General features: G+C 70.4%; 56 protein-coding genes (2 of these 56 only partly in view). 16 read left to right on the top strand and 40 right to left on the bottom strand.

What is annotated here, in order from left to right; all coding sequences use genetic code 11:
* Nucleotides 1–79, top strand: partial view of a zinc-dependent alcohol dehydrogenase family protein gene (locus AC07PU_RS15990; protein ID WP_495318717.1) — the 3' end only. Its footprint begins 929 nt before the window's first position; 79 of the gene's 1008 nt are visible here — the last part of the coding sequence; its start codon lies beyond the left edge, outside the window; the stop codon is at nt 77–79.
* A 185-nt stretch (nt 80–264) separates the two neighbouring features.
* Nucleotides 265–1008: an aquaporin Z gene (gene aqpZ, locus AC07PU_RS15985; protein WP_093355215.1), complete on the top strand. Its 744-nt coding sequence runs from the start codon at nt 265–267 to the stop codon at nt 1006–1008.
* Nucleotides 1009–1087: 79 nt separating this feature from the next.
* Here aqpZ and AC07PU_RS15980 read toward each other — a convergent pair whose 3' ends face one another.
* From AC07PU_RS15980 to AC07PU_RS15955, 6 genes are all read right to left on the bottom strand, one after another.
* The gene (locus AC07PU_RS15980; RefSeq protein WP_057593548.1) at nt 1088–1429 is read right to left on the bottom strand and encodes a hypothetical protein; all 342 of its coding nucleotides are present in this window, start codon (nt 1427–1429) and stop codon (nt 1088–1090) included.
* Nucleotides 1430–1628: 199 nt separating this feature from the next.
* The gene (locus tag AC07PU_RS15975) at nt 1629–1967 is read right to left on the bottom strand and encodes a hypothetical protein (RefSeq protein WP_296781516.1); all 339 of its coding nucleotides are present in this window, start codon (nt 1965–1967) and stop codon (nt 1629–1631) included.
* 124 nt (nt 1968–2091) lie between these two features.
* Entirely contained in the window at nt 2092–3474 is a 1383-nt protein-coding gene (locus tag AC07PU_RS15970) for a sensor histidine kinase (RefSeq protein ID WP_495318714.1), read from the bottom strand.
* Nucleotides 3471–4127 (bottom strand): response regulator, encoded by a 657-nt coding sequence (locus AC07PU_RS15965; protein ID WP_057593551.1) that lies wholly within the window; start codon nt 4125–4127, stop codon nt 3471–3473. The genes AC07PU_RS15970 and AC07PU_RS15965 overlap by 4 nt, the downstream gene beginning before the upstream one ends.
* A gap of 194 nt (nt 4128–4321) precedes the next feature.
* Entirely contained in the window at nt 4322–5455 is a 1134-nt protein-coding gene (locus AC07PU_RS15960) for a winged helix DNA-binding domain-containing protein (protein WP_495318712.1), read from the bottom strand.
* Entirely contained in the window at nt 5422–6222 is an 801-nt protein-coding gene (locus tag AC07PU_RS15955) for a pseudouridine synthase (protein ID WP_057593553.1), read from the bottom strand. Before AC07PU_RS15955 ends, AC07PU_RS15960 begins: the two co-directional genes overlap by 34 nt.
* A gap of 206 nt (nt 6223–6428) precedes the next feature.
* On the opposite strand from AC07PU_RS15955, the gene AC07PU_RS15950 reads away from it, so the two are divergent.
* The 6 genes from AC07PU_RS15950 to AC07PU_RS15925 all read left to right on the top strand — a co-directional run bounded on the left by AC07PU_RS15950 (nt 6429) and on the right by AC07PU_RS15925 (nt 12867).
* Nucleotides 6429–7502, top strand: coding sequence for a bifunctional nicotinamide-nucleotide adenylyltransferase/Nudix hydroxylase (locus AC07PU_RS15950; protein WP_495318710.1), 1074 nt, complete (start codon nt 6429–6431; stop codon nt 7500–7502).
* 72 nt (nt 7503–7574) lie between these two features.
* On the top strand, nt 7575–9020 hold the full coding sequence (locus AC07PU_RS15945; RefSeq protein ID WP_208507474.1) for a nicotinate phosphoribosyltransferase: 1446 nt from the start codon (nt 7575–7577) through the stop codon (nt 9018–9020).
* A 368-nt stretch (nt 9021–9388) separates the two neighbouring features.
* A complete protein-coding gene (locus AC07PU_RS15940) occupies nt 9389–10537 on the top strand; it encodes an MGDG synthase family glycosyltransferase (RefSeq protein ID WP_495318708.1) in 1149 nt (382 codons plus the stop codon).
* Nucleotides 10534–11025: a hypothetical protein gene (locus AC07PU_RS15935; protein ID WP_093355197.1), complete on the top strand. Its 492-nt coding sequence runs from the start codon at nt 10534–10536 to the stop codon at nt 11023–11025. Before AC07PU_RS15940 ends, AC07PU_RS15935 begins: the two co-directional genes overlap by 4 nt.
* A complete protein-coding gene (locus AC07PU_RS15930) occupies nt 11022–11624 on the top strand; it encodes a dual specificity protein phosphatase family protein (RefSeq protein WP_256223061.1) in 603 nt (200 codons plus the stop codon). The genes AC07PU_RS15935 and AC07PU_RS15930 overlap by 4 nt, the downstream gene beginning before the upstream one ends.
* A 112-nt stretch (nt 11625–11736) precedes the next feature.
* The gene (locus AC07PU_RS15925) at nt 11737–12867 is read left to right on the top strand and encodes a zinc-binding dehydrogenase (RefSeq protein ID WP_495318706.1); all 1131 of its coding nucleotides are present in this window, start codon (nt 11737–11739) and stop codon (nt 12865–12867) included.
* Between the two features lie 48 nt (nt 12868–12915).
* On the opposite strand, the gene fusA is transcribed toward AC07PU_RS15925, so the two are convergent.
* The 11 genes from fusA to rrtA form a co-directional block, all read right to left on the bottom strand.
* Nucleotides 12916–14934: an elongation factor G gene (gene fusA, locus AC07PU_RS15920; protein WP_495318704.1), complete on the bottom strand. Its 2019-nt coding sequence runs from the start codon at nt 14932–14934 to the stop codon at nt 12916–12918.
* Nucleotides 14935–15641: 707 nt separating this feature from the next.
* Nucleotides 15642–16334, bottom strand: a complete 693-nt coding sequence (gene kdpE, locus AC07PU_RS15915; protein WP_093355193.1) for a two-component system response regulator KdpE — start codon at nt 16332–16334, stop codon at nt 15642–15644.
* Nucleotides 16335–16339: 5 nt separating this feature from the next.
* The gene (locus AC07PU_RS15910; RefSeq protein WP_495318702.1) at nt 16340–19099 is read right to left on the bottom strand and encodes a DUF4118 domain-containing protein; all 2760 of its coding nucleotides are present in this window, start codon (nt 19097–19099) and stop codon (nt 16340–16342) included.
* Nucleotides 19100–19124: 25 nt separating this feature from the next.
* Entirely contained in the window at nt 19125–19262 is a 138-nt protein-coding gene (locus tag AC07PU_RS15905; RefSeq protein ID WP_177239578.1) for a hypothetical protein, read from the bottom strand.
* On the bottom strand, nt 19252–19659 hold the full coding sequence (locus AC07PU_RS15900) for a hypothetical protein (RefSeq protein ID WP_093355188.1): 408 nt from the start codon (nt 19657–19659) through the stop codon (nt 19252–19254). The genes AC07PU_RS15905 and AC07PU_RS15900 overlap by 11 nt, the downstream gene beginning before the upstream one ends.
* A gap of 54 nt (nt 19660–19713) precedes the next feature.
* Nucleotides 19714–20295: a potassium-transporting ATPase subunit KdpC gene (gene kdpC / locus AC07PU_RS15895; RefSeq protein ID WP_093355185.1), complete on the bottom strand. Its 582-nt coding sequence runs from the start codon at nt 20293–20295 to the stop codon at nt 19714–19716.
* A 12-nt stretch (nt 20296–20307) separates the two neighbouring features.
* On the bottom strand, nt 20308–22404 hold the full coding sequence (gene kdpB / locus AC07PU_RS15890) for a potassium-transporting ATPase subunit KdpB (RefSeq protein ID WP_093355182.1): 2097 nt from the start codon (nt 22402–22404) through the stop codon (nt 20308–20310).
* 13 nt (nt 22405–22417) lie between these two features.
* Nucleotides 22418–24223, bottom strand: a complete 1806-nt coding sequence (gene kdpA / locus AC07PU_RS15885) for a potassium-transporting ATPase subunit KdpA (protein WP_495318699.1) — start codon at nt 24221–24223, stop codon at nt 22418–22420.
* A gap of 1 nt (nt 24224) precedes the next feature.
* Nucleotides 24225–24323, bottom strand: coding sequence for a K(+)-transporting ATPase subunit F (gene kdpF, locus AC07PU_RS15880; protein WP_057593567.1), 99 nt, complete (start codon nt 24321–24323; stop codon nt 24225–24227).
* The gene (locus tag AC07PU_RS15875; protein ID WP_256223059.1) at nt 24320–24442 is read right to left on the bottom strand and encodes a hypothetical protein; all 123 of its coding nucleotides are present in this window, start codon (nt 24440–24442) and stop codon (nt 24320–24322) included. Before AC07PU_RS15875 ends, kdpF begins: the two co-directional genes overlap by 4 nt.
* 121 nt (nt 24443–24563) lie before the next feature.
* On the bottom strand, nt 24564–25178 hold the full coding sequence (gene rrtA / locus AC07PU_RS15870) for a rhombosortase (RefSeq protein WP_495318696.1): 615 nt from the start codon (nt 25176–25178) through the stop codon (nt 24564–24566).
* Between the two features lie 134 nt (nt 25179–25312).
* On the opposite strand from rrtA, the gene AC07PU_RS15865 reads away from it, so the two are divergent.
* Nucleotides 25313–27445: a M14 family zinc carboxypeptidase gene (locus AC07PU_RS15865; protein ID WP_431511113.1), complete on the top strand. Its 2133-nt coding sequence runs from the start codon at nt 25313–25315 to the stop codon at nt 27443–27445.
* Between the two features lie 18 nt (nt 27446–27463).
* On the opposite strand, the gene AC07PU_RS15860 is transcribed toward AC07PU_RS15865, so the two are convergent.
* The 14 genes from AC07PU_RS15860 to AC07PU_RS15795 all read right to left on the bottom strand — a co-directional run bounded on the left by AC07PU_RS15860 (nt 27464) and on the right by AC07PU_RS15795 (nt 39345).
* Complete coding sequence (locus AC07PU_RS15860; protein WP_495318693.1) at nt 27464–27865, bottom strand: PaaI family thioesterase; 402 nt, start codon at nt 27863–27865, stop codon at nt 27464–27466.
* Nucleotides 27866–27927: 62 nt separating this feature from the next.
* A complete protein-coding gene (locus tag AC07PU_RS15855) occupies nt 27928–28638 on the bottom strand; it encodes a phytanoyl-CoA dioxygenase family protein (RefSeq protein WP_495318691.1) in 711 nt (236 codons plus the stop codon).
* A 102-nt stretch (nt 28639–28740) separates the two neighbouring features.
* Nucleotides 28741–29769: a MerR family transcriptional regulator gene (locus AC07PU_RS15850; RefSeq protein WP_495318689.1), complete on the bottom strand. Its 1029-nt coding sequence runs from the start codon at nt 29767–29769 to the stop codon at nt 28741–28743.
* Between the two features lie 83 nt (nt 29770–29852).
* Nucleotides 29853–30962, bottom strand: a complete 1110-nt coding sequence (locus AC07PU_RS15845) for a YeeE/YedE family protein (RefSeq protein ID WP_495318687.1) — start codon at nt 30960–30962, stop codon at nt 29853–29855.
* A gap of 50 nt (nt 30963–31012) precedes the next feature.
* A complete protein-coding gene (gene soxB / locus AC07PU_RS15840) occupies nt 31013–32740 on the bottom strand; it encodes a thiosulfohydrolase SoxB (protein ID WP_495318685.1) in 1728 nt (575 codons plus the stop codon).
* A 22-nt stretch (nt 32741–32762) separates the two neighbouring features.
* Complete coding sequence (gene soxX, locus AC07PU_RS15835) at nt 32763–33428, bottom strand: sulfur oxidation c-type cytochrome SoxX (protein WP_495318683.1); 666 nt, start codon at nt 33426–33428, stop codon at nt 32763–32765.
* Between the two features lie 11 nt (nt 33429–33439).
* On the bottom strand, nt 33440–34243 hold the full coding sequence (gene soxA, locus AC07PU_RS15830; RefSeq protein WP_209540534.1) for a sulfur oxidation c-type cytochrome SoxA: 804 nt from the start codon (nt 34241–34243) through the stop codon (nt 33440–33442).
* Between the two features lie 9 nt (nt 34244–34252).
* Nucleotides 34253–34564, bottom strand: coding sequence for a thiosulfate oxidation carrier complex protein SoxZ (gene soxZ, locus AC07PU_RS15825; protein WP_172705585.1), 312 nt, complete (start codon nt 34562–34564; stop codon nt 34253–34255).
* Between the two features lie 46 nt (nt 34565–34610).
* Nucleotides 34611–35066, bottom strand: coding sequence for a thiosulfate oxidation carrier protein SoxY (gene soxY / locus AC07PU_RS15820; protein ID WP_093355161.1), 456 nt, complete (start codon nt 35064–35066; stop codon nt 34611–34613).
* Between the two features lie 49 nt (nt 35067–35115).
* On the bottom strand, nt 35116–36174 hold the full coding sequence (locus AC07PU_RS15815; protein ID WP_495318680.1) for a c-type cytochrome: 1059 nt from the start codon (nt 36172–36174) through the stop codon (nt 35116–35118).
* Complete coding sequence (soxC, locus tag AC07PU_RS15810; protein WP_495318678.1) at nt 36158–37501, bottom strand: sulfite dehydrogenase; 1344 nt, start codon at nt 37499–37501, stop codon at nt 36158–36160. Before soxC ends, AC07PU_RS15815 begins: the two co-directional genes overlap by 17 nt.
* A 19-nt stretch (nt 37502–37520) precedes the next feature.
* The gene (locus AC07PU_RS15805) at nt 37521–37832 is read right to left on the bottom strand and encodes a c-type cytochrome (RefSeq protein WP_495318676.1); all 312 of its coding nucleotides are present in this window, start codon (nt 37830–37832) and stop codon (nt 37521–37523) included.
* 155 nt (nt 37833–37987) lie between these two features.
* Nucleotides 37988–38458 (bottom strand): thioredoxin domain-containing protein, encoded by a 471-nt coding sequence (locus AC07PU_RS15800; protein ID WP_495318675.1) that lies wholly within the window; start codon nt 38456–38458, stop codon nt 37988–37990.
* Nucleotides 38455–39345, bottom strand: coding sequence for an MBL fold metallo-hydrolase (locus AC07PU_RS15795; protein ID WP_495318926.1), 891 nt, complete (start codon nt 39343–39345; stop codon nt 38455–38457). The genes AC07PU_RS15800 and AC07PU_RS15795 overlap by 4 nt, the downstream gene beginning before the upstream one ends.
* 189 nt (nt 39346–39534) lie before the next feature.
* On the opposite strand from AC07PU_RS15795, the gene AC07PU_RS15790 reads away from it, so the two are divergent.
* Nucleotides 39535–39951 carry a DsrE family protein gene (locus AC07PU_RS15790; RefSeq protein ID WP_057593584.1) on the top strand — a complete coding sequence of 139 codons (417 nt, stop codon included), beginning with the start codon at nt 39535–39537 and terminating at the stop codon, nt 39949–39951.
* A gap of 22 nt (nt 39952–39973) precedes the next feature.
* Here AC07PU_RS15790 and AC07PU_RS15785 read toward each other — a convergent pair whose 3' ends face one another.
* Nucleotides 39974–40300, bottom strand: coding sequence for an ArsR/SmtB family transcription factor (locus tag AC07PU_RS15785; RefSeq protein ID WP_093355146.1), 327 nt, complete (start codon nt 40298–40300; stop codon nt 39974–39976).
* A gap of 274 nt (nt 40301–40574) precedes the next feature.
* Between AC07PU_RS15785 and AC07PU_RS15780 the strand changes: the two genes are divergently transcribed.
* Genes AC07PU_RS15780 through AC07PU_RS15760 form a run of 5 tightly spaced genes read left to right on the top strand, consistent with a single transcriptional unit; the run spans nt 40575 to nt 47707 of the window.
* Nucleotides 40575–41687, top strand: a complete 1113-nt coding sequence (locus tag AC07PU_RS15780) for an efflux RND transporter periplasmic adaptor subunit (RefSeq protein WP_495318672.1) — start codon at nt 40575–40577, stop codon at nt 41685–41687.
* Nucleotides 41684–44794 carry a MexW/MexI family multidrug efflux RND transporter permease subunit gene (locus tag AC07PU_RS15775; RefSeq protein WP_495318670.1) on the top strand — a complete coding sequence of 1037 codons (3111 nt, stop codon included), beginning with the start codon at nt 41684–41686 and terminating at the stop codon, nt 44792–44794. The genes AC07PU_RS15780 and AC07PU_RS15775 overlap by 4 nt, the downstream gene beginning before the upstream one ends.
* Nucleotides 44791–46290 carry an efflux transporter outer membrane subunit gene (locus tag AC07PU_RS15770; RefSeq protein WP_495318669.1) on the top strand — a complete coding sequence of 500 codons (1500 nt, stop codon included), beginning with the start codon at nt 44791–44793 and terminating at the stop codon, nt 46288–46290. The genes AC07PU_RS15775 and AC07PU_RS15770 overlap by 4 nt, the downstream gene beginning before the upstream one ends.
* A gap of 50 nt (nt 46291–46340) precedes the next feature.
* A complete protein-coding gene (locus AC07PU_RS15765; RefSeq protein WP_495318667.1) occupies nt 46341–47075 on the top strand; it encodes a helix-turn-helix transcriptional regulator in 735 nt (244 codons plus the stop codon).
* Between the two features lie 50 nt (nt 47076–47125).
* The gene (locus AC07PU_RS15760; RefSeq protein WP_296799746.1) at nt 47126–47707 is read left to right on the top strand and encodes a superoxide dismutase; all 582 of its coding nucleotides are present in this window, start codon (nt 47126–47128) and stop codon (nt 47705–47707) included.
* A gap of 58 nt (nt 47708–47765) precedes the next feature.
* Here the strand turns inward: AC07PU_RS15760 and speB are convergent, their stop codons facing one another.
* Genes speB through AC07PU_RS15720 form a run of 8 tightly spaced genes read right to left on the bottom strand, consistent with a single transcriptional unit; the run spans nt 47766 to nt 54509 of the window.
* A complete protein-coding gene (speB, locus tag AC07PU_RS15755; RefSeq protein WP_495318665.1) occupies nt 47766–48710 on the bottom strand; it encodes an agmatinase in 945 nt (314 codons plus the stop codon).
* A 14-nt stretch (nt 48711–48724) separates the two neighbouring features.
* A complete protein-coding gene (locus AC07PU_RS15750) occupies nt 48725–49372 on the bottom strand; it encodes a cupin domain-containing protein (protein ID WP_495318662.1) in 648 nt (215 codons plus the stop codon).
* Between the two features lie 40 nt (nt 49373–49412).
* Nucleotides 49413–50141: a DUF1989 domain-containing protein gene (locus AC07PU_RS15745; RefSeq protein ID WP_296735522.1), complete on the bottom strand. Its 729-nt coding sequence runs from the start codon at nt 50139–50141 to the stop codon at nt 49413–49415.
* A 7-nt stretch (nt 50142–50148) separates the two neighbouring features.
* A complete protein-coding gene (locus AC07PU_RS15740) occupies nt 50149–51486 on the bottom strand; it encodes a M20 family metallo-hydrolase (RefSeq protein WP_495318659.1) in 1338 nt (445 codons plus the stop codon).
* Nucleotides 51483–52301: an amino acid ABC transporter ATP-binding protein gene (locus AC07PU_RS15735; RefSeq protein ID WP_495318657.1), complete on the bottom strand. Its 819-nt coding sequence runs from the start codon at nt 52299–52301 to the stop codon at nt 51483–51485. Before AC07PU_RS15735 ends, AC07PU_RS15740 begins: the two co-directional genes overlap by 4 nt.
* A complete protein-coding gene (locus AC07PU_RS15730) occupies nt 52298–52963 on the bottom strand; it encodes an amino acid ABC transporter permease (RefSeq protein WP_093355121.1) in 666 nt (221 codons plus the stop codon). Before AC07PU_RS15730 ends, AC07PU_RS15735 begins: the two co-directional genes overlap by 4 nt.
* A complete protein-coding gene (locus tag AC07PU_RS15725) occupies nt 52960–53625 on the bottom strand; it encodes an amino acid ABC transporter permease (RefSeq protein WP_093355119.1) in 666 nt (221 codons plus the stop codon). Before AC07PU_RS15725 ends, AC07PU_RS15730 begins: the two co-directional genes overlap by 4 nt.
* A 50-nt stretch (nt 53626–53675) precedes the next feature.
* Nucleotides 53676–54509 carry a transporter substrate-binding domain-containing protein gene (locus AC07PU_RS15720; RefSeq protein WP_208510444.1) on the bottom strand — a complete coding sequence of 278 codons (834 nt, stop codon included), beginning with the start codon at nt 54507–54509 and terminating at the stop codon, nt 53676–53678.
* 339 nt (nt 54510–54848) lie between these two features.
* On the opposite strand from AC07PU_RS15720, the gene AC07PU_RS15715 reads away from it, so the two are divergent.
* Nucleotides 54849–54869, top strand: partial view of a Bug family tripartite tricarboxylate transporter substrate binding protein gene (locus AC07PU_RS15715; protein WP_495318654.1) — the 5' end (the start) only. 963 nt of this gene lie beyond the right edge of the window; the window shows 21 of its 984 coding nt (coding positions 1–21); the start codon lies at nt 54849–54851; its stop codon lies off the right edge, out of view.

The raw sequence follows: 54869 nt of genomic DNA, 5'->3' as shown, positions 1-54869 counted from the left end.
TTACGGCTTCGATGCGCTGCCGCAGGCGCTCGACCACCTCGCGCGCGGCGCCTTCGGCAAGATCGTCGTGACCCCCTGAGTTCGCGCGGGCACCGGCGTTGCGCGGAAAACCGTGACGTTTTCGTGAACAGTTGCCCGCCTTGCCCGATCCCGTGCGGGCGCCCGAAGGCTTGCTCTCCCTTTCCCGTTCCAGAATCCGCGCGCGCCGGGTTTCGCCCCGGCGTTTTCGTTGACATCGAGAACATCAGAGAGAGGAAATCGAACATGGAACGCAGGGACTTCAGTGCACCGCAGAAATGGGCTGCCGAATTCATCGGCACCTTCTGGCTCACCTTCGGCGGCTGCGGCAGCGCGGTGCTCGCGGCAGGCTTCCCGGAACTGGGCATCGGCTTCGCGGGCGTCGCGCTGGCCTTCGGCCTCACGGTGCTGACCGGTGCCTATGCGCTCGGCCCGATCTCGGGCGGCCACTTCAACCCCGCGGTCTCGATCGGCCTCGCCGCGGCCGGGCGCTTCAACCCGACGCAGCTCGCGGCCTACATCGTGGCGCAGCTGCTGGGCGCGATCGTCGCCGGCGGCCTGCTCTACCTGATCGCCACCGGCAAGGCCGGCGCGCAGCTCGGCGGCTTCGCCACCAACGGCTACGGCGAGCATTCGCCCGGCGGCTACAACCTGATGTCGGCGCTGCTGATCGAGGTGGTGCTCACGGCCGTGTTCCTGGTCGTGATCCTCGGCGCCACCGGCCGCCGCGCGGCGCAGAACTTCGCGGGCCTGACCATCGGCCTGTGCCTCACGCTGATCCACCTGATCTCGATCCCCGTCACCAACACCTCGGTGAACCCGGCGCGCAGCACCGGCGTGGCGCTGTTCGGCCCGAGCTATGCGATCGAGCAGCTGTGGCTGTTCTGGGTCGCGCCGATCGTGGGCGCCGTGATCGGCGCGCTGATCTACCGCGGGCTGCGGCTGCGCGGCAACGGTGGCAGCGGAAGCGGCAGCGACAGCGCGCTCTGAACGACGCGCACCACGCCAACGACAAAAGGGGAGGCATCGCTGCCTCCCCTTTTTTTCATGGCGCCGAAGCGCGGATCGCTCAGCTGCCGGTGGCCGACTTCACCAGCGGTGCCGAGGTCGACTGGCCGATCGACTCGGTGCCGCTCGGGTGCGAAGCCGCGTAGGCGCCGGCCTGGATGTCCGACACCGGCGTCACCGAATTCATCGCGGGCGCGCTGGTCGACTGGCCGATGGACTCGGTGCCGCTCGGGCGCGCAGCGGCCATGGCCGCGGCCTGGATCTCGGCGCTGGCGGGCGAATTCATCTGCAGCGGGTGGTAGTCCGAACCGTCCATCTTTTCCTGGGCCGATGCGGTGATGGCGCCCGTCGCCGCGAGCGCGGCGAAGGAGGCGACGGCGAGAAGCTTGAAAGAAGTGCGCATGCGTGTTCTCCTGGTCACAGGTTGTCCCCGGCCTCGTGCCGGCGCCGACGGGCGCGCGGCAGGCCTGGACGCACTCTAGGCAGGCCGACTGAGGGCAGCGTGAGTAAAGAGTTACGCGAGCCTTAGCGGGCGTTGCGCGCTTCTTCGCCGACGTTCAACGAACTTCCTAAATCGGCCGCTGAAGGTGGCACGAAGGCATTCATTCGCCGGCCGCGCCCACCTCGCCGTACGGAATGCGCCCCTCGCGCTCGGCCTGGGCCGCGAGCGCGCTGACGCTGTCGCGCGTGAGCCCGGGTTGCGCGCGCTCCATCGGCGGCGCGGTCTCCTGCGAGACCATCGGCGAGGCGGTCGCGGTCTGCGTGGCCTCGGTGGCATCGCGCGCGAGGTCAGCGCGCGAGCGCTGCGACTGGAACTGCAGCACGTGCTCCGAACCGTCGGCCTCGTCGGCCTGCGCGGCCACCATCGGGGCCAGCGCCACCACGGCGCCCGCGGCCGCGATGAGGGCGAGCCGGCGCGAAGAGAAGAATGCGATCTGCATGGCGAACTCCTTGAGAGCGGGCTCGCGATGGCCGCGACATGCGGCCCCTCGGCCCTGGAGATTCACTCTAGGCCGCGACTCTCAGCAGGGGCTGAGCAAAAACTTCGCGCCGCGTGAGGGCTCGCTACGACTTTTCCGGCTCGGGCTCGGCCGGCAGGTGCACGCGCGCGCGCAGGCCGCGCCCGTCCTCGCGGTTGCTCAGCTCGATGCGCAGCCCGTTGCGCTCGGCCGCGGTGCGCGCGATCGCGAGCCCCAGCCCGCTGCCGCCGGCGGCCGCGCCCGGCACGCGGAAGAAGCGGTCGAACACGCGCGTCATCGCATCGGCCGGAATGCCCGGCCCGTTGTCGAGCACGTCCACCACGCCGTGGCCGCTCACCGCATGCAGCTTCACGTCGACCACGCCGCCCTCGGGCGCATAGCGCAGCGCGTTGTCGATCAGGTTGTCGAACACGCTGCGCAGTTCGGCCGCGGGCGCGAACACCACGGGCGCGATGCTGCCCTCGAAGCCCACGTCGACCTGGCGCGCATCGGCCAGCACCATGAGCTGGCTCACGCTCTCGCGCAGCAGCACCTCGATGTCGACCGCCTCGCGCGCCGTCGCGCGGCGCGGCGCGTCCTGGCGCGAGAGGCTCAGCAGTTGCTCGATCAGGTGCTTGGCGCGCGTCACGCCGGCCTCGAGCTGATTGAAGCGCTCGGTGGCTTCGCCGGCCGGGATGTGCGAGCGCAGGTTCTCGATCTGCAGGCCGATCGCGGCCATCGGCGTGCGCAGCTCGTGCGCGGCGTCCTGCACGAAGCGGCGCTGCGTGGCGAAGGCGCTGCGCACGCGGCCCAGCAGGTGGTTGAAGGAGGCGACCAGCGGCGCGATCTCGTCGGGCACGCGCGCCAGCGGCAGGTCGGTGGGACTGCGCTCGTCCTGCGAGGCCACGTCGCGCGCCACCGCGCGCAGCGAGCGCGAGGCGGCCGAGACGATCAGCCACAGCGCGAGCAGCGCCACCGGCAGCAGCAGCGTGATCGGCAGGCCCTCGAGCAGCGCGCGGCGCAGGGCGCGCTGGCGCCGGTAGTCCTCGTTCTGCAGCACCTGCACGCGCCGCTGGTCGGCATGCGTGCCGGGCTCGGCCGTGAAGGCGCGCCAGTGGGCCCAGGGCTGCGGCCCGGTGCGCAGGTCGCCGAAGCCCGGGCGCGGCTGCAGCGGCATCGGCAGGTCGGGCCAGGAGCTGCTGAGCAGCCGGCTGCCGTCGGGGCTCCAGATCTGTACGACGAAGGCGCCGTGCTCGAGCACGGCATCGCTGTTCAAGAGGCGCGGCGTGCGCGACTGGTCGCCGCCCGCATACGACTCGGCCACCAGCCGCATCTGGTCGTCGAGCGCGTTGTGCACCAGGTTGCCGTAGGCCAGGAACGAGAACCAGGCCGTGAGCACCGCCGCCGCGAGATGCAGCGTGATGAGCCACAGCAGCAGCTGGGTGCGCAGCGAACGCGGCCGGCGCCAGCCGCCCTTGTCCGCCGTCACGCGGCGACGCGCCAGCCGAGACCGCGCACGTTGCGGATCGACTCGGCGCCGAGCTTGCGGCGCATGCCGTGGATCAGCACGTCGATCGCGTTGCTCGTGACCTCCTCGCCCCAGCCGTAGATGCGGTTCTCGAGCTGCTCGCGCGAGAGGATCGCGCCCGGGCGTTCGAGCAGCGCATGCAGCAGCGCGAACTCGCGCGCGGTCAGCGCCTCGCGGTTGCCGTTGACCACCACCTCGCGCGTCGTGAGGTCGAGCTGCAGCGCGCCGCTGCCCACCAGCGAATGCGCGGCGCCATCGCGGCGGCGCACGATGGCACGCATGCGCGCGAGCAGCTCGCGGAATTCGAAGGGCTTGAGCAGGTAGTCGTCGGCGCCGAGGTCGAGGCTGTGGATGCGGTCGTCGAGGCCGTCGCGCGCCGTGAGCACCAGCACCGGCGTGGCATCGCCGCGTTCGCGCGCGCGGCGCAGCACCTCGGTGCCGTCCTGGCGCGGCAGGCCCAGGTCGAGCAGTACGCAGGTGTAGCCGCCGTCGCCGAGCGCGCTCTGCGCGAGCTCGCCGTCGCGCACCCAGTCGGCCGACCAGCCCGCGCCCTCGAGCGCCTGTTTCAGGCTGCGCCCGATCATTTCATCGTCTTCCACCAGCAGAACGCGCATCGCAGCGACTCCTCATATCACGCAGAAAGCGCCGCACCGCCTTGCGGCACGGCCGTGCGCCAGGGGGCGTCGGGTCCGGGCCGCAAGGTAGCACGCGAACGGGATGATCGGTAGTGCCTGCGCCGCGGCGCAGACTAAGGGCGAATACTTAGACGGTGCTTAGGCGCCGTACCACCCGAGGGGTCAGGCGCCGCTCAGGCAGCGGGCCGCGCGACGCGCACCGCATGGCGCTCGCCGGGCGCGTCGGCGGCGAAGGCCAGAAGGCGCAGCGCCTCCTGCTCGGCGCCCTCGCGCCCGGCCGAGGGCCAGCGCGCGAGGGGTTCGAGCACGGCGGTGGCGGTGCCCTTCGCGCGCTCGATCTTCCAGGTGCCGGCGACGAAGCCGTCGATCAGCACCGTGCCGCGCACGATGCCGTTGATGGTGAACACGCGCGGGCGATGCGCCTCGTCGAGCACGCGGGCGCGGTCGTCGTGCGCGAGCAGCAGGTTGTCCCACTCGGCGAGCAGGCGCGGCGGCGCGGGCGTCGCTTCGTCGGGACGCGGCGCGCGCGGCAAGTCGAACAGCGTTTCGCCCAGCGGGCCCTCGAAGCGGCGCAGTCGCGCACCGAGCCGCTCGGCCACGGCCTTCCAGCCCGTGAGGCCCGACCACGCACCGGCATCGGCCAGGGTCGCGGGACCGAAGGCGGCGAGGTAGCGCAGCAGCAGGTCGTCCTGCGTGGCAGCGCCCTGCTCTTCTTCCTCCTTGCCGAGCCAGGTGCCGAGCCGCTGCAGCAGCGCGTTCTGGTGCGAATTCCAGCTGCCCGCAGGCGGCAGGTGCACCAGCGGCAGGTTGTTGCGGATCAGCCCGGCGAGCGAGGCCGGTTCGCTGTTCGGCCAGCGTTCGAGCAAGGCCTGGCCGAGCTCGGTGCTGGTGCGCGCACGCTCGTCGAGCAGTGCGTGGCCCATGGCCAGCGCCTGCGCACGGTCGACGCCTTCGAGCGCGCGCTTGTGGTTGCCCAGCAAACCGCGCTGGTGCGCCGCATCGAGCAACGGCCGCCAGGCCAGCGCATCGCGCGCGCTCACCAGGTGCAGGGTCGCGCGCATCATCGACAGCCGCACCACGCGGCGCCGGCGCAGCGCCTCGGTCAGCGCTTCGCGCGGGAACTCCTCGAGCCGGCTCCAGAGGCCGACATAAGGCGGATTGGGTGCCTGCGCCTGCAGTCCCGCGAGGCGCTCGATGGCCTGCGCGACCGGCAGGCGCTGGCGCGCCAGCAGCATCTGCCGCGCCAGCGTGGCGCGGTTCAGCGCGCGCAGGCTCAGAACTTCTCGTGCGGTGCCAGGTAGCGCCATTGACCCAGCGGCAGGTTGCCGAGCATGACCTTGCCGATGCGCACGCGCTTGAGCCCCACCACCTTGAGGCCGACCAGCTCGCACATGCGGCGGATCTGGCGCTTCTTGCCTTCGGTCAGCACGAAGCGCAACTGCTCGGGGTTCTGCCATTCGACGCGCGCGGGCTTGAGCGCCTGGCCGTCGAGGCTCAGGCCATGGCGCAGCTTGGCGAGCATGGCGGGCGGGAACACGGCCTGCACGTTGGTCGTGACCGGGTCGTCGTCGTCCATGCGCACCAGCTGGCCGGTGGGCGCGGGCTGGCCCAGGCCGTGGTAGGCCACGCGCACCAGGTACTCCTTCTCCATCGTCGAGTCCTCGCCGATCAGCTGGCGCGCGACGCGGCCGTCCTGCGTCATCACCAGCAGGCCGATGGAATCGATGTCGAGCCGGCCGCAGGGCGCAAGGCCGCGCAGCTGCTGCGGGTTGAAGAAGAAGCGCGCGTTGTCCTCGGCCCAGCGGTTGGCGGGCGTGAACAGCGTGACCGCGGGCTCGTGGCCGTCCTCGGCCTGGCTGCTGACGTAGCCGATGGGCTTGTTGATGAGGATGGTGACCTGGTTGGCCTGCTGGCCCTTGGCCGCCTTGTCGATCTCGATGCGGTCGGCGGGCGTGACCTTCACGCCCATCTCGGCCGGCTTGCCGTTGACCTTGACCCAGCCGTTGGCGATCCATTCGTCGGCCTCGCGGCGCGAGCAGATCTTGAGTTCGGCCATGCGCTTGTTGAGCCGCATGGGGCCGTCGGCCGGGGCCTGCGCGGACTGCGGCGCGGGTGCGCGGCGAAAGGAGGACGGACCGTTGGAAGGAGGAGGCGCGGGCATGGCCGATTATCGCCAGCGCCGCGAGGTGTAGTTCTTTCGGCGTGCTTGCGAGCCGCGCGCGGCCCGGCTATCCTGAATGCAAGCGCGAGTTGATCGCGCCCTTTTTGGGGGATTCCCAAATGAGCACCACACGCAAGTACCACTACGCCATCGTCATCGGGCGCTTCCAGCCCGTCCACTTCGGTCACCAGAGACTCATCGAGGAAGCCGCCCGCGCGGCCGATCGCGTGATCGTGGTGGTCGGCTCCGACCGCACGCCGCGCAGCGTCAAGAACCCCTTCACCTTCGACGAACGCGAACGCATGGTGCGCGCCTGCCTGCGCGGCGGCGACCAGATGCGCGTGAGCGTGGTCGGCGTCGGCGACTCGCCCTACAACGACCAGCTGTGGATCGCGTCGATCCAGTCGGCGGTCGAGCGGCTGATCCTGCAGGACGGCCTCGCGCCCGCGCAGGCCAAGGTGGCGCTGGTGGGGCACCTCAAGGACGCCTCGAGCTACTACCTCAAGCTGTTCCCGCACTGGGAGTTCGTGGGCCAGCACAACGTCGAGAGCCTCAACGCCACCGACGTGCGAAACCTCTACTTCGATCCCGAGAACCGCGGCCAGCTCGCGCGCGCCGACCTGCCCGAGGGCAGCGCGGCCTTTCTCGAACGCTTCACCTCGACGGCCGACTATGCCGAGCTCTGCGAGGAGCGCGCCTTCCTCGCCGACTACCGCGACAAGTACCGCTACGCGGGCAGCGACTTCCCGCCGATCTACACCACGGTCGACGCGGTGGTGGTCGAGGCCGGCCACATCCTGATGGTGCAGCGCAAGTTCCATCCGGGGCGCGGCACCTGGGCGCTGCCCGGCGGCTTCGTGGGCCAGCAGGAGCGGCTGCTCGATGCCGCGGTGCGCGAACTCAAGGAGGAGACGCGCCTCAAGGTGCCGGTGCCCGTGCTCCACGGCAGCATGAAGGCCAACCACGTGTTCGACGCGCCCGAGCGCTCGCAGCGCGGCCGCACGATCACGCACGGCTTCTTCTTCGAGCTCGCGCACAACCAGTGGGCGGGCCTGTCGGACGTGCGCGCCGACGACGACGCGGCCGCGGTGCGCTGGGTGCCGATCGCCGAATTCCTCGGCATGCAGGAGCGGGTCTACGAAGACCACTTCTTCATCGCCAATCATTTCCTGGGTGGCCTGGGCAAGTCCTGAGAGAACTCGCCCCGGGCCTTGTCAGCAAGTACGGCCCCGGTTGACGGGTGCCACCGTGAAAGGAGCTTTCACATGAACCGCACGCTCTCTCCCTCCCTCGGCAGCAACCTGCTGCTGCGCACCGACTCCTACAAGGTGTCGCACTGGATGCAATACCCGCCGGGCACGCAGACGGTGTTCAGCTACATCGAGTCGCGCGGCGGGCTCTTCAGCCATTCGCTGTTCTTCGGACTGCAGGCCTACCTGCGCGAATACCTGCAGACGCCGGTGACGCGCGACGACGTGGACGAAGCCGCCGCGCTGATGGCGGTGCACGGCGAGCCCTTCAACCGCGAAGGCTGGCTGCGGCTGATCGAGAAGCATGGCGGGCTGATGCCGGTGCGCATCCGCGCGGTGCCCGAGGGCAGCGTGCTGCCGGTGCACAACGTGCTCGCGACGATCGAGAACACCGACCCCGAGTTCTTCTGGGTCACGAGCTTCCTCGAGACCGAGCTGCTGCGCGCGATCTGGTATCCGACGACGGTGGCCACGGTCTCGGCCGCGGCCAAGACGACTCTGCTGCGCTACCTCGAGGCCACCTGCGACGATCCGCAGGGCCAGATCGCGTTCAAGCTGCACGACTTCGGCGCGCGCGGGGTCTCGAGCCTCGAATCGGCGGCGCTCGGCGGCATGGCCCACCTGGTCAACTTCATGGGCACCGACACGTTGAGCGCGTTGTTGGCCGCGCGCCGCTACTACGACTGCGACGTGGCGGGCTTCTCGATCCCCGCGGCCGAGCACAGCACCATCACGGGCTGGGGCCGCGAGCACGAGGCCGATGCCTATCGCAACATGGTGGCGCAGTTCGGCAAGCCTGGCGCAATCTTCGCAGTGGTGAGCGACAGCTATGACATCTTCAACGCCTGCGCCCGCCTGTGGGGCGATGCGCTGCGCGAGCAGGTGATCCGCTCGGGCGCGACGCTGGTGGTGCGCCCCGACTCGGGCGACCCGGCCGAGACGACGCTGAAGGTGGCGCAGATCCTGGCCGAGCGCTTCGGCACGACCACCAATGCCAAGGGCTTCCGGGTGCTGAACAACGTGCGCATCATCCAGGGCGACGGGGTGACGCTCGATTCGTTGCGGTTGTGCCTGTCCAATTTCTTCCACAACGGCTTCTCGGCCGAGAACATCGCCTTCGGCATGGGCGGCGGGCTGCTGCAGCAGGTGAACCGCGACACCATGCAATGGGCGATGAAGTGCTCGGCGATGCAGGTCGACGGCGAATGGCGCGACGTCTACAAGGCACCCGTGGGCGACACGAGCAAGACCTCGAAGAAGGGGCGGCTGGTGCTGGCTGCTTCCGCCGACGGCGAAGTGCGTACGCAACGTGCCGAGCAAGTTCTGGAGCCTGGGCAGGTGGATCTGCTCGAGACCGTGTACGAGAACGGGCGGATCGTTCGGGAGAGCAGCTTCGAAGGGATCCGTGGACTTGCCGCTTCTGGGGTGGGGCGGTTGGTTACTTCTCGGGCGCCGCTCTGATCGGTTTGTTTGGGCCGGGGGCGCGTGCACAGGGCACCGGGTACTTCCCTCCGCGAATGTCCCCCGCCCTTCGGGCTCCTCCTTTATTTCGCTGCGGGAAGCACCCGATACCCTGTGCACGAGACGCGCTCGGGTTATGCGGCCGGTTCGACCGCCGTGTCCAGGCTCACGTCGATGGGGTACTCCCCGCAGCGAAATAAAGGAGGAGGCCGCAGGCCGGGGGACATTCGCGGAGGGGAGTACCCCATCGGCGTGAGCCCGCCCCGAACCGTGGAACGCCCGTCGGAGAGCCCGCCCCAACCCATGGAACGCCCGCCGATCAGCACTGCCACAAGCCCTAGCCATAATCCGCGCAGACCGCCGAACACATGACCAAACTCCTGATCCTCAGCGTGAGCGCGGGCAACGGCCACGTGCGGGCCGCCCAGGCCCTCGCCGCCACCGCCCAAGCCCTCAGCCCGCCCTGCCCGGCGGTCCACATCGACGCCATGGCCCACGTGCCCGCGGGCTTTCGCAAGGTCTACACCGACTGGTACATCCAGCTCGTGAACCGCGCACCCGAGCTCTGGTCGTACCTGCACCAGCGCACCGACGTCACGCCGCACCACGCGCCCTCGCAGCGCATGCGCCGCGGCATCGAGCGGCTGAGCACCGTCGCGCTGGTGCGCGAGATCCGGCGCGAGAAGCCCGATGCGGTGATCTGCACCCACTTCCTGCCGGCCGAGCTGCTGATGCGCGAGCGTAACCGCGGGCGCATCGAGTATCCGGTGTGGCTGCAGGTCACCGACTACGACCTGCACAACATGTGGCTGGTGCCGGGCATGACCGGCTACCTCGCGGCCACCGAGGAGGTCGCGTTCCGGCTGCGCGCGCGCGGCATTCCGTCCGAGCGCATCCACGTCACCGGCATTCCCGTCATGCCCGCCTTCTCCGAACCCGACGCGCTGGAGCGCGACGCCTGCGCCGCCGCGCTCGGCCTCGATCCCGCGCGGCCCGTGCTGCTGATGGTCTCGGGCGGCGCCGGCGTGGGCGATCTCTCGAGCATGGTCGAGCGCGTGCTCGCGCTCGGCGCCGGCGACCAACCCGGCGGCCGCTTCCAGGTGATCGCCGTGGCCGGCCGCAATGCCGAGATGCACGGCCGGTTGCAGGCCCTCGCGGCGCGCCATCCGGGCCGCGTGGTGGCCGTCGGTTTCACCAACGAGATGCACAAGCTCATGGCCGCGTCCGACCTCGTCGTCACCAAGCCCGGCGGCCTCACGGTCTCCGAATGCCTCGCGCTCGGCAAGCCCATGCTGCTGATCTCGCCGATCCCCGGCCAGGAGGAGCACAACGCCGGCTTCCTGATGGAGGAAGGCGCGGGCTGGCTCGCCTACGATGCCATCGGCCTCGAGTACAAGGTCGCGCGGCTGATGGCCGATCCGGCCAAGCTCGCCCACATGGCCCAGCGCAGCAAGGCGTTGGGCAAGCCACGGGCCGCGCGCGCGGTGCTCGATCGCGTGCTGGGGCCTTCGGCATGAGCTGGCGCAACGAAGACCGGCCCACCGTGGGCCGCACGCTGGTGTACCTGCTCTGGGTCGTCACCATGGCCTTCTTCTTCGCCAATGCCGAGATCCAGATCGAGGGCGGCGCCGGCTGGGCCACCTCGCTGCCGACCTGGCGCATCGAGAACAGCATCTGGCTCGACATCTTCTGGGGCGGTCGCGCGATGACCGGCTACCACGCCTGGGTCTTCACCTTCATGGCGCTGGTGTTCTTCTCGCCGCTGGCCTTCTCGGGCCGCTGGAAGCTGCGCGACTGGGGCCTCGCGCTCGCGGGCCTGATCGTGTTCTGGGTCTGCGAGGACTTCCTCTGGTTCCTCATCAACCCGGCCTTCGGCTGGGACAACTTCAATCCCACCAAGGCCTTCTGGCACAAGCACTGGATGTGGGGCGCGCCGGTCGATTACTGGGGCGGCCTCGCGGTCGCCGCGCTGATCCTGGTGCGCCGGCACTGGCCGCGCCGATGAGCCGCGCGAACATCGTGCGCCGCATGCGCGAGGCCCGCCGGGCGCAGCGCGAGGCGCAGGCCGCGCCCGCGGAGCGGCCCGACCACTGGGCCGATCCGCTCGATGCGCTGGGCGTGGAGAACCTGCACCGCCTCACGCCCACGCTCTACCGCAGCGCCCAGCCGCGCGCGAAGGACGTGGCGGCGCTGCAGTCGCTCGGCATCCGCACCGTGGTCAGCCTGCGTTCCTTCAACGACGACCGCAAGGTGTTCGCGGGCCATGGCATGCGGCTGGTGCGCGTGCCGATCAACACCTGGGACATCGACGACGCGAAGGTGCAGCGCGCGCTGCACGCGATCCTCGACGCCGAACGGCACGGGCCGGTGCTGATCCACTGCATGCACGGCGCCGACCGCACCGGCGTCGTCTCCGCCGTCTACCGCATGGCGCTGCAGGGCTGGGACAAGGAGGCCGCGCGCCAGGAGATGCTGCGCGGCGGCTACGGCTACCACACGCTGTGGCGCAACATCCCGCGCTACATCGAGCGCGTGGACCCCGAGAAGATGCGCCACGCGCTGGCCCAGGCACCCGCGACACCGGCGGTTCCGGGGCTGTCCTGAAGGCGCCAGCAGGCTTCGCGGCCCGCTCCTATACTGGCCCGCGCCGGCCCCCGGCGGCCGGTCGCACCCACCTTCCGCACACGCTTCATCCGCTTCACAAGGGGCATCCGCCATGGCACTCCAACTGCGTTCCCTCGTCCGTTCGAACGGCGAGCTCGAGCTCTCGCTGCACGACGAACCCATCCCCGAACCGCAGGCCCACGAGGTCGTGATCCGCGTCGAGGCTTCGCCGATGAATCCCTCGGACCTCGGCCTGCTGTTCGGTGCCGCCGACATGACGACCGCCAAGGCCTCGGGCAGCGCCGAGCGCCCGGTCGTCACCGCCACCGTGCCCGAGCGCGCGCGCCCCGCGATGGCGGGCCGGCTCGACCAGTCGATGCCCGTGGGCAACGAGGGCGCGGGCACGGTCGTGAAGGCCGGGTCTTCCCCCGAGGCCCAGGCCCTGCTCGGCAAGACCGTGGCCGCGATCGGCGGCGCCATGTACTCGCAATACCGCGCGGTGGCCGTCGCGCAATGCCTCGAACTGCCCGAAGGCACCGCGCCGGCCGACGGTGCGTCGTGCTTTGTCAATCCGCTGACCTCGCTCGGCATGGTCGAGACCATGAAGCGCGAAGGCCATACCGCGCTGGTCCACACGGCAGCCGCCTCCAACCTCGGCCAGATGCTCAACAAGATCTGCCAGAAGGACGGCATCGCGCTCGTCAACATCGTGCGCAAGCCCGAGCAGGAAGCGCTGCTGCGCAGCCTCGGCGCCAAGTACGTCTGCAACGCCGCCTCGCCCACCTTCCTCGACGATCTCACGCAAGCCCTGGTCGAGACCGGCGCCACGCTGGCCTTCGACGCCACCGGCGGCGGCAAGCTCGCGGGCCAGATCCTCGGCTGCATGGAAGCGGCGCTCAACCGCACCGCCAAGGAATACAGCCGCTACGGCTCGACCACGCACAAGCAGGTCTACATCTACGGCGGCCTCGACCGTGGCCCGACCGAGTTCGTGCGCAACTTCGGCATGGCCTGGGGCATGGGCGGCTGGCTGCTGTTCCCGTTCCTGCAGAAGCTCGGCGCCGAAGGCACGCAGCGCCTGCGCGCACGCGTGGTGGCCGAGCTCAAGACCACCTTCGCGAGCCGCTACACGCGCGAGGTCTCGCTGACCGAGGCGCTGCAGCTCGATGCGATCGGCGTCTACGGCAAGCAGGCGACGGGCGAGAAGTTCCTGCTCAATCCCAACAAGGGCATCGCGGCCTGAAATAGACGAAAAAAAAGGGCGACCCTCGCGGGTCGCCCTCTGGGGCCGTCAACGTTTCACGAGGCCGGCCATCTCGCCCGCAGGCACCACGGCGTAGTGGTCGAACTGCATCGCGTACTGCGCGCGGCCCGAGGACAGCGCGCGCAGGTTGCCGATGTAGCCGAACATCCGCGCCAGCGGCACATGGGCCTCGACCACGATCGCGTTGCCGCGCATCGCCTGGCCGCGCACCATGCCGCGCCGCCGGTGCAGGTCGCCGATGCAGTCGCCCACGTGCTCGGCGGGCGTGGTCACTTCCACGGCCATCACCGGCTCGAGCAACTGCGGCCCGGCCTGCGCCGCCGCTTCGCGAAAGGCCGCGGCGGCCGCGAACTCGAAGGCCATCGCCGACGAGTCGCGTTCATGGTGGCTGCCGTCGAGCAGCGTGGCCACGAAGTCCACGCAGGGATACCCGGCCAGCACGCCCGACTGCGCGGCACGGCGGATGCCGGCCTCGATCGCGGGGATGAACTCGCGCGGGATCGCGCCGCCCACCACCCGGTTCTCGAACGCGATGCCTTCGCCGCGCCCGCGCGGGGCGATGCGCAGCTTCAGCTCCGCGAACTGGCCCTGGCCGCCGTTCTGTTTCCTGTGCACATGGTGCACCTCCGTTTCCTTCGATACCGTTTCACGGCAGGCGACCTGGGGCCGTCCCACCGACACTTCGACGCCGAAGCGCTCGCGCAGCTTCTCGATCGAGACCTCGAGCTGCAGCTCGCCCATGCCCGACACGATGGTCTGGCCCGACTCGGCGTCCTGCCGCAGCCGCAGGCTCGGGTCCTCGCGCAGCAGCAGCTGCAACGCCTTCGCCAGCGCCTGCTGGTCGGCCTGCGCCTTCGGCTCGATCGCGACGTGGAGCACGGGCTCGGGCACGCCGATCTGTTCGAGCTGCACCGGATGGTGCCGGTCGCACAGCGTGTGGCCGGTCAGCGTGTCCTTCAGCCCGACGATGCCGGCGATGTCGCCGGCCACCAGTTCGTCGCGTTCGATGCGGTCGCCCGCCTGCACCTCGTACAGCCGTGCCGCGCGCTCGATGCGGCCGGTGGTGGCGTCGAGCATGCTGTCGCCGCGCCGCAACCGGCCGCTGTAGACACGCACGAACACCATCGCGCCGTGGTCGTCGCTGGCCACCTTGAACGCCAGCGCCGCGAACGGCGCCTGCGGATCGCAGGGCAGCGCCACCTCGCCGGGCTTCGGCAGCCAGTCGACGATGGCGTCGAGCAGCGGCTCCACGCCGCGGTTGCGGAAGGCCGAGCCCGCGAGCACGGGCACGAAGGCACCGGCCAGCACGCCCTTGCGGATACAGTCGCGCAGCACCTCGACCGGGAGCTCCTCGCCGTTCAGGTAGGCCCCCATCGCGGCCTCGTCCTGCTCGACGGCAAGCTCCACCAGACGCGCGCGTTGTTGCAACACGGTGGCCATCAGCTCGGCGGGCACCTCGGTCACGCGGTACGGCCGGCTCGCATCGTCGAGGTCCCAGACCAGCGCGCGCAAACCCAGCAGGTCGACCACGCCGCGGAAGTCGCCTTCCGCGCCGATCGGCCACTGCACCGCCACGGCCTTCACGCCCAGGCGTTCTTCCATCATCGCGATCACGCGCGGGAAGTCCGCGCCCAGGCGATCGAGCTTGTTGACGAAGGCGATGCGCGGCACGCGATAGCGGTCCGCGAGGCGCCAGTTGGTCTCGGTCTGCGGCTCCACGCCGGCCACGCCGTCGAACACGACCACAGCCCCGTCGAGCACGCGCAGCGAGCGGTTCACCTCGATGTTGAAATCGATGTGGCCCGGCGTGTCGATCAGGTTGATCTGGGTCGCGTTCCACTGCAGCGTGATGGCGGCGCTGCTGATGGTGATGCCACGCTTGCGCTCCTGCGCATCGAAGTCCATGCGCGCGGTGCCGCGGCTCACGTCGCCGATGCGATGGCTCTCGCCGGCATAGAACAGGATGCGTTCGGTGGTGGTGGTCTTGCCGGCGTCGACGTGGGCAATGATGCCGATGTTGCGCAGGTTCCTGGGTGTGTGGGTCATGGCGAATCTTTCTTTCTCTGGCTCGAAGCACGGCTTCGAGAGCCTGGTGGGCATGTGCCGGCCCCCAGGCGGAAAGGATTCGCCTGAGGGCTAGCGACGAACGGTGTCGTGCAATCTGCTGATGCGGCGGCCGGAGCCCGGGCGCACGGAAGCCACGCTCCGGCGGAGGCGAATCGTGGCGATCAGCTTGTCGTAGGTACGCATGGCGATGAAGAAGTGAGAGGCGGAAAAGACAAAACCCCGGAGGACGGGCCTGCCGGGGTTTTCAGTACCGGAAGGCGCAACGCCTTCCGAACGCGATCGAAGGCGATGTCAGGTGGCGGTGAGGCCGGCTTCGATGGCTTGGGTGAATTTCATGGTGGGGCGGATTGTGGGTGTGGCTGGTTCGGAAGACAAGCCTTGTTGTCTGGCTTGTTGGTCGGATGCCACTTTACGGACTGGGACGGGCTCACGCCGACGGGGTACTCCCCTCCGCGAATGTCCCCCGCCTTCGGCTCCTCCTTTATTTCGCTGCGGGGAGTACCCCATCGACGTGAGCCTGGACGCAATCGTTGTTGTGCGGCCGGCACCACCGCAGCGCCTCCGTGCACAGGGCAGCGGGTGCTTCCCGCAGCGAAATCAAGGAGGAGGCCGCAGGCCGGGGGACATTCGCGGAGGGAAGTACCCGCTGTCCTGTGCACGCGCCCCAAGCCGTCATCGACAAAGAGCTACACGACCAGCCGATACCCCACCGCAGTCTCCGTCAGCAGATGCCGCGGCTGCGCCGGATCGTCCTCGAGCTTCTGCCGCAGATGCCCCATGTAGATCCGCAGGTAGTGGCTCTGGTCCGTGTGCGACGGCCCCCAGACCTCGCGCAGCAGCTGGCGCTGCGTCAGCACGCGCCCCGCGTTCGCCGCCAGCACCGACAGCAGTCGGTACTCGGTCGGCGTGAGGTGCACCTCGGCACCGGCGCGGCGCACGATGCGCGCGGCGCGGTCGAGCTCGATCTCGCCGAAGCGGAACAGCGCCTCGGGCACCTCCTCGCTGCTGGCCGCGCGCGGGCGCCGCAGGTTGGCGCGCACGCGCGCGAGCAGTTCGCCGGTGCCGAAGGGCTTGGTCAGGTAGTCGTCGGCGCCGGCGTCGAGTGCGGCGATCTTGTCGGCCTCGTCGCTGCGCGCCGACAGCACGATGATCGGCACCGCCGACCAGCCGCGCACGTCGCGGATCAGCGAGACGCCGTCGCCGTCGGGCAGGCCCAGGTCGAGCACCAGCAGGTCGGGCTGGCGCGTGCCGGCCGCGGCGAGGCCGTCGCGCAGCGTGCCGGCCTCGTGCACCAGCCAGCCCTCGGCCTCGAGCGCGCCGCGCACGAAGCGACGGATCTGCGGCTCGTCCTCGATCACGATGGCGGTGGGGGCTGGCATGGGGGTCAGAGCGGGGCTTCGGCCGGTTCGGGCGGCTCCCGGCGCGGGAGCGTGACCGTGAATTCTGCACCGCCGCCGCGCGCGTTGGCGGCCACGATCTCGCCGCCATGGGCGCTCACCACCGCCTTGCAGATCGCCAGGCCCAGGCCCACGCCCGGCGTGGCCGACTCGACCTCGCCGCGCGTGAACTTGTCGAACAGCTTCTGCTCGTGGCCCAGCAGCGCCGCGGGCAGGCCGGGGCCATGGTCGCGCACGCTCAGCACCAGCGTGCCGGGCTCGGCGCGCGCGCCCACCACGATCGGCGGCGCGCCGTACTTGGTGGCGTTCTCGAGCAGGTTCACCAGCACGCGCTCGATCAGCACCGCATCGAACTCGACCAGCGGCAGCCCGGCATCGAGCGCGGTCTGGACCACGGTGGCGCCGAGCGCGGTGCGCGCCGCGCGGATGGCCGAGCCCACCACCTCCTCGACCGATTGCCAGTCGCGCCGCAGGTTGACCGCGCCGCCCGCGATGCCGCTCTCGAGCCGCGCCATGTCGAGCAGGTTGTTGACCAGCGCATGCAGCTCGTGCGCCTGCGCGACGATCGCGCGCGCCGCCTCGGCGTGTTCTTCCGCCGGCAAGGTCTGCAGCGATTCGGCCAGCGCGATCAGCGCGGTCAGCGGCGTGCGCACGTCGTGCGAGATCGCGCCCAGCAGCGCGTTGCGCAGCCGCTCCGATTCGATCTCGACCACCGCCTGCTGCGCCACCTCGACGTAGTGCACGCGCTCGAGCGCGATCGCGATCTGCCGCGCCAGCGTGTCGAGCTGCTGCGCCTGCTCGGGGATCAGCAGCCAGCGCGGCTGCGCCGGTTCGAGCGCGAGCACGCCGCGCACGCGCATCGGCGCCTGCAGCGGCACGTAGTGCCAGGGTTGCGCGGCCAGGGTGGCGGTGGCGAGGCCCGCGCTCTGGCCATGGCGGAAGGCCCAGTCGGCCACCTGCGCGTCGAAGCCCGGCGGCGGATCGGCCGGCGCCACCAGCTGGTCGGCGGCATCGGTCACCAGCACCAGCGCATGGCCGCCGAAGTGGCCCTGCACCGCGGCCGCGCCGAGCGCGACCACCTGCGTGCTCTCGAGCGCGGCCGAGAGCTCGCGCGTGAGCTCGAACAGCGAGCGCGCGCGGCGCTCGCGGCTGGTCGACACGCCGGCCGCGAAGCGCAGCCCGGCCGTGAGCTGGCCCACCAGCAGGCCCACGCCCAGCATGATCGCGAAGGTCAGCACGTACTGCACGTCGCTGACCGCGAACGACAGCCGCGGCGGCACGAAGAAATAGTCGAAGGCCGCGACGTTGAGCAGCGCCGCCAGTGCCGAGGGCCCGCGCCCGAAGCGCATCGCCACGCCCACCACGCCGAGCAGGAACAGCATCACGATGTTCGACAGCTCGAGCACCCCGGTCAGCGGCGTGCACAGCAGCGTGAGCGCCACGCTGGTGGCCGCAGCCCAGGCATAGCCGGGCCAGTGGATCGGCGCCTTCTCGTGGTCGTCGCTGTCGATGCGCGCCCCCGCCACGCCCAGCGGCGAGCGCGACAGCCGGCGCGCGCTGTCGGCGCGACCCACCTCGAGGATGTCGAGCGCGGGCGCCAGCTGCGCGAGCGCGCGCGCCAGCGGCACCTGCGCCGCCAGCCACAGGCGAGGCCAGCCGGTGGCCGGCTCGGCGCGCCCGAGCACCAGCGTCGCGCAGTTGAGCCGGCGCGCCTGCTCGGCGAGCTGCTCGGCCACGTCGGAACCGGTGAGCACCGCGGTGGCCGCGCCCAGTTCCTCGGCCAGCTTCAGCACCGCGAGGATGCGGTCGCGCTCGGCCGCGGCCAGCCGCTGCAGCCGCGGCGTCTCGACGTACACCGCATGCCAGCGCACGTTGAGCTGGCCCGCGAGCCGCGCGGCGGTGCGCACCGTCTGCGCCGCGCCCTCGTGCGGACCCACGCACGCGAGGATCGCGCCCGAGGTGTTCCAGGCCTGCAGGCCGGTGCCCTTGCCGTGGCCGCCGGCGCCCGGGCCCGACTGCTCGATGCGCCAGCCGCGCACGTCGTCCTCCACGTGCTCGGCGGTGCGGCGCAACGCGATCTCGCGCAGCGCGATCAGGTTGCCCTTGCGGAAGAAGTTCTGCGCCGCGCGCTCGGCCTGCTGCGGCAGGTAGACCTTGCCGGCCGCGAGCCGCGCCGTGAGCTCGTCGGGCGTGACGTCGACCAGCACCACCTCGTCGGCCTCGTCGAGCACCGAGTCGGGCACGGTCTCGTGCACCCGCACGCCGGTGATGGCGCCGACCGTGCCGTTGAGGCTCTCGAGGTGCTGCACGTTGAGCGCCGACCAGACCTCGATGCCGGCGGCCAGCAGCTCCTGCACGTCCTGCCAGCGCTTGGCATGGCGCGAGCCGGGCGCGTTGGTGTGGGCCAGCTCGTCGACCAGCAGCACGGCAGGCTGGCGCGCCAGCGCGGCATCGAGGTCGAACTCGGCCAGCGTGCGGCCGCGGTAGGCGATCTCGCGCAGCGGCAGGGCATCGAGCCCCGCCAGCAGCGCGGCGGTCTCGCCGCGGCCGTGGGTTTCGACCACGCCGATCAGCACGTCGCGCCCGGCCTTGCGCTCGCGCTGCGCGGCGCTCAGCATGGCCCAGGTCTTGCCCACGCCGGCGCTGGCGCCGAAGTAGATGCGCAGCTTGCCGCGCCGCGCGCGCGCCTCGTCGCTGCGCAGCTGGGCGATCAACGCGTCGGGGTCGGGGCGGGACAGCTCGCTCATCGGGAGCGCAGGTTAGCGCATCGGCTCATCGCGCGGGACCGTCCTTGCGCCGGGCGCGGTGCTCGTGGCGCCGCGCGGTGCGCGACAGCACCAGCCAGGCGAAGCCCAGCGGCACGAACAGCGCCGCCAGCGCGAGCAGCGCATGGAACCAGTCAGTGGCCATGGCGCAGTCCGCAGCGCGCGAGGTGCTCGCGCCAGCTCACCAGCCGGCCGATCTCGCCCGAGGGCACGCATTCGATCAAGCGGTGCAGCACGTCGGCGTAGCTGCGCATCGGCAGGCGGATCATCAGCCGCACGCAGGGCGCGTCGCTCTCCTGCGAGCTGCAGCCGTGCAGCAGCGGTTCGCAGCGCACCACGCCGGCGTCGGCGCAGCCGGCCAGGCTGCGGCGCACGCGCAGCGCGTCGGCACAGCTGACGGTGACGTCGAGCACGTGGAAGCTGTCGCCGCCGGCCTTGCGGGCAGCGGCCGGCACCGGCGCCGCCGTGGCGGCGATCGCGGCACCGGCCGCGGCGGGACTTCGGAAATACACGGGATGTTCACGGTAAGCGGCGTAGGCCATACAGGTCTCCTTTGCCTGGATCTGCTTTGCGGGTTGCGGATTGCGATGCGGGGTTCAGCGCTTGTCGAGCGCGAGGTTCAGCGCCAGCACGTTCACGCGCGGCTCGCCGAGCAGCCCCCACAGCGGCTGCTGGGTCTGGCGATCGATCAGCGCGTTGACCTCCCCCAGCGGCAGGCCGCGCTCGCGCGCGACGCGCGGCGCCTGGTAGCGCGCCGCGGCCGGGCTGATGTCGGGGTCGAGGCCGCTGCCCGAGGCCGTCACCAGGTCGACCGGCACCGGCGCGGTGTTGCCCGGGTCGGCCGCGCGCAGCGCTTCCACGCGCGCCTTCACGGCATCGGTCAGCGCCGGGTTCAGCGGACCCTGGTTCGCGCCGCCCGAGGCGCTCGCGTTGTAGGGCTGCGGCGCGGTGGCCGAGGGGCGGCCCCAGAAGTGCTTGGGGTCGCTGAAGTTCTGGCCGATCAGCTTCGAGCCGACGGTGGTGCCGTCGAGCACGATCAGGCTGCCGGCCGCCTGCGCGGGGAAGGCCGCCTTGGCGGCGCCGGTGACGGCCATCGGGTAGATCAGGCCGGTGAGCGCGCTCAGCAGCGCGAAGACGACGATGGCGGGGCGGACGATGCCGCCGGTGGTGTTGCTCATGATGGGAACTCCTCAGACCAGGTGAATGGCGACCAGCAGCCAGTCGATCAGCTTGATGCCGATGAAGGGAACGAGCAGGCCGCCCAGGCCGTAGATGGCGAGGTTGCGGCGCAGCAGCGCGGCGGCGCCCACCGGCCGGTAGCGCACGCCCTTGAGCGCCAGCGGGATCAGGAACACGATCACCAGCGCGTTGAAGATCACCGCCGACAGGATCGCCGACGACGGGCTCGCGAGGCGCATCACGTTGAGCGCCGCGAGCTGCGGATAGGTCGAGACGAAGATCGCGGGAATGATCGCGAAGTACTTCGCCACGTCGTTGGCGATCGAGAAGGTGGTCAGCGAGCCGCGCGTCATCAAGAGCGCCTTGCCGGTCTCCACCACCTCGAGCAGCTTGGTCGGGTTCGAATCCAGGTCGACCATGTTGCCGGCCTCCTTCGCGGCCTGCGTGCCGCTGCCCATGGCCACCGCCACGTCGGCCTGCGCGAGCGCGGGCGCGTCGTTGGTGCCGTCGCCGGTCATCGCGACCAGCCGGCCCTCGGCCTGGTACTTGCGGATCAGCGCCAGCTTGTCCTCGGGCGTGGCCTCGGCCAGGAAGTCGTCCACGCCGGCCTCGGCCGCGATGGCGGCGGCGGTGAGCCGGTTGTCGCCGGTGATCATCACCGTCTTGATGCCCATGCGGCGCAGCTCGGCGAAACGCTCCTTGATGCCGGTCTTGACGATGTCCTTGAGCTCGACGATGCCGAGCACGCGGTCGCCCTCGGCCACCGCCAGCGGCGTGCTGCCGCGGCGCGAGGCTTCCTCGGAGGCACGCAGCAGCTCGGGCGCCATCGTGCCGCCGAGCGCCTCGACGTGCCGGCGCACCGCCTCGACCGCGCCCTTGCGCAGCACGATGGGATCGGTGTCCAGGCTGTTCGGCGCGGCCGGCAGGTCGACGCCGCTCATGCGGGTCTGCGCGGTGAAGGCCACGAAGCGCGCGTCCTCGACCGGCGCCGGTTCCAGCCCGTCGCGGCGCGCGAGCTCCACGATGCTGCGGCCCTCGGGCGTCTCGTCGGCCATCGAGGCCAGCATGGCGGCGCGCGCGAGGCGTGCCTTGGTGACGCCGGGCGCCGGCAGGAAGGCGCTGGCCTGGCGGTTGCCGTGCGTGATGGTGCCGGTCTTGTCGAGCAGCAGCACGTCGACGTCGCCGGCGGCTTCCACCGCGCGGCCCGAGGTCGCGATCACGTTGGCCTGCATCATGCGGCTCATGCCCGCCACGCCCACGGCCGACAGCAGGCCGCCGATGGTGGTGGGGATCAGGCACACCAGCAGCGCGACCAGCGCGGTCAGCGAGACCACCGTGCCAGCGCCCGCGGCTTCCACGCTGAACACCGAGAACGGCAGCAGCGTGACCGTGACCATCAGGAACACCAGCGTGAGCGCCACCAGCAGGATGGTCAGCGCGATCTCGTTGGGCGTCTTCTGGCGGCGCGCGGCCTCGACCATGCCGATCATGCGGTCGAGGAAGGACTCGCCCGGGTTCACCGCGATGCGCACCACCAGCCAGTCGGACAGCACGCGGGTGCCGCCGGTCACGGCCGAGAAGTCGCCGCCCGATTCACGCACCACCGGTGCCGATTCGCCGGTGATGGCGCTCTCGTCGACCGAGGCCACGCCCTCGATCACCTCGCCGTCGAGCGGGACCACGTCGCCGGCCTCGACCAGCACCACGTCGCCCTTGCGCAGGTTGGGCGCCTGCTCGGGCAGCCACTTCGCGTCGCGCTGCGGCTCGGCCAGCTTCTTGGCCCAGGTGTCCTTGCGCAGGCCGCGCAGCGAGGCGGCCTGGGCCTTGCTGCGGCCCTCGGCCAGCGCCTCGGCGAAGTTGGCGAACAGCACCGTGAACCAGAGCCACACGGTGACCGCGAGCACGAAGGTCGGCGACATGCCGGTGTCGCCCGGGAAGCTCAGCGTGTGGATCCACAGCAGCGTGGTGAGGATGCTCCCGATGTAGACGATGAACATCACCGGGTTGCGCCACTGGGTGCGCGGGTTCAGCTTGGCGAAGGCGCCGCGCAGCGCGGGGCGCACCAGTGCCGCGTCGAACAGCGACAGGGAAGTCTTGGTTGTGGTCATGACGTGCTCCTCCTTACTTCCAGAGCACCAGGTGCTCGACGATCGGCCCGAGGGCCAGCGCCGGCACGTAATTGAGCAGACCGACCAGCAGCACGGTGCCGATCAGCAGGGAAACGAACAGCGGCCCGTGCGTGGGCAGCGTGCCGGCCGTGACCGGAAGACGCTTCTTGGCGGCCAGCGAACCCGCGATGGCGAGCACCGGCACGATCATCGCGAAGCGGCCGAACCACATCGCCAGGCCCAGCAGCGCGTTGTAGAAGGGCGTGTTGGCCGACAGGCCCGCGAAGGCGCTGCCGTTGTTGTTGGCGGCCGAGGTCAGCGCATAGAGGATCTCGGAGAAGCCGTGCGCGCCGGGGTTGGCGATGCCGGCCTTGCCCGCGCCCGAGACCACCGCGATGGCGGTGCCCACGAGCACCAGGATCGGCGTCACCAGGATCGCGATCGACAGCAGCTTCATCTCGCGCACCTCGATCTTCTTGCCGAGGTACTCGGGCGTGCGGCCGATCATCAGCCCGGCGATGAACACCGCGAGCATCGCGAAGATCAGCATGCCGTACAGGCCCGAGCCGACGCCGCCGAACACCACCTCGCCGAGCTGCATCAGCACCAGCGGCACCATGCCGCCGATCGGCGTCAGCGAGTCGTGCATGAGGTTGACCGCGCCGCACGAGGCGGCCGTGGTCACGGCGGCGAACAGCGCCGAGGCGTCGATGCCGAAGCGCACTTCCTTGCCTTCCATGTAGCCGCCCGACTGCAGCGTGCTCGCGGCCTGGTCGACGCCCAGCGGGCCGAGCAGCGGATTGCCGGCCTGCTCGGCGGGCGTGAGCACCATCACCGCGACCACGAACATGATCGCCATCGCCGCGAACACCGCCCAGCCCTGGCGCATGTCGCCCACCACGCGGCCGAAGGTGAAGCACAGCGCCGCGGGGATCAGGAAGATCGCCAGCATCTGCAGCAGGTTCGACAGCGCGGTCGGGTTCTCGTAGGGGTGCGCCGAGTTGGCGTTGAAGAAGCCGCCGCCGTTGGTGCCGATCATCTTGATCGCCTCCTGCGAGGCGACCGGGCCCATGGCCAGCGTCTGCGTCGTGGTGGTGGCGTCCTCCATCACCGGCGCGCCCTTGTCGTCCTTCAGCGGCTGGCCGTCGGGGCCGGCCTTGGGCTGCTGGAACGCGGTCGTCTCGAGCGTGGTCGCCGCCTTGTACTCGTCGAAGTTCTGGATCACGCCCTGGCCCACCAGCACCACCGCCAGCACGAAGGAGATCGGCACCAGCACCCACAGCGTGACGCGCACGATGTCGGCCCAGAAGTTGCCGACCAGGCCCTTGCCCTGGCCTTCGCCGCGGCGCGCGAAGCCGCGCACCAGCGCGAACGCCACCGCGATGCCGGTCGCGGCCGAGACGAAGTTCTGCACCGTGAGGCCGAGCATCTGCGTGAGGTAGCTCATCGTCGACTCGCCCGCGTAGCCTTGCCAGTTGGTGTTGGTGACGAAGCTCACGGCGGTGTTGAAGGCCGAGTCGGGCGACACCGCGCCCATGCCGGCCGGGTTGAGCGGCAGCAGTCCCTGCAGCCGCTGCAGGCCGTAGACCACGATCGCGCCGACCGTGTTGAAGGCCAGCAGCGCCATCGCATAGACGCGCCAGTTCATCGACTGCGCCGGCGCCACGCCGGCCAGCTTGTAGAACGGGGATTCGACGCGTGCCATCCAGCGCGGCACGCGTTCGTTGCACAGCGCCGCGAGGAACCTGCCGACCGGCCAGGCCAGCAGCAGGAGCAGCGCGAAGAAGAGGGCCAGCAGGCCCCAGGCCGAGGCGCTCATCTCAGAACTCCTCGGCGCAGATCAGCGCGAAAACCAGGTAGGCGAACAGCACCACGGCGATCAGCGCGCCGAAGCCGTAGAGGACGTCGAGGCCGATCACGATGCGTCTCCCTCTTTGGCTGCCGGCGGGTTCGGTCCCTCGAGCCGGTTCAGCCCGACGACCATGGCCGCCACCACGACCCATAGCGCCAGCAAGGCGCTCATCCAGACGATGTCCATGCATCACTCCTGCTATCAAAAAGATGAATTGCAGTCTCGGCAGATGCGCGTCAAAACGGGGGAAAGAGTCGGTGGGGGGCCGTAAAGAAAGCGTAAAAACGCCGCCCGGGGCGGCGTCGGATCAGGCGGGGGAACGGCTGCGCAGCGCCTGCGCGAGCACGAGCAGCACGGCGCATGCCGCGCCATAGAGATGCGCCTGCACCAGCACCTCGCCGCCGATCAGTGCACGCTGTGCCTCGGTGGGCTCGCTCCACAGCTGCCAGCCGATGCGGGCCGCCACGACGGCCAGTGCCAGCCGGGCCGGCAGGTCGCCGCGCCAGGCCTGCGGCGCGAGCACCCAGACGAACAGGCCGTACAGCACGCCCGACAGCCCCGCGTAGTCCGCGACCCGGGGCGATGCCAGCAGCAGCAAGGCGCTCACGCCGAGCGCCAGCGCGACGAAGGCGCCGGCCCAGGCGCGCGCGCCGGCCCAGGCGCGCGCGCCGGCGCGGTCCTTCGCGAACGCCGCGCACACGGCCAGCCCGCCGAGGTTCAGCAGGCAATGCGTCCAGCCGAGGTGCACCAGGTGCGCCGTGAGCAGGCGCCAGAGCTGGCCGCCGAGCACGGCCGAGCGCTCGTAGCGCAGTGCCTCGTAGACCGGCTCGCCGCCCGCCTGCAGCGCGAGCATCAGGCTCGCGAGCACGACGGGTCCGCGCCAGCGCGCGGGCACCGGCGAGGAGGACGGCGGGTCTTGCATGCGCGGCAGTGTATCGGCGCGACTTCCACAGCCTGCCCGCGCGCGGAATCCGGGTAATCACTATCGAACCCCGGCCGATGGGCCTTCAAGCTGTGGTCGGCCAATTTTTGTTCAACAAAACAAGGGGAATTGTCATGAGGATCAGTCATCGCATCTCACGTCCCACGCAATGGTCCATCGTGCTCGCCGCCGCCATCGCGGCCGGCCACCCGGTGTCGGCGCAATCGCCCGACACCGGCGACTGGGTCCAGGTCTATTCGATCGTCGTGCCCTACGCCAGCGACAACGATCTCAACGCCCTGACCCGGCTGCTCGACCATGCCTACGTGGACCAGAAGGCCCGCACGGTGTCGGCGGAGGTCGGCCCGGGCGAACTGGCGCAGCTGCGGATGCTGGGCCTTCCCGTGCAGATCAACGAGGCCGAGACGGCCCGGATCCGCGACTACATCACCAAGGGCGTGGGCAAGCAGGCCTCGTCCGCACCGGACACCACGCCGGGCACGAAGAAGATCTCCGACGGCGGTTCGCATGCGGCCTGCTACCGCACCGTCGGGCAGGTCTACAGCAGCTTCGACGAGCTGGCCGCCAAGTATCCGAAGCTGGTGAAGGTGCAGACGCTCGGCAAGACCTGGATGGGCGGCCAATACCGGCAACCCGGCACGGACTCCGACAACAACACGAATTCGTCCTGGGTCAACCTGCTGGTCAAGTACCTGCCCGCGAGCGTTCTCAACACCTTCAACCTGAGCCTCTTTCCCACCGAGCCCTACCCGATCCGCGTGATCGTGGCCGGCAACTTCGAGAAGCAGGACGCGCAGGCGCAGAAGCCGCCGAACATGGTCTGGACCGGCGGCATCCATGCCCGCGAGTACGCCCCGCAGGAAGTCGGCATGAAGTACATCGAGTGGCTGCTCGACAACTACGAGACCGATGCGAACGCCCGCATGATGCTCGACACCAACCGCTACCACTTCGTCGTCCACAACCCCGATGGCCGCTCGATCGCCGAGCAGCAGATCACGGCCCGGCAGCGCAAGAACACCAACTACGCCACGGCCGCCTGCAGCACGGCTCGCAGCGGCGGGGTCGACCTGAACCGCAACTACCCGTTCGGCTGGCGCACGGGCGGGCCCGGGGCTTCCGACAACCAGTGCGCCGAGGACTATCGCGGCACCGCGGCCGTCTCCGAGCCCGAGACGCAGGTGGTGCTCGACTACGTGCGCGGCAGCTGGAACCAGGCCGCCTGCAAGTGGGAGGGCGGTGCGCTGCCCGACGGGCGGCCCAAGAGCGCGACCTATTGCAACGCGCAGAACCGCGACAACGGCGGTGCCGGCGAATTCGACTGGAAGACCGGTGCCGACGAGAACTACGGCGGCGGGGTGTTCATCGACCTGCACAGCGCGGCGCGCGCCATCCTCTGGTCCTGGGGCGTGCGGCGCTCCGAGAACGAGAACAACATCCAGACGCCCAACAACCTCGGGCTGGCCACCATCGCGCAGCGCATGGCCTATCACAACAAGTATTCGGCGCAGCAGGTGCTCGGCTACGACACCGAGGGAACGACCAAGGACGCCGTCTACGGCTACCTGGGCGCGCCTTCGTACACGGTGGAGATGGGCCGCTCCTTCTACGAGAGTTGCGACAACTTCAACAAGGAGGTCTATCCCGAGAACTTCAACGGCTTCCACTACCTGAGCCGCGTGCTGTACCGGCCCTACCAGTTGCCGCAGGGACCGGACACGGTCGACGTGAAGATCGCCGCCGAGGCCGTGCAGGCGGGAACGAAGGCGCTCGTCACCGCGACCGTGGACGACAACCGCTACCTCTATTCGAAGCCTGGCCAGTCGGACATTCCGGCGCCGCCGGTGCCGGTCGTCAAGAAGATCAAGACGGCGCTGGCCTATGTCGGCAAGCTGCCGTGGGAGGCCGGCGCGGTCGGCATCCCGCTGGCGCTCTCGGCCTCGGACCAGGCCAGCCCCGGCCTCGAGGAAGCGACCCGGACCGCGAGCGGCATGCTCGACACCACGGGCCTCGCACCGGGCCGCCACATGGTCTACGTGCAGGGCATCAACGAGGACGACAAGCCCGGCTCGGTGTCGGCCGCGTTCCTGAACGTCAAGGCCGCGCCCGAGGTCACGCCGGAACAGCCGGTGATGCCGATCGCGTTCCCCTTCCGCAGGAGCGGCGGCGCGCTGGACCTGGTCGACCTGGCGCTGGCCGCGCTCGGCGTGGCGGGCCTGGTGGCCGCGCGCCGGCGTCGTCGCTGATCGCGCGCGGCGGGGCGCTCAGGCGCCTCGTCGCACGAGCTTGCCGGTGGACGAGGCGCGCGCGATCAGCCGGCCATCGAGCGCCCACAGGTCCGCCTCGAGGAACACCACGCTGCGGCCCCAGCGCAGGATGCGCGCCTCGGCCTCGAAAGTGGCGACGTCGGCCCGGTCGAGGAACGAGATCTTGAGTTCGAGGCTCGCGAGGCCGGCCGCGGCGTCCTTCGCGTTCACCGCGAAGGCCATCGCGCAATCGAGCCATGCGGTGACCAGCCCGCCCTGCACCACCGTGCCGTTGCTGTGCGCGAACTCGGGCCGCGCCACGAAACGCACGCGCGCGAGGCCGGTCTCGGCATCGCTGCGCAGCAGCTGCGAAAAGCCGATGGTGTGCATCAGCGCGCTCGGGAATTTTTCGATGTCCATGCGGGGATTTTCGCGTGGCCGATGCGCACGGCCTTGACGCCCCGGCGTCTTGTCCCGGCGCGTCAGGTGCCGAAGATGCAGCGCGTGGTCGCCATCATCCGCGGCCGCTTCGTCGCGTTGACCGAGGGCGTGTGCAACACGCGCATGTCCATCAGGAACACGTCGCCGGCGCGGCCGCACATCTCGACGATGGCCAGGCCCTGCTCGCCCAGGCGGCGCTCCAGGTCCAGCGGGTCCTTGAGCAGCTCGCGCAGCGCGGGTTGCGAATCCGAGGCCGGCCGCCGCGTGTCGATGCGGTGCGAGCCCGCGAGCGCGAGCGTGGCGCCGCCGTGCGGCGCCACGTCGTCGATCAGGAAGAAGGCCTGCACGCCGGGCAGCGGATCCTGCGGCCGCGCCGCGAGGTCTACATGCCAGTTCAGGCCCTGCAGGGTCCAGTCGCCTTGCTGTGGCGGCGACAGCAGCAACTGCGTGCCAGGGTGGCCCGCGGCGGCCGACGGCGGGGCGCGGTGGCCGAGCTTCGCGATGAAGTCGAGCAGCGCCGGCGTGACCAGGGCCTCGTGCAGGCCGGGCAGGTTCACGAGCGCCGAGAGCTTGCCGATCTGCTGGAACAGCGGCAGGCGCTGCACCGCGCCCAGGCCACCCTTGGCGCCGGCCAGGCGCTTGAGTTCGTCGCGCAGCCTCTGGCGCAGCGGGGCCACGCGGGGTTTCGGGTGGAAGCCTTCGAGATGGAGGTAGCCGTGGGTCTTGAAATGATCGATCTGCGTGGGGGTCATGGAAGCATCCAGGGCAACGCCCGGCAGTGGAACACGCTGGCGACCCAGCGTCAGCCAGCGGGATCCGACATGCGCGCCGGCAGGATCGGGAGCTGATCGTTCTCAGGCCACCTTCGGCCGCCACGCGATCACGCCCTGCGTGCGCGCGCGCACCTCGGGCGTCGCGAGGCAGGTGGCGACGGCCTCGTAGCCAAGTGCGCCTTCGAACGGCGCGACATAGGTCGGCGGGCTGTGATTGGCCGGGCACAGCAGGATCGACTCGTGCGCACCGACCGCCGCGAGATCGAGGAAGGCACTGGAGCGCGTAAGCAGGAACAGCGGCCGTGCCTCGGCGCCGCGGCGGCGCAGGTGGGCGATCAGCGCTTCCTGGGTCGCATGGTCGAGGCCCTGCTCCACCATGTCGACGACGATGGCGGCGGGGCCTTCGGCCTCGAGGCCGGCCAGCAGCGCGGTCAGGGCCTCGGATCCGGTGGCACCGTCCTCCACGAGCCAGGCCAGCGTGGCATCGACGCGCGATCGCAGGGCGGCGTCTTCACGCAACCGCGTGGCGGCGGCATCACCCTCGGCGCGGTCCAGCGGCAGGAAGACCGCGCCCGGAAAACGCTCGGCGATGCGCAGCGCGAGCCGCGTCTTGCCGCTGCCCAGCGGGCCGACGATGTGATTGATCGGACGGATATCGCTCAGCGCGAAGCGTTCGCCGCCCCAGGGCCAGGGCAGTTCGAACTCGAGCGCGAGTCGGGTGTCGGGCTGCAGCAGGCGCGCGAGTTCGCCGGGCGCGGGCAGGCGTCCGCGCGCGAGTTCGTCGCGCAGGCCACGCACTTTCTCCAGCGTGGCGTCGAGCTCTCGCGCCTTGGCTTCGAGCGCCGCCTGATGCGCGGCCAGGGCCGGTGCCAGCCCTTGCGCATCGCCCTTCAGCACGCGCGCCACCTGCGCGAGACTCAGGCCCAACGCGCGCAACGCGACGATCTCGGCGGCACGCGCCATCTCGGCGGGACCATAGGAGCGCCAGCCCGCGGCCGTGCGCGCCGGCACCAGCAGGCCACGCTGCTCGTACAGCCGCAGGGCCTTGGCGGACACGCCGAGCCGGCGCGCGGCCTCGGACGGATTCAGGAAACGGGAAGAAGGGGTCACGGGATCACCTCGGTGTTTGCTGCGATGCCGTGTTTATCGAGGTGGCCGCAGGGGCCGGGTCAAGCATGGCGCACCCCACGCCATCAAAGATCGCGCTGCAGCTGCCAAGCCTGGTACTTGAGGCTCGCCACCGCGCCCGCGACGATGCCGGCGATCGCCGGCAGGCTCGCGAGGCTCAGCGTGGAGAGCGCGCTCAGGCCCTGGCCGATGGTGCAGCCCATGGCGGTGACGCCGCCGATGCCCATCAGCACGGCGCCGCCCAGGTGGTGCGCGAGGTCGCCGCTGCCGGCGAAGCCCTCCCAACGGAACTCGCGCGCCCACAGCGCCTGCGCGGCGGCCCCCACGATCACGCCGGCCACCGAGGCGATGCCCAGGGTCAGCAGCTTGTTGGCGTCGCTGTAGAACATCAGCCAGTCGAGCGCATAGGCCACGGGCGTGACGAAGCTCAGCGCCTCGGCGCGGCCGGAGTTGGTGGCGAGGAACACGTGCTCGAGCGTGAGCGGATGCTCCTCGACCACGGCCCAGTGGCCGCTGAGCCACCAGGCGGCCACCACCAGCGCGCCGATGGCGAGCCCGCCCGCGAGGCTGCGCGCATCGCGCCGGCCCCAGGCGGCCCAGGCGATCAGCGCGCCGCCCGCGACCAGCCCGATCGCGAGCCGCAGCGGCGCGGCCTGCATGCGCAGCGCGCCGGCCAGCACCTCGGGCAGCGAGGCATTGACGGCCAGCTCCAGGTGCACCGCGTCGACGGTGGCCACGCGCAGCACGGCGGTGATGCCCTTGAGCGTGGCGAAGGCCGCGACGCCCATCACCAGCAGCACGACCAGCGCCTTGAGGCTGCCGCCGCCGACGCGCACCAGCGTCTTGTTGCCGCAGCCCGAGGCCAGCACCATGCCGAAGCCGAACAGCAGGCCGCCCACCAGCGCCGAGAGCCAGAGGATGCGGTTCGATGCATAGAGCGTGCGGTCGGCATCGACCCAGCCCGCGAACACCAGCGCCGAGAAGCCGATCAGCGCGACGCCCCCGGCCGCGGCCCATTGCCGCACGCGCGTCCAGTCGCCGAGGTTGACCACGTCGCTGATCGCGCCCATGGTGCAGAAGCGCGTGGCGCGCGCGACGGCGCCGAACACGGCCGAGAGCGCGAAGGCGGCCGCGAGCGCGAACGAGGTGAGGAGGGAGACCTGTTCGACAGACATGCGGCGATTCTAGGGAGCGCGGCGCGGGGCCACGCGCCCGCCGACGGCCGTCAGGCCAGCCCCGGATTGGGCGCGACGTTCTTCAGCACCGGCGCCTCGGGCGCGCGCGCGGCCACCACCTTGCGCGACTTCAGCCAGGGCTCGATCACCTCCCACACCGGCTTGTTGCCGGCGCTGCGCGCCTCTTCGCTCACCGGCGCCCAGCCCGCCACCTTGTAGGTGCGGCCGGCCTCGATGGGCTTGCCGTCCAGGCGCATGTCCTGGATGCGCTGGCCCATCGCGGCCGTGGGATCGCAGGCGTACTGCAGGCCGCCCACGCGCACCATGTCGCCGCCCTGCTGGTAGTAGGGGTCGGGGTTGAACAGGTTGTCGCAGACGTCCTCGAGCACGGTCTTGAGCATCTCGCCGCTCATCGGCGTGACGGTGGCATACGAATAGGTGGTGGCGGTCATGTCCATCAGCCATTCGCGCGTGATGGGCTGGCCCGGCAGCAGCGAGGTGCCCCAGCGGAAACCGGGCGAGAAGGCGATCGGCGCGTCCTGCACCTCCATCAGCGCGTCGAGCAGCAGCTGGTCGCCGGTGCCGTTGAAGTTGCCGCGCCGGTACAGCGTGCCGTCGGTGTGGGCCAGGGTTTCGGACAGCTTGGCCTCGTAGGGCGCGCGGATGCGCGTGATCAGCGCGTCCATCTCGCGGTCGGCCGGGATCAGGTCGGAGAACACCGGCAGCAGGCGATAGCGGAAGTCGCTGACCTTCTTGCCCTTGACCTCGAAATCGAGCACGCCGAGGAACTTGCCGTTGGAGCCGCCGTTGACCACGATGGTCTGGCCGCCGGCGTTGCTCACCAGCGTGGGCATGGGCGTGCCGTCGTGCGTGTGGCCGCCGAGGATGGCGTCGACGCCGCGCACGCGGCTGGCCATCTTGAGGTCCACGTCCATGCCGTTGTGCGAGAGCACGACCACCACCTGCGCGCCCTTGGCACGCGCCTCGTCCACCACGCGCTGCAGGTTGTCGTCCTGGATGCCGAAGGTCCAGTCGGCCACCATGTAGCGCGGGTTGGCGATCGGCGTGTAGGGGAAGGCCTGGCCCACGATGGCGCAGGGCACGCCGTTGATCTCGCGCATGACGTAGGGCTTGAAGACCGGGTCGCCGAAGTCGGCGGTCTTGACGTTCTGCGCGACGAACTCGACGCGGCCCGCGAAGTCCTTGTCGATGATCTCCTTCACGCGCTCCATGCCGTAAGTGAACTCCCAGTGACCGGTCATCACGTCGACGCCGAGCAGCTTGCAGGCATCGACCATGTCCTGCGCCTGGGTCCACAGCGAGGTGGCAGATCCCTGCCAGGTGTCGCCGCCGTCGAGCAGCAGCGCGCCGGGCCGGCTGGCCTTGAGTTGCTTCACCAGGGTCGCGAGGTGCGCGAAGCCGCCGACCTTGCCGTAGCGCTGCGCGGCGCGATCGAAGTCGAGGTGCGTGAGCGCATGCGCCACGCGCGTGCCGGGCGCGACGCCCGCGGCCTTGAGCAACTGCTCGCCGACCAGGTGCGGCACCTTGCCGCGCATGCTGCCCAGCCCGATGTTCACGCTGGGTTCGCGGAAGTACAGCGGCTTGAGCTGCGCATGGCAGTCGGTCATGTGCAGCAGCGACACGTTGCCGAAGCGCGGCAACGCGTACATCGCATCGACGGCACCGGCCGCGCCGGCGCCGTCGTGGCGCCCCAGGCCCAGGCCGGCCACGCTGCCGGCGCCCAGCAGTTGCAGGAACTCGCGCTTGGAAAGGTTCATGGAAGCGGCGGGCCCTCTGCGTCTATCGGTTGACCGGCGACTGCGGATCGAGCAGCAGCCCCATCACGTCGCGGATCTGCGCATCGTCGAGGATGCCCGAGTGGCCGACGCGCGGCATGTTCGAGCAGGCGTTGTAGGCGCGCGCATTCCAGAGCTTGCCCCAGGTGTAGTCGACGATCGGCTTCGAGGCCGCGGCCGCCGGGTCGCTCACGCCGCGCAGCTTGCCGTACTGGTAGAGGCTGGGGCCGAGGGTGCCGAAGGAGATCTCCTCCTTCGACATCTGGTGGCAGTTGTAGCAGTTGCCGCCGTTGGCCGGGCCCTTGGCGGAGGCGGCCGCGTCGGTCCAGGTCAGGCCGCGCCCGTTCTGCGCGATCTTCTCGCCCTCGCGCCAGTCGCCGACGAACCTGCCGTCGGCGGGCCAGCGGATGGTCTTCATGTTGGCCGCCTCGATCTCCTTGGCGGTCTTCTCGTCGAGCGGCTTGCCGCTGGCGTCGGCCTCGCTGCAGGCGCGGTTGGCCGGGTCCTGCACGAGGCGGTCGACCTTGGCGATGCCCTGGTCGCGGAACGAGCTCTTCAGGGCCTCGGCCGTGTAGCGGTCGATGTCGGCCGCGCTGTCGGCGCTCGCGCAGCCGAACAGGGCCAGCGCGCAGGCGACCGCGACGGCGCCCAGGATGTGGTCGGCATTCATGTCGCGTTCCTTCAGCGCTTGATGGCCGGGGCCGTGGTCTTCACGCCCTTGCCGTTGACGCCCATGTACACGGCCAGCGCGATGGTCACGTCGCTGGCATAGCCCGGGTAGGGAAAGCGCTGCTGGCGGAAGCAGTCGTTGAGCCGCCGCTGCATGCCCCAGAGCTCGCCCGAGGACACGCGGTAGGCCGGCCAGGCACCGAAGCCGTCGCCGGCGCCGGGGCTCTTCGTGAGGTTCGGCAGGTCCTGCAGCCGGATGCGCTTGTCGTCGGCGCCATGGCAGGTGGCGCAGGCGAAGTCGTGCGGGCCGGCGCGCAGGAAGAACAGGCGCTTGCCCACCTCGTAGGCGCGGCGCTCGCTCGCATGCGACTGCGGCAGGTTCAGCGCCATGCCCTTCGACTCGGCCGAGATCCAGGCCACGAGCGCCTCGAGGTTCTTCTGCTCGCCGCTGCCGAACGGCGTCTTCGCGATCTCGGCGGCATCGAAGCCCTGCAGGGTCTGCATGCAGGTCAGCAGGCGCGACTCCATGTCCTGCACGCGGCCGGTGTCGGCGAAGTGGCGCGGCAGCTCGGCGAACGCGCCCTTGACCACGCCCGGGCCCTTGCCGAGGTCGCACTTCTCGAGCGAGGCGCCCCTGGGCCCGCGCTTCTGCTTCCAGAGGTCTTCGCCCTTGGCCTCGAACAGCTCGGCCGGGTTGCCGTCCTGCAGCAGCGCGCGGTACTCGGCGATGCCTTCGGCGGTGGTCTTCTGCGCGGCGGCGTGCAGCGACAGGCTGCCCGCCAGCAGCAGCAGGCACGGGAGTGGGATCTTGCGCATGGCGACCGCCTAGCTGACGGTGGCTTCGTCGGTGCGGGTGTCGCCGCGGTTGTCCTTCCAGGTCACCGAGATCTTGTCGCCCGCCTTCGCGCCCTTGAGCGTGAACTGCATGAACGGGTTCTTCGAGACCGCGGGGCCCCAGTCGGCCGTGAGCACGGTCTTGCCGTTGAGCGAGGCCGTGACCTCCTGGATGAACCAGGCCGGGATGGTCTTGCCGGCGGCGTCCTTGCGCTGGCCGGTTTCCATCTCGTGCGCCATCAGGATGCGAACGGTCGTCTTGTCGCCCGCGGCCTGGGCGCGGATGCGCATGGGATCTGCCATGGTGGGTCTCCTTCTCTCGTTGTTTCTTCGTGGGGGTCGGCGCGCGTCAGCCGCCGCAGCCGCCCAGCGTGACCTTGACTTCCTTCTTCGCGAACAGCGCCTTGCCGTCGTTCATGACGGCGATCGCGTACACGTCGGAGGACTGGCCCAGCTTGGCGCGCGTGGTGAAGTTCGCCTCGACGAACTCCGAGGTGTTGAAGATCGCGACCACCGCGTTCGGGTTCTTCTCGACCAGCAGCATCAGCTGCTTCACGCCGGCCAGCGAGGTCGCGACACTGAGCGGCACCACGGCGCCGTTCTCGGCGATGTCGGGGCCGGTGATCGTGACCTCCTTGCTCTCGGTGGGCGTGCCCGCGCCGATGGCCTTGAGCGCATCGGCCACGCTCTTGGCCTCGAAGGCTTCCTTGGTGTAGGCCAGCGCGCTGGCCGGCAGCCAGGCGCCGGTGGCGGCGAGGCCCGCGAGCGCGGCGGACTGCTGGAGGATCTGTCTGCGGTTCTTCATGGCGTGTCTCCTGTCGAATCGATGGTGGGCCGGGTGCGCCGTTGCGATGTCATGGCCCGGCGCTTTCGGCGAGCCAGCGCGCCACGGCCCTGGCATCGTCGTCGCCGATGGTCTGCGGCGGCATCGGGATCGCACCCCATACGCCGCTGCCGCCGCTCTTGATCTTCTCGAGCAGGTGGTCGACCTGGCCCGGGTATTTCTTCGCGATGTCGGAGAAGGCGGGGCCGACGAGCTTCTGCGTCATGCCGTGGCAGGCGACGCAGCTGTTCTTCTCGAGCACTGCCAGCGGGGCCTTCGAGGTGGGCGCGGCGGCTGCCGGCGCACCGGCCTTCGCGGCCGGCGCGGTGTCGATGCCGCGCTGCGGGCCCACCAGCCGGTTCTGCTCGGCGAGGTTGCCGTGGCTGCCGCGCGCATGCGGCGGCAGCTGCGACACGGTCTGCGTGGCCGGCACGCAGTCGCGCATGCAGGCGACCGCCGCCACGTCGGGTTTCGCCGCGCGGCCGAACTCGTTGCCGGGCCACATCGCATGTGCGGTGGTGGTGCCGTTGCGGTTCGGCATGCGCGCCTGCACCTCGCGGATGTTGCGGTCCGACAGCGTGAAGTCGTCGGGCACGATGCCGCCGAGGTTCAGCATGTAGGCGGTGACGGCGAACACGTCGTCGGGCGTCAGCGACTTGGGCTGGTTCCAGGGCATGGCGCGGTAGACGTAGTCCCAGACGGTCGAGAGGCTCGCCACCTTCATCAGCGTGGTGCGGCCCGGGAAGGCCGGGTCCTTGAGCCGCGCGACGTGGCCGGTCTTGATGTCCTCGGCCGTGGTGCCGCCGACGATGGGGCTGAACACCTGGTTCGATTCGCCGAACACGCCGTGGCACGACGCGCACTTGCCCTCCCAGATGTCCTGGCCGCGCGCGACCGAGCCCGAGCCCTTGGGCAGGCCCTTGAAGTCGGGACGCACGTCGATGTCCCAGGCCGCCACTTCCTTCGGCGTGGCGTCGCGCCCGATGCCCGGGTAGCCGGCCTTCGGTTGCGCCCAAGTCGCGATGCAGACGCCGCAGCCCGCGAGCGCCAGCAGCGCGCGCAACACGATGCGGCTAGCCGAGCTGGACATTCGCCACCTCCCCGCTCGCCTGCACCTGCCAGGACTGGATCGCGTTGTTGTGATAGATCGAGCGCGTGCCGCGCACCGCGCGCAGCTGGCGGTAGCTGGGCTGCACGTAGCCGGTGTCGTCCATCGCACGGCTCTGGATGATCGCGGGCGAACCGTCCCACGCCCAGTCGATGTTGAAGCGCGTGAGGCACTTCGAGAGCACCGGCGACTCGAGCCGCGCGCTGCGCCAGTTGCGCCCGCCGTCCACGCTGACGTCGACGCGCTTCACCTTGCCGCGCCCCGACCAGGCCAGGCCGGTGATGTTGTAGAAGCCCTTGTCCAGCAGCGTCTGCCCGCCCGAGGGCGTGGTCACCACGCTCTTGCATTCCTGCACGCTGGTGTACTGGCGATGCTGGCCGTCGGGCATCAGGTCGACGTAGTGCACCGTCTCGTCCTTGGTGCCGTACGGCATGTCGCCGAGCTCGATGCGGCGCAGGTACTTGACCCAGCTCACGCCCTGCACGCCCGGCACCACCAGGCGCAGCGGATAGCCCTGCTCGGGCCGCAGCATCTCGCCGTTCTGGCCGTAGGCCACCAGCACCTCGCCCGAGCGCACCAGGCTCATCGGGATGGTGCGCGTCATCGAGGAGCCGTCCGCGCCCTCGGCCAGCACGAAGCGCTCGCCCTTGAGGTCGGCGCCGGCCATCTCGAGCAGCGTGATCAACGGCACGCCCGTGAATTCGCTGCACGACAGCATGCCGTGCGTGTACTGCGCGGTGGGCACCGCGACATTGCCCCATTCCATGCCGGTGTTGGCGCCGCACTCGATGAAGTGGAAGCGCGACACCGAGGGCAGCCGCATCAGCTCGTCGAGCGTGAAGACCTTGGCGGCCTTCACGAGGCCGTTGATCATCAGGCGGTGCTTCGAAGGATCGATGTCCCACCAGCCCTGGTGATGGCGCTCGAAGTGCAGGCCGCTGGGCGTGACGATGCCGAACAGCGACTGCAGCGGCGCGAACGAGACCGAGGCCTGCGCGGTCGGCGTGAGGCCGGGGCTCTGGCGGCGCTGCACGTTGGCCTCGTACTTCGAGGGCTTGCCGTAGCCGTCGGTGACCACGGGCTGGCCGAGGCCGGTGCTGTGCGCTGGCAGCTGGAGGATCGCGGGATCGCCATCGGACTGCGCGAGCGCCGACGTTGCCGCGCCGCCCGCGACGGCGGCCGCGAAGGCACCGCGGATGAAATCGCGCCGGCCCTTGCGCGCTTCCGAGAACACGGTGCGCACGCCCTGCGCGTCGACGAAGTTCTCGGGCGCCTTGCGCACCTGGCCGGGCTGCTGGATGTTGCTCATCGCAGGCCTTCGCAACCGCCTACTTGGCGCCGCCCAGCACCCAGGCGGCCAGCGACTTGGCGTCGGCCTCGCTCAGCGCGGGCTGGCCCGGCATCGGCACCGGGCCCCACTTGCCGCTGCTGCCCTTCTGGATGCTCGCGGTGAGCACGGCCAGCGCATCGGACTGGCCCGCGTACTTCTTCGCGACGTCCTGGTAGGCCGGGCCCACGAGCTTCTTGTCGGTCGCGTGGCAGGCGAGGCAGGCGTTCTTCTGGGCCAGCTCCTTGCTCGCATGCGCCTGGACGCAGATCAGCAATGCGGCGGCGATCGCGAGCGACGGCAACAACTTCAATTTCGTCTCCTCGAAACTCGCATCGAAGCTGCCAGTTTCATCGTTAAATAAGTAAATCGTTATGTATTGATTTTAGGAGTCCGTGCGTCGATGGGAAGGGCTTCGCGCCTGGGGGAAACCCGCTCGGCACGCTCATGCATAACGCTAGCTCGCGATCACGCGCGCACGGCCGCGCGGGCTTGGTGCAGCCGCTGCTCGAGGTAGGCGCCGTAGAAATCCGAGGCCCCGCCCGCGAGCCGCTCGGCGACCTCGCGCGCGCCGCGGCCGAAGAACAACACCGTGGGTGCGACCGCGATGCCCCAGGCCGCGAGCATGGCCTCGTGCGTGCGCGGCGCGCCGTCGAAGTCGCGCACCATGCGGCGGTCGCGCAGGTCGATCTGCACCACGGGTAGGCCCGTCGCCAGTTCGGGCATCAGGTAGTGCTCGCGCACGATGCGGCAGAAGGGACAGCCGCGCAGGCTGGCCATCACGACCAAAGGCTGCGAACGCGCGAGTGCGGCGGCGAGCGCATCGGCCAGCGAGTCCGGCGCGGGCAGCACCGACTCGGCGGCATGCGCCAGGGGCCAGGCGCACGACAGCGCGATGCCCGCGAGGGCCAGGCGCCGCGTCGGACCACGCGCGTTCATCGCGCCTCCTGCTCCATCAGCAGGTAGGTGTTGTAGGCATTCATGCGGTTCGCGGCCTTGAACAGCGGCATGGCCTCGTAGCGCGACCAGTCGGTGGCCGCATAGGCCTCGTCGAAGGGCGTCATGTCGGTCGCGGCCTTGCGCATCGCGCCGCGCAGGAACACGAGGTAGTCGCGCGTGAGCTGCAGGTCCTGCCGCGGATCGGAGGAGGCCGGCCCGTGGCCCGGCACGATGGTGCGCGCATCGAGCGCGAGCAGCGCATCGAGCGCCGCGATCCAGTGGCGGCTGTCGGCCGTGCCCACGTAGGGAATGCGGTTGCGGAACACCACGTCGCCCGAGAACAGCACCTGCTGTTGCGGCAGGTAGATCGCGAGGTCCTCGGGCGTGTGGGCCGGGCCCGCGGGCTGGATCACGAAGCGCGTGCCGCCGATCGTCATCTCGGTGCGGCCCTCGAGCCAGACATCGGCCGGCACCAGCCGCGTGCTGTCGTCGATCCACGGCGCGAGGTCCTTGCGCGAGGCCTCGAGGCGCAGCCGCGCCGCGTCGGAGTACAGGTAGGTCTTGGCCAGCGCATGCGCGATCACCTGCGCGCCCAGCGCCTTGAACACCTGCAGGCCGTAGATGTGGTCGGCGTGGTAGTGCGTGAGGATCACGTGGCTGATCGGCTTGGGCGTGATGCGGCGGATCTCCTGCACCAGCCGCTCGGCCGCGGCCGGCGAACCGAGCGCATCGATCAGCACCACGCTGTCGCGCGTGACGACGAAGCCCGCGTTCGAGATGAAGTTCTGGTTCTCGGCCGAGCCCAGGGCCGGCACGCCCTGCACGTAGTAGACATCGGGCGCGACGGCGCGCGGCGCGATGTCGGGCGCGGCGAGCGCGCTCGCCATGAAGAGGCCGAAGGCCAGCGGCAGCAGCGCGCGAAGAAGCGCGCGAAGAAGGAGCGGGAACATCGTGGCGTCTCTCTCTTGTTTTCATCGTCGCGCGATGCATCGCCGCGCGACCCCGGACTTGCCCGGCTGTAAATATAAGTAGAAGATGATATTTTGAGGACCACAACAACGACCGAGGGTTTCCCCATGAGACAGGCATTCATCGCGTTCCTTCTCGCCATCGCGGCTTCGTTCGCCGGCGCGCAGCAGGTGGTCAAGGCGGTCTATCACGTCAACACCGGCGTCGAGACCAGCGCGGCCATCCTGGCCAACATCACGAACCACCTCAACGCCGATCCGAAGGCGAAGATCGTGGTGGTGACGCACGGCCCCGGCATCGACTTCCTGCTGAGCGACGCGAAGGACAGCAAGGGCCGCGAGTTCAGCGGCCCGGTGAGCGCGCTGGCCGCGCGCGGCGTGGTGTTCGACGTCTGCAACAACACGCTGAGCACGCGCAACATCGACGCGGGGCGGCTGCTGATGGAAGCGAAGGTGGTGCCCTCGGGCGTGGCCGAGGTGGCGCGGCTGCAGGCGCAGGAAGGCTACGTCTACCTGAAGCCCTGAGGGCGGCGGCCCGGCACGGGCCTCAGGCCTGCTCGATGGCGATCTGCACGCAGATGCTGCGGCACAGCGCCACCACGGTCTCGTTCGCGATGCTGTAGTAGATGCTCACGCCCTCGCGGCGCCGCGCGAGCACGCCCGCCTGGTAGAGGGTGTTGAGGTGCTGCGACATGTTGGGCTGCGTGGTGTCGATCTCGGCCAGCAGCTCGCTCACGTTCTTCTCGCCGTTGCACAGCAGGCTGACGATCTTCAGCCGCATGGGCGCGGCCATGGCCCGGAACAGCTCGGCAGCGATGTCGAAGACCTCGTCCTCGGTGACGGCCGCGGGCTTTTTTCGGGACTTGGTGGCCATGCTGAAAGATTCTTGAGCAGGCCGCAATGTACATCGGCCCCCGGCCCCGTGCGCAATGCACGGCCGCCGTACCGGTGAATCGCGCGTCACAAACCGGCCCCATGGCCCGTCTTCGGAACAGCGGCATTTCCCGCTCGACTTTCGGAGATTCCCTCATGCACGACCCGACCCGGATAGCCCGCCTTCATCGGGGGCATTGCTTTCCTTTATTCGACAGGCCGCCGCGAGCCCGCCAATAATCCAAGCACTTTCTTTGATTAATAACGGTAAGATCATGAACGCACGATCAAGGGCCTGGCTCGGAGCCGGCCTCGCGGCAGTGGTGGTGGGAGGGGCCGGCTACGGCCTCGTGGCGACATCGAAGGCGGCCGACGGCGGCGGCGGCGGTGGCGGCATGCCGCCGGCGCAGGTGGCGGTGGCCGCGGCGCGGCAGACCGAACTGCCGCGCTTCCTCAGCGGCATCGGCACGCTGGAGGCGAACCGGCAGGTCGAGGTGCCGGCCGAGGTGGAGGGGCGGATCGCGAAGATCCTCTTCACCGCGGGTGCCGAGGTGCGCGCGGGCCAGCTGCTGGTGCAGCTCAACGACGCGCCCGAGCAGGGCGACCTCGAACGGCTGCAGGCGCAGCGCGCCAATGCCAAGGCGCTGCTCGAGCGCACGCGCCGGCTGCTGCCGCAACAAGCCGCCACGCAGGAGCAGCTCGACCAGGCGCAGGCCGGCTACGACCAGGCCAGCGGCGAGCTGCGGCGCGTGCAGGCGCAGATCGCCCAGAAGCGCATCGTGGCGCCCTTCGACGGCCGGCTGGGCCTGCGCAAGGTCAACCTCGGGCAGTTCGTGCGCTCGGGCGATGCGCTGGTCTCGCTGACCGACGCCCGCACCTTGCTCGCGACCATCACCCTGCCCGAGGCCGCCCTGCCCGCGCTCCAGCGCAACCAGCAGGTGCTGCTGGCCGTCGACGCCTGGCCCGGCCGCGCCTTCCAGGCCCGGCTCAGCGCGATCGAGCCGCAGATCGGCAGCGACACGCGCACCGTGCGGCTGCAGGCCGCGATCGACAACGCCGACGGCGCGCTCGCGCCCGGCATGTACGTGAGCGCGCGCGTGGCGCTGCCGCCGCGCGCCGACGCCATCACCGTGCCCGAGACCGCCCTTACCTACAGCACGCACGGCGACTCGGTCTACGTGGTGCGCCCGGCCGACAAGGGCGAGGGCTTCGTGGTGCAGCAGCTGTTCGTGACGGCCGGCGACCGGCAGGACGGCCAGGTGGTGATCGAGAAGGGCCTCCAGGCCGGCGAGCGCGTCGTGACCTCGGGCCAGCTGCGCCTGTACGGCGGCGCCGCGGTGCAGCCGATGGACAAGGACACGCTGGCCGCGCAGGAGCGCAAGTCATGAGATTCACCGACCTGTTCGTGCGCCGGCCGGTGCTGGCGCTGGTGGTGAGCACGCTGATCCTGCTGCTGGGTGCGCGCGCCCTCGGCTCGCTGCCGGTGCGCCAGTATCCGCTGACCGAGAGCACCACGCTGACCATCACCACCCAGTACCCGGGCGCCTCGCCCGAACTGATGCAGGGCTTCGTCACGCAGCCGATCGCGCAGGCGGTGGCCACGATCGAGAACGTCGACTACCTGTCGTCCTCGTCCACGCTGGGCCGCAGCGTGATCACCGTGCGCATGAAGCTCAACGCCGACGCCAACCAGGCGCTCACGCAGGCGATGGCGCAGGTGAGCCAGGTCAAGTACCGGCTGCCGCAGGAGGCCTTCGACCCGGTGATCCTCAAGTCCTCGGGCGAGGCCACGGCCGTGGCCTACGTGGGCTTCTCGAGCAAGACCATGGGCGTGCCCGCGCTCACCGACTACCTCTCGCGCGTGGTGCAGCCGCAGTTCGCGTCGATCGAGGGGGTGTCGGGCGTGGAGGTCTCGGGCGGCCAGACGCTGGCGATGCGCGTGTGGCTCGACGCCAACCGCATGGCCGCGCGCGGCATCTCGGCCGGCGAGCTGGCCGACGCGCTGCGCCAGAACAACGTGCAGGCGGCGCCGGGCCAGGTCAAGGGCCTGTACGTGGTGTCGAACATCCGCGTCAACACCGACCTGGTGAACGTGGCCGAGTTCCGAGACATGGTGATCAAGCGCGACGGCGATGCGCTGGTGCGCCTGGGCGACGTGGCCACGGTCGAGCTCGGCGCGGCGAGCGCCGACGTCAGCGCGATGATGGACGGCGACAAGGCCATCTACCTCGGCCTGCAGGCCGCGCCCAACGGCAACCCGCTGGTGATCGTGAAGCGCATCCGCGACCTGCTGCCCGGCATCAAGCAGAACCTGCCCGCGGGCGTGGAGGTGCAGCTGCCGTTCGAGCTCGCGCGCTTCATCGAGGCCTCGATCGACGAGGTGCGTCACACGCTGCTCGAGGCGGTGGTGATCGTGGTGCTGGTGATCTTCCTGTGCCTGGGCTCGGTGCGCGCGGTGCTGATCCCGGTGGTGACGATTCCGCTGTCGATGCTGGGCGCCGCGGCGCTGATGCTGGTGTTCGGCTTCTCGATCAACCTGCTCACCCTGCTGGCGATGGTGCTGGCGATCGGGCTGGTGGTGGACGACGCGATCGTGGTGGTGGAGAACGTGCACCGCCACATCGAGGAAGGCAAGTCGCGCGTGCAGGCCGCGCTGATCGGCGCGCGCGAGGTGGCCGGCCCGGTGATCGCGATGACGCTCACGCTGGCCGCGGTCTACGCGCCCATCGGCCTGATGGGCGGGCTCACCGGCTCGCTGTTCAAGGAGTTCGCCTTCACGCTCGCGGGCGCGGTGGTGGTGTCGGGCGTGATCGCGCTCACGCTGTCGCCGGTGATGAGCTCCTTCCTGCTGCCGCAGGACGCCACCGGCACGCGCATGGCGCGGCTGGCCGAGGGCTTCTTCCACCGCCTGGCCACGGGCTACGGCCGCGTGCTCGATGTGTCGCTGCGCCACCGCTGGGTGACGGGCGCGCTGGCCGCGGTGGTGCTGGCGAGCCTGCCCTTCCTCTACAACGCCGCGCAGCGCGAACTCGCGCCCGGCGAGGACCAGGCCATGGTGCTGACCGCGATCAAGTCGCCGCAGCACGCCAACATCGACTACGTCGAGAAGTTCGGCAAGAAGTGGGATGACGTGTTCGCCGCGCTGCCCGAGAACACCGGCCGCTGGCTGATCAACGGCTCCGACGGCGTGTCGAACTCGATCGGCGGCGTGCAGCTGTCGGACTGGAAGGACCGCCAGCGCAACGCCGACCAGATCCAGCACGAGGTGCAAGGGAGCATGGGCGCGGTGGAAGGCAGCAACATCTTCGCCTTCCAGCTGCCCTCGCTGCCGGGCTCCACCGGCGGGTTGCCGGTGCAGATGGTGATCCGCAGCCCGGGCGACCACCGCAGCGTGTTCGAGGCCATGGAGGCGCTCAAAAAGGCGGCGCGCGAGAGCGGCAAGTTCGCCGTGGTCGACAGCGACCTCGAGTTCAACAACCCGGTGGTCGAGGTGCGCGTGGACCGCGCCAAGGCCAACAGCCTGGGCGTGACCATGAAGTCCATCGGCGACACGCTGGCCGTGCTGGTGGGCGAGAACTACGTCAACCGCTTCGGCATGGACGGCCGCTCCTACGACGTGATCCCGCAGACGCCGCGCGAGCAGCGGCTGACGGCCGAGGCGCTGTCGCGCTACTTCGTGAAGAGCGCGAGCGGCCAGCCGGTGCCGCTGGCCAACCTGGTGCAGCTGTCGACCAGCGTGGGCCCGAACAAGCTCACGCAGTTCAACCAGCTCAATGCCGCCACCTTCCAGGCCATTCCGATGCCCGGCGTGACCATGGGCGACGCGGTGGCCTTCCTGAGCGCCGAGGCGAAGAAGCTGCCGGCCGGCTTCAGCTACGACTGGCAGTCCGACGCGCGCCAGTTCACGCAGGAGGGCTCGGCGCTGGTGCTGGCCTTCGTGTTCGCGATCGTCGTGATCTACCTGGTGCTGGCCGCGCAGTACGAGAGCCTGCGCGACCCGCTGATCATCCTGGTCAGCGTGCCGATGTCGATCTGCGGCGCGCTGGTGCCGCTGGCGCTGGGCTTCGCGACCATCAACATCTACACCCAGATCGGGCTGGTGACGCTGATCGGGCTGATCAGCAAGCACGGCATCCTGATGGTGGAGTTCGCCAACGAGATCCAGATGCGCAAGGGCTTCGACCGCCGCGCCTCGATCGAGGAGGCCGCGCGCATCCGCCTGCGGCCGATCCTGATGACCACGGCCGCGATGGTGGTGGGCCTGGTGCCGCTGCTGTTCGCGAGCGGCGCGGGCGCCAACAGCCGCTTCAGCATCGGGCTGGTGATCGTGGTCGGCATGCTGGTGGGCACGCTGTTCACGCTGTTCGTGCTGCCCACGATGTACACGCTGCTGGCGCGCGACCACCGCGCCGCGGGCCAGTCGAAGCGCGCGGCCGAGCTCAAGGCGCTGGAGGACGGCCCCGCCGCGCCGGCCACGGCGGGCGGCCACGCATGACGCACCGGAGAACGACCATGAAGGCCTTGACCCTTTCCCTGTCGACACTGGCCACGGCACTGCTGCTGGCCGGCTGCGCGGTCGGCCCGCGCTACGCGGCGCCCGAGACCTCGCCGGTGACGATCGCCGCGCCCGAACGCCACCTGTTCGCGCCCGACGCGGTGCAGCGCGACTGGTGGCGCCAGCTCGAGGATGCGCAGCTCGACGCGCTGATCGAGCGCGCGCTGGCCGCCAACCACGACATCCGCATCGCGCAGGCGCGGCTGCTCGAAGCCCGCGCCGTGCAGGACGAGGCCGAGCTCGACCGCTGGCCCACCGTGACGATGGGTGCGAGCAAGACCCGCAGCATCGCGCAGGGCAACGGCGTGCCGGCCGAGGCGCGCACGCTGGCCGAGAGCAGCCGCCTGGGCTTCGACGCCGGCTGGGAGATCGACCTGTTCGGCCGCCTGCGCCGGCTCGACGAAGCAGCCAGCGCGCGCGCCGAGGCCCAGGCCGCCGACCTCGAGCAGGCGCGCATCGTGGTGGTGGCCGAGCTCGCGCGCAACTACTACGAGATGCGCGGCGCCGAGCAGCGGCTCGCGGTGACGCAACGCACACTGCAGAGCCTGCGCGACAGCCTGCGCGTGACCGAGGCCCAGGTCGGCATCGGCCGCGGCCTCGCGGGCGACCTCGCGAGCGCACGCGCCAACCTCGCGAGCACCGAGGCCCAGCTGCCGCTGTTCGAGACCGCGCGCCGCCAGGCCGCGCACCGCGTGGCGGTGCTGGCGGCGCTGCAGCCGGCCGAGCTCGAACCGATGCTCGCGCCACGGCCGCTGCAGCTGCTCGCCAAGCGGCTGCCGGTGGGCGACCTCGGCGACCTGCTGCGCCGCCGGCCCGACGTGCTGCGCGCCGAGCGCGGCCTGGCCGCGAGCACGGCCGACGTGGGCGCGGCCACGGCCGCGCTGTACCCGCGGCTCGACATCGGCGGCTTCCTCGGCTTCATCGCGCTGCGCGGCTCGGACCTGGGCAGCGGGTCGAGCCGCGCCTTCAGCCTCACGCCGGGCCTGAGCTGGCCCGCGCTGCGGCTGGGCTCGGTGCGCGCGCAACTGCGGGGCGCGCAGGCCCGCGCACAGGGCGAACGCGCGGCCTACGAGCAGACCGTGCTGCGCGCCATCGAGGACGTGGAGAACGCCCTCACCGGCTACGGCCAGAACCAGCAGCGGCTGCAAAGCCTGGTGCTGGCCTCGGAACAGAGCGCGCGCGCGGCCGAGCTGGCCGAGGTGCGCTACCGCGAAGGCGCCGCGCCCTATCTGTCGGTGCTCGATGCGCAGCGCACGCTGCTGCGCGCGCAGGATGCGGTGGCCGAGGCCGAGACCGCTTCGTACACCAGCCTGGTCGCGCTCTACAAGGCCGTGGGCGGCGGATGGCAGGCACCCGATGCCTCGACCGCGGGCCGCGACGAGGGCGCGGCCAAGGGGCTTTCGGGCGTTTCTGCGAAGGACGCCCCAAGCACCTGACAATGCAAGGGTTGCCGCCTTTACGTTCCGCTCCCCACGAAGACCGCGCCATGTCCGCCAACGACACCGCCGACGCCAAGCCCGCCTGGACCCCGCACCAGCCGGCCGACCGCATCCTCTCGACGCTCAAGACCCGCGGCGCGCTCGGCATTCCCGACATCGCCAAGGTGCTGCAGGTCACGGTGGAGGCGGTGCGCCAGCAGATGGCCAAGCTGCAGGCCGAGGGCCTGGTCGACGCGGAGAGCCGCAGCGCCGGGCGCGGCCGGCCGACGCAGATCTGGCGGCTCACGGCCTCGGGCCACGCGCGCTTTCCCGACACGCATGCCGAGATGACGGTGCAGATGATCAGCGCCGTGATCCAGGTGTTCGGCGAGAAGGGCATGGACCAGCTGATCGGCGCGCGCGAGGAGACCATGCGCAGCAACTACCGCGAAGCGCTGCGCGGCGCGCGCGGCATCGGCGCGCGACTCGAGCGGCTGGCCGAGGTACGCAGCCGCGAGGGCTACATGGCCGAGTACCGCGCCGACGACGAGGGCGAAGGCTTCCTCTTCATCGAGAACCATTGCCCGATCTGCACCGCGGCGCGCGCCTGCACGGGCTTCTGCCGCAGCGAACTGCAACTCTTCGACGAAGTGCTCGGGCCCGACGTGGCCGTGAGCCGCGTCGAGCACGTGCTCGCGGGCGCGCGGCGCTGCGCGTACCGCGTCGTTCCCAAGGCCGGCGACAAGGCCATCGACAAGCCAAGCGACAAGACCCGCATCAAGCCAAGCAAGGGCGCCGACTGAGCGCCCGCCCCGCCTCTTTTTTTCTTTTTATCAACCAGAAGGACCCCACGATGGAACACACCCTGCCTCCCCTGCCCTACGCCCTCGACGCACTGGCACCCGAGTACTCGAAGGAGACCCTCGAGTACCACTACGGCAAGCACCACAACGCCTATGTGGTGAACCTCAACAACCTGCAGAAGGGCACCGAGTTCGAATCGCTCACGCTCGAGGAGATCGTCAAGAAGTCCAGCGGCGGCATCTACAACAACTCGGCCCAGATCTGGAACCACACCTTCTTCTGGAACTGCATGAAGCCGCAAGGCGGCGGCGCTCCGAGCGGCGCGCTGGCCAAGGCCATCGACGCCAAGTGGGGCAGCTTCGATGCCTTCAAGGAAGCCTTCGTGAAGTCGGCCGTGGGCAACTTCGGCTCGGGCTGGACCTGGCTGGTGAAGAAGCCCGACGGCAGCGTGGACATCGTGAACACCGGCGCCGCCGGCACGCCGCTGACGACCGCCGACACGGCGCTCTTGACGGTCGACGTCTGGGAACACGCCTACTACATCGACTACCGCAACCTGCGTCCCAAGTTCGTCGAGACCTTCCTGGCCAAGCTGGTCAACTGGGACTTCGCCGAAAAGAACTTCGGCTGATCGACCCCGGGGTCGATCGGGTTCGGGGCGTGCCCGCGGGGCGCCCCGAACCCCTGCTTCAGCGCCGCGAAGCCACGCTGCGCGCCAGCAGGCAAAGGATCTCGTACATCAGCGTGGCGCCCAACAGCGCGGTGCTGCCCGAGGGGTCGTAGGGCGGCGACACCTCGACCACGTCCCCGCCCACGAAGTCCAGCCCGTCGAGGCCGCGCAGCAGGCCCAGCGTCTCGCGCGTGGTCATGCCGCCGATCTCGGGCGTGCCGGTGCCCGGCGCGAACACCGGGTCCAGGCCATCGACATCGAGCGACAGGTAAGTGGGCCCATCGCCGACGATGCGCCGCGCTTCCTGCACGATCGCCTCAACGCCCCTGGCCTCGAACTCCTCGATGAAGACCACGCGCATGCCGCTGTCGAGCGAATAGCGCCAGCCCTGGTCGGAGTTCTGCGCGCCGCGGATGCCGATCTGGATGGTGCGCTTCGGGTCGAGCAGCCCGGCCTCGACCGCGCGGCGGAATGGCGAGCCATGGCTGAACTTGGAACCGAGGAAGTCGTCCCAAGTGTCGGTGTGCGCATCGATGTGCACCATGCCGAGCGGCCGGCGCGGCTTCATCGCCTGGAACACCGGGAAGGTGATCGAGTGGTCGCCGCCCGCGGCCAGCACCGTCTTGCCGGCCGCGAACAGGGGCTCGAAGAAGCGGCGGATGTCCTCGTGCGAGCGCTCGAGGTGGAACACGTCGGTAAACGGCACGTCGCCCACGTCGGCCACGCGGCAGGCCTCGAAGGGGTTGAAGCCGGTGACGTGGTGGATGGCGCGCGTCATCGACGACATGTTGCGAATCTCGCGCGGGCCGTAGCGCGCGCCGGGACGCGCCGTCACGCCGCCGTCGAAGGGCACGCCGGCCAGGGCGATGTCGAAGTCCTCGAGGCGCTGCGCGAAGGGCACGCGCATGAAGGTCGGGATGCCGCTGTAGCGCGGCAGCGTCTGCATGGCGGTGTCTGTGTGCATGGCAGGCAGGGGGTTCAGAACGTGGCCGGGGTGTTGGTCCACAGCACCCGGGTCTGGGTCTTGCCGGGGTTGCGGTAGCTGTGCGGCACGTCGCTGGAGAAATAGAAGGAGTCGCCGGCCGACAGCCGGTAGACCTCGTCGCCCAGGCGCAGCTCGAACTCGCCCTCGATCACGTAGCCCATTTCCTCGCCGACGTGCGCGATCTGCTCCAGGCTCTCGGCCTTGGGCTCGAGCACGTGGATGTCGGCCTGCAGCAGCTGGCCGCGGATCGGCACGATCACGCGCTCGAGCTTCACGCCGCGCTTCTTGCCGCGCAGGCCGGTGAACTCGATCACGGGGCGTTCGGAGGCGCGCGTCACCGGCGACATGGGCGGCGCGAACGAGGCCGTGAGCTCGGCGACGTTGGTGTCGAGCGCACGCGCGAGGCGGTGCAGGTTGGCCAGCGAGGGCATGACCTGGCCGCGCTCCACGCGCGACAGCAGGCTTTCGGAACAGCCGGCGGCATCGGCGAGCGCCTTCAGCGTGAGACTTCGCACCATGCGCGCATGCTTGAGCCGCGGGCCCAGCGCCGACAGCGCGAGGTCCGGGTCTGCGTCCACCGGTGCCGGCGAGGCGGCGACGGCGGCAGCGGGAATGGCGGTGGTCTTCTTGGCAGTGCGCATGGCGTCGAGTCGTCAGTGGGCCGGCGGCGCGCCGGGAAGCTCAGGCATCCGCCAGCACGGTGAAGTGCACTTCGACCGGGCGGTTGTCGTTGATGGGAACGATGTCCTGCGGGCAGGCCGACATGACGACCACGCAGTCCATCTCGGCGCGCAGATCCACATGGTCGCCGGCCTTGGAGACGGGCGGCAGCCAGTCTACGCCGCCGCCCGGACCCACCGGGATGTTCATCCACAGGTTGAGCGGCTGCGGCACCTCGCGCGCGCGCAGGCCGATGGCCTTGAGCGCCATGCGCATGTTGTCGGCGCAGTTGTCGTGGTACTCGGTCACGCCGAGGTTCTGGTAGCGGTAGGCGTCGCAGGCGGCCATGAGCGTGTCGTGCACGCCGGGCGAGGTGTCGGCCACGAGCGTCATGATGGGACGGCGGCGGTTGGTGGCGAGCGGATCGCCGGCCCTGGGCATGATGCGGTCGATGACGGCGCGCGCATGCTCCATCGACATGAACTCGCTGAGGTCGTCGGCCTTGAAGGCCCAGAAGTCGCACACCTGGCTGCCGTGCGTGTTGATGACGCGGATCACCTGGCCCTTGGCGAGCCGCACGGCGCGGCCGTTGCGCGCGGGCACTTCGTAGCGCTTGCCGAGTTCGGGCGTGCCGTCGGCCGACACGGGCTCGCGCAGCGTGCGGTTGGCGCCGACGGGTTCGCCGTTGTCGGCCACGTGGGCGTGCGCGTGGGTGTCCGTGTGGAAAGAGGAAGTGGCTTGGTCGTCCATGGTCTGGCTAGTCCTTTGAAGCTTCGGGAGGGGTGGAGGAAACGAGCGGCCCGGCCAGCCGCGCGAGGCACCAGGCCAGGGCGCGCGTGCAGGCCGCGAGGTCGTCGATGGGGGTGTCTTCATCGGGGTGGTGGCTCACGCCGCCACGGCTGGGCGCGAACAGCATCGCGCTGGGGCAGAAGCCGGCCAGCGGCATGGCGTCGTGGAAGGCGCCCGACAGCATCTCGCGGTGGCTCAGCCGCAGCGCAACGCAGGCCTCGCGCGCCAGGCCCGCGAGCGCGGCGTCGAAGCGCACGGTGGGCTTGTCCTGCAGCACCTCGAGCTGGCCGCCGGCCGGCAGCGCCGCGTCGACGAGCGCGCGCACCGCGTCGAGCGCGGCGGCCTCGGGATGGCGCGCATCGACGGTGAAGACGACGCGCTCGGCAATGGTGTTGATCGACCCGGGGCTGCACTCCCAGCGGCCGATGGTGAGGCGCAGCCGGTCGTCGCCGCACCGCGCCGCGTGCTCGAGCAGCGCATGGGCCATGCGCACGGCCTTGGCCTGCGCATCGTCGCGCGCGGCCAGCGGCGTGGTGCCCGCGTGCGCGCTGCGCCCCGACACGGTGATGCGGAACCAGCGCACGCCCTGGATCGCGCTCACGCAGCCGACCTGCAGGCCCTCGGCCTCCAGCACCGGGCCCTGCTCGATGTGCGCCTCGATGTAGCCATGCACCGGGCGCGCGAGCGGCGTGTCCATCCAGCGCCAGCCCTCGCGCAGTGCTTCCGCGCGCAGGTCGTCCACGGCGGCATCGCGCGCGGCCTCGAAGCGCAGGCCGTCGCCGTCGCGCACGCCGAGGAAGGCCTCGAGCCGCTGCGGCGCGGTGAAGGCGACCGAGCCCATCAGCCCGGGCGCGAAGCGCGAGCCTTCCTCGTTGGTCCACATGGCGACGTCGATCGGCCGGCGGGTGCGCAGGCCGAGGCGGTCGAGCGCATCGAACACCTCCAGGCCCGCCGCGACGCCGAAGGCGCCGTCGAGCCAGCCGCCCAGGGGCTGGGTGTCGATGTGGCTGCCGGTCATGATTGGCGACAGCATCGATCCCTGTCCGTCGCGCCGGACGAACACGTTGGCGGCGGCGTCGATGCCGACGCGGTAGCCGGGCCGGCGCGCGAACGGCTGCACCAGCCAGCGCCGCGCGGCCAGTTCGTGCGCGCACAGCGCCTGCCGCGCCACGCCGCCGCCGGTGCCCGCGCCGACGGCGCCATGCGCCGCCAGGCCGCGCAGCCGGGCCTCGAGGCTCGCGGTGCCGACCGCGCGCGCCACGTCGCCCGCGAGGGCCGCGTCCCGCATCTCGTCGAGCGCGTTCATGCGAGCGCTCCCGCCGCGGACTGGCCGAGGCTGCGGCGGATCCACGGCTGCAGGAAGGCCTGGATGCGCGGATGGGCCGGCGCGTGGATCACTTCGCGCGGCGTGCCGATCGTCACGATGCGGCCCTTCTCCATGAACACGATCCGGTCCGATACCTCGGCCGCGAAGCTCATCTCGTGCGTGACCATGATCATGGTCATGCCGCCGCGCGACAGCGACTTGATCACCTCGAGCACCTCGTCGACCAGTTCGGGATCGAGCGCGGAGGTCGGCTCGTCGAGCAGCATCACCTCGGGCCCGACGGCGAGCGCGCGCGCGATGCCCACGCGCTGCTGCTGGCCGCCGCTGAGCTGGGGCGGTCGCGCATCGGCCTTGGCCGACATGCCCACGCGCGCCAGCGCCTCGCCGGCCACGGCCCGGGCCTGGTCCGCGCGCAGCCCCTTGGCCAGCGTGAGCGGCGCCATCACGTTGGCCAGCACCGTCATGTGCGGCCACAGGTTGAACTGCTGGAACACCATGGCCACCGGCGCGCGCACCTCGGCGACGACGCGCTCGCTCTCGCGGGCCAGCGCGCCGGCCGCGTTGCGACGGTAGCCGAGCAGCGCGCCGCGGATGCGGACCTCGCCCTCGTCGTAGGCCTCGAGAAAGTTCATGCAGCGCAGCAGCGTGGTCTTGCCCGAGCCCGAGGGGCCGATCAGCGACAGGACCTCGCCCTTGCGGATGTCCAGGTCTATGTCCGACAGCACGCGCTGCGGGCCGAAGGACTTGCCGACGCCGCGCAGGGAGACGATGGGAACGGTCACGGGAGCATTCATGGACGGGAGCTTTCTCGAAGGGCCGCCCAGGCGCGCAGCGTGCCGGCCGCGCGGTTGACGAGCAGCGACAGGCCCCAGTAGCTCAGCGCCAGCAGCAGGTAGGGCTCGACGTAGACGAACTGCTCCGACACCACCTTGCCGGCGGTCATCGTCAGTTCGGGATAGGTGATGACCGAGGCCAGCGCGGACTCCTTCATCAGCAGGATGGTCTGGCTCGCGATCAGCGGCAGGCTGGCGCGCAGGGCCTGCGGGCATTCGATGGTGGCGAAGATCTGGCGCGACGACAGGCCCATGCAGCGCGCGGCCTCGATCTGGCCGCGCGGAATGCTCTGCCAGCAGGCGCGAAAGATCTCGGCGAAGTAGGCGCCGCCGTAGACCGCGAGCGTGAGGCCGGCGGCGGCGAAGGGGTCGAGCGACAGGCCCGCGCTCGGCAGGCCGAAGTAGACGATGAACAGGTGGATCAGGAACGGCACGCCGCGCCACACCGCGGTGTAGGCGGTGTAGAGCCAGCGCGCCGCGCGCCAGCCGGTTTCGCGCAGCGCGTGGAAGGCGAAGCCCACGACCAGGCCACCCGCCAGTCCCGTCAGCGTGAGCAGCACGGTGCGCAGCGCGGCCGCGCCGAACGCTGGCAGCAACTGGCCCAGGAGCGCCGTGTCGATCATGGCCGCTCCATCCGGCCGCGCAGCCAGTGGCCGAGCCACAGCACCGCGCCGGTCATCAGCAGGTAGCACAGGCCCACCGAGACATAGACCTCGAGCGGCCTGAAGTTGGCCGCCACGATCTGCCGCCCGCCGCGTGCCAGGTCGGCCACCGAGATCACCGAGACGATGGCCGAGCTCTTCACCACGTCGACGCCCTCAGACACCACGGCCGGCCATACGGCCCGTGCGAGCTGCGGCAGCTGCACGTGGCGGAAGATGCGCGCGGGCGGCATGCCGAACGAGGCCGCCGCCTCGATCTGCCCGGCCGGCACCGCCACCAGCCCGGCGCGCAGGATCTCGCACTGGAACGCGGCGGAGTTCAGGCCCAGCGCGACGATGGCCACCAGCAGCGGCGGCAGGTCGAGACCGTAGGCGCTGGGCAGGTAGAAGAGCATGAGCAGCTGCACCAGCAGCGGCGTGCCGCGAAAGAAGCTCAGGTAGGTACGCACCGCGGCCGGCAGCACGCCCCGGCCGCCGCGCCGCAGCGACAGGCCCAGCAGCACCGCGCCCCAGGCGAAGCCCAGCGCGATGGCCGCGATCGCCACGCTCAGCGTGGTGACGGCGCCCTGCAGCAGCACGGGCAGGTAGGCGGCCAGCCGCTCGAGAAGGGTCGTTGCGTTCATCGGGAGCGCGGTGGTGCGGGGTCAGGAAGCGTCGTGCGGAGCAGGCCCGCTCACATCTGCGGCACCGGCACCGCGTCGGTGGGCACCTCCATCGCGAAGCCGAACCACTTCATCTGCAGTTCCTTGAGCTGGCCGCTCTTCTGCGCGCGCGCGATGCCGTCGCTGAAGAACTTGACCAGCGGCGCGCTGTCGGCGTCCTTGCGGCCGACCCAGCCGAAGTAGGTCTTGGGGCCGATGGGCGCGGGCATCACCGCATAGATGTCGCCGCGCGTCTTCACCAGCGTCGCCAGGTTGGAGAGCGACTGCGCCACCGCCACCAGCCGCCCGGCGGCCAGGTCGGCATAGGCCTCGTCGAAGCTCACGTACTCGCGGATCGTGACCGCCGGCTTGCCGTCGGCCTGCAGCTTCTTCGCATAGTCCTGCAGCGCGCGCAGCTGGGCCGAGCCGGCCTGCGAGCCCACCGTCTTGCCGGCGATGCCCGCGGGGTCGGTGAGCGCGGCGTCGTCCTTGCGCTTGACCAGCGCCGTGGTGGCGTCGGCGATCGGCACGGTGAACGCGAACTTGTCGGCGCGCTCCTTGGTGAGCGTGACCGAGGTCACGACGAAGTCGAAGCGCCGGGTCGCCAGGCCCGGCAGGATGCCCTGGAACGGCACGTCGAACTGCTTGACCTTGACCTCGGGCAGGTCGGCCAGGATCAGGCGCATCAGGTCGGGGCCGTAGCCCACGATCTTGCCGTCCTGCAGGTACTCGAACGGCGCGAACTGCGCCTCGGTACCGATGACGATTTCTTTCTTGCTCTTCACCGTCTCCAGCATGTCGGCGCCGTGCGCGGCACCGAGCAGGAACAGGGAAAGAACGCCGGCGATTGCGCGATGGAACAGCATGAGCAGGGCCCTCGGGTGTGGATTGAAGCAGGTGTGGACAGATTCAGCAAGCAACTTGCATTCATGCAAGTCACTTGCTTAGAACACACAAGTTCCATGCCAGCCCGAATCGGTTCGGCGGCACGGCCGTGGTGCCGACAGCGGCGCAAAAAGGAACAGGAGACGGCGCGAGGCGCACTAAGGGGGTGCAAAATCGGTGCAAGCCGCCACGCCTGGAGAAGACGGCCATCGTGAACCGCGAAATCCCGCACGGGGTCGTTCCGGCACACTGCACCCTGGTGCGGCGATGCGATGGCTTCCAGGCTGCAACCCGATCCGTCCAGATACAGAGACAAACCCATGATCCGACAACTCATCCGC

Source organism: Variovorax sp. GW821-FHT10D07 (assembly GCF_059415325.1).
This window is presented reverse-complemented; position numbering and strand designations above follow the sequence as displayed.

Coding starts and splice junctions, on each gene's coding strand:
- AC07PU_RS15900 (WP_093355188.1), bottom strand. CDS start 19,659: ATGGCCTACGCCGCTTACCGTGAACATCCCGTGTATTTCCGAAGTCCC.
- AC07PU_RS15795 (WP_495318926.1), bottom strand. CDS start 39,345: ATGGCGAGCGCGCTCGCCGCGCCCGACATCGCGCCGCGCGCCGTCGCG.
- AC07PU_RS15740 (WP_495318659.1), bottom strand. CDS start 51,486: ATGAACGCGCTCGACGAGATGCGGGACGCGGCCCTCGCGGGCGACGTG.
- AC07PU_RS15975 (WP_296781516.1), bottom strand. CDS start 1,967: ATGCAGATCGCATTCTTCTCTTCGCGCCGGCTCGCCCTCATCGCGGCC.
- soxZ (WP_172705585.1), bottom strand. CDS start 34,564: ATGGCAGATCCCATGCGCATCCGCGCCCAGGCCGCGGGCGACAAGACG.
- AC07PU_RS15760 (WP_296799746.1), top strand. CDS start 47,126: ATGGAACACACCCTGCCTCCCCTGCCCTACGCCCTCGACGCACTGGCA.
- AC07PU_RS15860 (WP_495318693.1), bottom strand. CDS start 27,865: ATGGACATCGAAAAATTCCCGAGCGCGCTGATGCACACCATCGGCTTT.
- AC07PU_RS15935 (WP_093355197.1), top strand. CDS start 10,534: ATGAGCTGGCGCAACGAAGACCGGCCCACCGTGGGCCGCACGCTGGTG.
- AC07PU_RS15790 (WP_057593584.1), top strand. CDS start 39,535: ATGAGACAGGCATTCATCGCGTTCCTTCTCGCCATCGCGGCTTCGTTC.
- kdpC (WP_093355185.1), bottom strand. CDS start 20,295: ATGAGCAACACCACCGGCGGCATCGTCCGCCCCGCCATCGTCGTCTTC.
- soxX (WP_495318683.1), bottom strand. CDS start 33,428: ATGAATGCCGACCACATCCTGGGCGCCGTCGCGGTCGCCTGCGCGCTG.
- soxY (WP_093355161.1), bottom strand. CDS start 35,066: ATGAAGAACCGCAGACAGATCCTCCAGCAGTCCGCCGCGCTCGCGGGC.
- aqpZ (WP_093355215.1), top strand. CDS start 265: ATGGAACGCAGGGACTTCAGTGCACCGCAGAAATGGGCTGCCGAATTC.
- AC07PU_RS15780 (WP_495318672.1), top strand. CDS start 40,575: ATGAACGCACGATCAAGGGCCTGGCTCGGAGCCGGCCTCGCGGCAGTG.
- soxB (WP_495318685.1), bottom strand. CDS start 32,740: ATGAACCTTTCCAAGCGCGAGTTCCTGCAACTGCTGGGCGCCGGCAGC.
- AC07PU_RS15855 (WP_495318691.1), bottom strand. CDS start 28,638: ATGACCCCCACGCAGATCGATCATTTCAAGACCCACGGCTACCTCCAT.
- AC07PU_RS15735 (WP_495318657.1), bottom strand. CDS start 52,301: ATGAATGCTCCCGTGACCGTTCCCATCGTCTCCCTGCGCGGCGTCGGC.
- AC07PU_RS15770 (WP_495318669.1), top strand. CDS start 44,791: ATGACGCACCGGAGAACGACCATGAAGGCCTTGACCCTTTCCCTGTCG.
- soxC (WP_495318678.1), bottom strand. CDS start 37,501: ATGAGCAACATCCAGCAGCCCGGCCAGGTGCGCAAGGCGCCCGAGAAC.
- AC07PU_RS15815 (WP_495318680.1), bottom strand. CDS start 36,174: ATGTCCAGCTCGGCTAGCCGCATCGTGTTGCGCGCGCTGCTGGCGCTC.
- AC07PU_RS15945 (WP_208507474.1), top strand. CDS start 7,575: ATGAACCGCACGCTCTCTCCCTCCCTCGGCAGCAACCTGCTGCTGCGC.
- AC07PU_RS15720 (WP_208510444.1), bottom strand. CDS start 54,509: ATGCTGTTCCATCGCGCAATCGCCGGCGTTCTTTCCCTGTTCCTGCTC.
- AC07PU_RS15800 (WP_495318675.1), bottom strand. CDS start 38,458: ATGAACGCGCGTGGTCCGACGCGGCGCCTGGCCCTCGCGGGCATCGCG.
- AC07PU_RS15965 (WP_057593551.1), bottom strand. CDS start 4,127: ATGCGCGTTCTGCTGGTGGAAGACGATGAAATGATCGGGCGCAGCCTG.
- kdpB (WP_093355182.1), bottom strand. CDS start 22,404: ATGACCACAACCAAGACTTCCCTGTCGCTGTTCGACGCGGCACTGGTG.
- kdpE (WP_093355193.1), bottom strand. CDS start 16,334: ATGCCAGCCCCCACCGCCATCGTGATCGAGGACGAGCCGCAGATCCGT.
- AC07PU_RS15910 (WP_495318702.1), bottom strand. CDS start 19,099: ATGAGCGAGCTGTCCCGCCCCGACCCCGACGCGTTGATCGCCCAGCTG.
- AC07PU_RS15905 (WP_177239578.1), bottom strand. CDS start 19,262: ATGGCCACTGACTGGTTCCATGCGCTGCTCGCGCTGGCGGCGCTGTTC.
- AC07PU_RS15775 (WP_495318670.1), top strand. CDS start 41,684: ATGAGATTCACCGACCTGTTCGTGCGCCGGCCGGTGCTGGCGCTGGTG.
- kdpA (WP_495318699.1), bottom strand. CDS start 24,223: ATGAGCGCCTCGGCCTGGGGCCTGCTGGCCCTCTTCTTCGCGCTGCTC.
- AC07PU_RS15875 (WP_256223059.1), bottom strand. CDS start 24,442: ATGGACATCGTCTGGATGAGCGCCTTGCTGGCGCTATGGGTCGTGGTG.
- AC07PU_RS15765 (WP_495318667.1), top strand. CDS start 46,341: ATGTCCGCCAACGACACCGCCGACGCCAAGCCCGCCTGGACCCCGCAC.
- AC07PU_RS15745 (WP_296735522.1), bottom strand. CDS start 50,141: ATGGACGACCAAGCCACTTCCTCTTTCCACACGGACACCCACGCGCAC.
- AC07PU_RS15940 (WP_495318708.1), top strand. CDS start 9,389: ATGACCAAACTCCTGATCCTCAGCGTGAGCGCGGGCAACGGCCACGTG.
- fusA (WP_495318704.1), bottom strand. CDS start 14,934: ATGACCCACACACCCAGGAACCTGCGCAACATCGGCATCATTGCCCAC.
- speB (WP_495318665.1), bottom strand. CDS start 48,710: ATGCACACAGACACCGCCATGCAGACGCTGCCGCGCTACAGCGGCATC.
- AC07PU_RS15980 (WP_057593548.1), bottom strand. CDS start 1,429: ATGCGCACTTCTTTCAAGCTTCTCGCCGTCGCCTCCTTCGCCGCGCTC.
- AC07PU_RS15960 (WP_495318712.1), bottom strand. CDS start 5,455: ATGGCGCTACCTGGCACCGCACGAGAAGTTCTGAGCCTGCGCGCGCTG.
- AC07PU_RS15845 (WP_495318687.1), bottom strand. CDS start 30,962: ATGTCTGTCGAACAGGTCTCCCTCCTCACCTCGTTCGCGCTCGCGGCC.
- AC07PU_RS15865 (WP_431511113.1), top strand. CDS start 25,313: ATGAGGATCAGTCATCGCATCTCACGTCCCACGCAATGGTCCATCGTG.
- AC07PU_RS15730 (WP_093355121.1), bottom strand. CDS start 52,963: ATGATCGACACGGCGCTCCTGGGCCAGTTGCTGCCAGCGTTCGGCGCG.
- AC07PU_RS15785 (WP_093355146.1), bottom strand. CDS start 40,300: ATGGCCACCAAGTCCCGAAAAAAGCCCGCGGCCGTCACCGAGGACGAG.
- AC07PU_RS15930 (WP_256223061.1), top strand. CDS start 11,022: ATGAGCCGCGCGAACATCGTGCGCCGCATGCGCGAGGCCCGCCGGGCG.
- rrtA (WP_495318696.1), bottom strand. CDS start 25,178: ATGCAAGACCCGCCGTCCTCCTCGCCGGTGCCCGCGCGCTGGCGCGGA.
- AC07PU_RS15750 (WP_495318662.1), bottom strand. CDS start 49,372: ATGCGCACTGCCAAGAAGACCACCGCCATTCCCGCTGCCGCCGTCGCC.
- AC07PU_RS15925 (WP_495318706.1), top strand. CDS start 11,737: ATGGCACTCCAACTGCGTTCCCTCGTCCGTTCGAACGGCGAGCTCGAG.
- AC07PU_RS15725 (WP_093355119.1), bottom strand. CDS start 53,625: ATGAACGCAACGACCCTTCTCGAGCGGCTGGCCGCCTACCTGCCCGTG.
- soxA (WP_209540534.1), bottom strand. CDS start 34,243: ATGCGCAAGATCCCACTCCCGTGCCTGCTGCTGCTGGCGGGCAGCCTG.
- AC07PU_RS15950 (WP_495318710.1), top strand. CDS start 6,429: ATGAGCACCACACGCAAGTACCACTACGCCATCGTCATCGGGCGCTTC.
- AC07PU_RS15955 (WP_057593553.1), bottom strand. CDS start 6,222: ATGCGGCTCAACAAGCGCATGGCCGAACTCAAGATCTGCTCGCGCCGC.